This window comes from Aliivibrio sp. A6 (genome assembly GCF_028765505.1).
Taxonomy (GTDB): Bacteria; Pseudomonadota; Gammaproteobacteria; order Enterobacterales; family Vibrionaceae; genus Aliivibrio; species Aliivibrio finisterrensis_A.
In genome coordinates, this window is record NZ_JARACR010000019.1 from 1 (window position 1) to 57,671 (window position 57,671).

General features: G+C 39.1%; 59 protein-coding genes, 1 tRNA gene, 1 pseudogene and 1 riboswitch (1 of these 62 running past the window's edge). Of the genes and pseudogenes, 32 read left to right on the top strand and 29 right to left on the bottom strand.

Annotated elements, in window-relative coordinates:
- Positions 1 to 430: 430 nt before the first annotated feature.
- A complete protein-coding gene (locus PVK70_RS11955) occupies positions 431 to 1,384 on the bottom strand; it encodes a GlxA family transcriptional regulator (protein ID WP_130048401.1) in 954 nt (317 codons plus the stop codon).
- Positions 1,385 to 1,566: 182 nt separating this feature from the next.
- Between PVK70_RS11955 and lolA the strand changes: the two are divergent.
- The 3 genes and pseudogenes from lolA to serS form a co-directional block, all read left to right on the top strand.
- Positions 1,567 to 1,803, top strand: a pseudogene (gene lolA / locus PVK70_RS11960) (outer membrane lipoprotein chaperone LolA); the annotation flags it as partial.
- Positions 1,804 to 1,822: 19 nt separating this feature from the next.
- Complete coding sequence (locus PVK70_RS11965; RefSeq protein ID WP_130048402.1) at positions 1,823 to 3,169, top strand: replication-associated recombination protein A; 1,347 nt, start codon at positions 1,823 to 1,825, stop codon at positions 3,167 to 3,169.
- Positions 3,170 to 3,290: 121 nt separating this feature from the next.
- A complete protein-coding gene (gene serS, locus PVK70_RS11970; protein ID WP_061028376.1) occupies positions 3,291 to 4,598 on the top strand; it encodes a serine--tRNA ligase in 1,308 nt (435 codons plus the stop codon).
- 86 nt (positions 4,599 to 4,684) lie between these two features.
- Here serS and trxC read toward each other — a convergent pair whose 3' ends face one another.
- On the bottom strand, positions 4,685 to 5,119 hold the full coding sequence (gene trxC / locus PVK70_RS11975; protein ID WP_130048403.1) for a thioredoxin TrxC: 435 nt from the start codon (positions 5,117 to 5,119) through the stop codon (positions 4,685 to 4,687).
- A 142-nt stretch (positions 5,120 to 5,261) separates the two neighbouring features.
- Positions 5,262 to 5,585: an HI1450 family dsDNA-mimic protein gene (locus PVK70_RS11980; RefSeq protein ID WP_105054367.1), complete on the bottom strand. Its 324-nt coding sequence runs from the start codon at positions 5,583 to 5,585 to the stop codon at positions 5,262 to 5,264.
- A gap of 183 nt (positions 5,586 to 5,768) precedes the next feature.
- Here PVK70_RS11980 and PVK70_RS11985 point away from each other — a divergent pair, with 183 nt between their 5' ends.
- Positions 5,769 to 7,073: an inosine/guanosine kinase gene (locus PVK70_RS11985; protein ID WP_130048404.1), complete on the top strand. Its 1,305-nt coding sequence runs from the start codon at positions 5,769 to 5,771 to the stop codon at positions 7,071 to 7,073.
- Between the two features lie 82 nt (positions 7,074 to 7,155).
- Here the strand turns inward: PVK70_RS11985 and PVK70_RS11990 are convergent, their stop codons facing one another.
- Together PVK70_RS11990 and gap are read right to left on the bottom strand one after the other, a co-directional pair.
- Complete coding sequence (locus tag PVK70_RS11990) at positions 7,156 to 8,031, bottom strand: D-hexose-6-phosphate mutarotase (RefSeq protein WP_130048405.1); 876 nt, start codon at positions 8,029 to 8,031, stop codon at positions 7,156 to 7,158.
- A 187-nt stretch (positions 8,032 to 8,218) separates the two neighbouring features.
- Positions 8,219 to 9,214, bottom strand: coding sequence for a type I glyceraldehyde-3-phosphate dehydrogenase (gene gap, locus PVK70_RS11995; protein WP_130043206.1), 996 nt, complete (start codon positions 9,212 to 9,214; stop codon positions 8,219 to 8,221).
- A 334-nt stretch (positions 9,215 to 9,548) separates the two neighbouring features.
- Here gap and msrB point away from each other — a divergent pair, with 334 nt between their 5' ends.
- Positions 9,549 to 9,956, top strand: a complete 408-nt coding sequence (gene msrB, locus PVK70_RS12000; protein ID WP_130048406.1) for a peptide-methionine (R)-S-oxide reductase MsrB — start codon at positions 9,549 to 9,551, stop codon at positions 9,954 to 9,956.
- 66 nt (positions 9,957 to 10,022) lie between these two features.
- Here msrB and PVK70_RS12005 read toward each other — a convergent pair whose 3' ends face one another.
- Positions 10,023 to 10,862 carry a DUF2989 domain-containing protein gene (locus PVK70_RS12005; protein ID WP_130048407.1) on the bottom strand — a complete coding sequence of 280 codons (840 nt, stop codon included), beginning with the start codon at positions 10,860 to 10,862 and terminating at the stop codon, positions 10,023 to 10,025.
- Positions 10,863 to 10,981: 119 nt separating this feature from the next.
- On the opposite strand from PVK70_RS12005, the gene PVK70_RS12010 reads away from it, so the two are divergent.
- Together PVK70_RS12010 and PVK70_RS12015 are read left to right on the top strand one after the other, a co-directional pair.
- Positions 10,982 to 11,266 (top strand): YeaC family protein, encoded by a 285-nt coding sequence (locus tag PVK70_RS12010; RefSeq protein ID WP_130048408.1) that lies wholly within the window; start codon positions 10,982 to 10,984, stop codon positions 11,264 to 11,266.
- Positions 11,267 to 11,417: 151 nt separating this feature from the next.
- Positions 11,418 to 11,570, top strand: coding sequence for a hypothetical protein (locus tag PVK70_RS12015; RefSeq protein ID WP_165367189.1), 153 nt, complete (start codon positions 11,418 to 11,420; stop codon positions 11,568 to 11,570).
- Positions 11,571 to 11,616: 46 nt separating this feature from the next.
- Here PVK70_RS12015 and PVK70_RS12020 read toward each other — a convergent pair whose 3' ends face one another.
- A complete protein-coding gene (locus tag PVK70_RS12020; RefSeq protein WP_165367190.1) occupies positions 11,617 to 12,456 on the bottom strand; it encodes an ion transporter in 840 nt (279 codons plus the stop codon).
- Between the two features lie 587 nt (positions 12,457 to 13,043).
- Between PVK70_RS12020 and adhE the strand changes: the two genes are divergently transcribed.
- Positions 13,044 to 15,695 carry a bifunctional acetaldehyde-CoA/alcohol dehydrogenase gene (gene adhE / locus PVK70_RS12025; RefSeq protein WP_130048410.1) on the top strand — a complete coding sequence of 884 codons (2,652 nt, stop codon included), beginning with the start codon at positions 13,044 to 13,046 and terminating at the stop codon, positions 15,693 to 15,695.
- A gap of 168 nt (positions 15,696 to 15,863) precedes the next feature.
- Here adhE and PVK70_RS12030 read toward each other — a convergent pair whose 3' ends face one another.
- From PVK70_RS12030 to sodB, 3 genes are all read right to left on the bottom strand, one after another.
- A complete protein-coding gene (locus PVK70_RS12030; protein ID WP_130048411.1) occupies positions 15,864 to 16,535 on the bottom strand; it encodes an SDR family oxidoreductase in 672 nt (223 codons plus the stop codon).
- A gap of 214 nt (positions 16,536 to 16,749) precedes the next feature.
- Positions 16,750 to 17,256 (bottom strand): VC2046/SO_2500 family protein, encoded by a 507-nt coding sequence (locus PVK70_RS12035; RefSeq protein WP_130048412.1) that lies wholly within the window; start codon positions 17,254 to 17,256, stop codon positions 16,750 to 16,752.
- Positions 17,257 to 17,462: 206 nt separating this feature from the next.
- Positions 17,463 to 18,047 carry a superoxide dismutase [Fe] gene (gene sodB / locus PVK70_RS12040; protein WP_274441497.1) on the bottom strand — a complete coding sequence of 195 codons (585 nt, stop codon included), beginning with the start codon at positions 18,045 to 18,047 and terminating at the stop codon, positions 17,463 to 17,465.
- Positions 18,048 to 18,284: 237 nt separating this feature from the next.
- On the opposite strand from sodB, the gene grxD reads away from it, so the two are divergent.
- Complete coding sequence (grxD, locus tag PVK70_RS12045; RefSeq protein ID WP_130043215.1) at positions 18,285 to 18,620, top strand: Grx4 family monothiol glutaredoxin; 336 nt, start codon at positions 18,285 to 18,287, stop codon at positions 18,618 to 18,620.
- A gap of 57 nt (positions 18,621 to 18,677) precedes the next feature.
- Here grxD and PVK70_RS12050 read toward each other — a convergent pair whose 3' ends face one another.
- The 3 genes from PVK70_RS12050 to rnt form a co-directional block, all read right to left on the bottom strand.
- Positions 18,678 to 19,985: a response regulator gene (locus PVK70_RS12050; RefSeq protein WP_130048413.1), complete on the bottom strand. Its 1,308-nt coding sequence runs from the start codon at positions 19,983 to 19,985 to the stop codon at positions 18,678 to 18,680.
- A gap of 191 nt (positions 19,986 to 20,176) precedes the next feature.
- On the bottom strand, positions 20,177 to 21,505 hold the full coding sequence (locus tag PVK70_RS12055) for a Na+/H+ antiporter family protein (protein WP_130048414.1): 1,329 nt from the start codon (positions 21,503 to 21,505) through the stop codon (positions 20,177 to 20,179).
- Positions 21,506 to 21,603: 98 nt separating this feature from the next.
- The gene (gene rnt, locus PVK70_RS12060) at positions 21,604 to 22,272 is read right to left on the bottom strand and encodes a ribonuclease T (RefSeq protein ID WP_165367192.1); all 669 of its coding nucleotides are present in this window, start codon (positions 22,270 to 22,272) and stop codon (positions 21,604 to 21,606) included.
- 201 nt (positions 22,273 to 22,473) lie between these two features.
- Between rnt and motY the strand changes: the two genes are divergently transcribed.
- Positions 22,474 to 23,352, top strand: a complete 879-nt coding sequence (gene motY / locus PVK70_RS12065) for a flagellar protein MotY (RefSeq protein ID WP_130048416.1) — start codon at positions 22,474 to 22,476, stop codon at positions 23,350 to 23,352.
- A 57-nt stretch (positions 23,353 to 23,409) separates the two neighbouring features.
- On the opposite strand, the gene PVK70_RS12070 is transcribed toward motY, so the two are convergent.
- The 10 genes from PVK70_RS12070 to PVK70_RS12115 form a co-directional block, all read right to left on the bottom strand.
- Complete coding sequence (locus PVK70_RS12070; RefSeq protein WP_207216102.1) at positions 23,410 to 23,847, bottom strand: DUF2753 domain-containing protein; 438 nt, start codon at positions 23,845 to 23,847, stop codon at positions 23,410 to 23,412.
- 145 nt (positions 23,848 to 23,992) lie between these two features.
- Positions 23,993 to 24,409, bottom strand: a complete 417-nt coding sequence (gene gloA / locus PVK70_RS12075; protein ID WP_130048417.1) for a lactoylglutathione lyase — start codon at positions 24,407 to 24,409, stop codon at positions 23,993 to 23,995.
- Positions 24,410 to 24,468: 59 nt separating this feature from the next.
- On the bottom strand, positions 24,469 to 25,104 hold the full coding sequence (gene nth, locus PVK70_RS12080) for an endonuclease III (protein WP_130043221.1): 636 nt from the start codon (positions 25,102 to 25,104) through the stop codon (positions 24,469 to 24,471).
- Between the two features lie 18 nt (positions 25,105 to 25,122).
- The gene (locus PVK70_RS12085; RefSeq protein WP_130048418.1) at positions 25,123 to 25,809 is read right to left on the bottom strand and encodes an electron transport complex subunit E; all 687 of its coding nucleotides are present in this window, start codon (positions 25,807 to 25,809) and stop codon (positions 25,123 to 25,125) included.
- Entirely contained in the window at positions 25,809 to 26,441 is a 633-nt protein-coding gene (gene rsxG / locus PVK70_RS12090; RefSeq protein WP_130048419.1) for an electron transport complex subunit RsxG, read from the bottom strand. Before rsxG ends, PVK70_RS12085 begins: the two co-directional genes overlap by 1 nt.
- A gap of 4 nt (positions 26,442 to 26,445) precedes the next feature.
- A complete protein-coding gene (gene rsxD / locus PVK70_RS12095) occupies positions 26,446 to 27,501 on the bottom strand; it encodes an electron transport complex subunit RsxD (protein WP_130048420.1) in 1,056 nt (351 codons plus the stop codon).
- Between the two features lie 2 nt (positions 27,502 to 27,503).
- Positions 27,504 to 29,873 (bottom strand): electron transport complex subunit RsxC, encoded by a 2,370-nt coding sequence (gene rsxC, locus PVK70_RS12100; protein ID WP_130048421.1) that lies wholly within the window; start codon positions 29,871 to 29,873, stop codon positions 27,504 to 27,506.
- A 3-nt stretch (positions 29,874 to 29,876) separates the two neighbouring features.
- On the bottom strand, positions 29,877 to 30,458 hold the full coding sequence (gene rsxB / locus PVK70_RS12105; protein WP_130048422.1) for an electron transport complex subunit RsxB: 582 nt from the start codon (positions 30,456 to 30,458) through the stop codon (positions 29,877 to 29,879).
- 2 nt (positions 30,459 to 30,460) lie between these two features.
- Complete coding sequence (gene rsxA / locus PVK70_RS12110; protein ID WP_065591551.1) at positions 30,461 to 31,042, bottom strand: electron transport complex subunit RsxA; 582 nt, start codon at positions 31,040 to 31,042, stop codon at positions 30,461 to 30,463.
- A 144-nt stretch (positions 31,043 to 31,186) separates the two neighbouring features.
- Positions 31,187 to 31,262: transfer RNA gene (locus tag PVK70_RS12115), tRNA-Asn, on the bottom strand.
- Between the two features lie 479 nt (positions 31,263 to 31,741).
- Here PVK70_RS12115 and uvrB point away from each other — a divergent pair.
- From uvrB to PVK70_RS12130, 3 genes are all read left to right on the top strand, one after another.
- A complete protein-coding gene (uvrB, locus tag PVK70_RS12120) occupies positions 31,742 to 33,772 on the top strand; it encodes an excinuclease ABC subunit UvrB (protein WP_130048423.1) in 2,031 nt (676 codons plus the stop codon).
- A gap of 301 nt (positions 33,773 to 34,073) precedes the next feature.
- Positions 34,074 to 35,501 carry a quorum-sensing sigma-54 dependent transcriptional regulator LuxO gene (gene luxO / locus PVK70_RS12125; protein ID WP_130048424.1) on the top strand — a complete coding sequence of 476 codons (1,428 nt, stop codon included), beginning with the start codon at positions 34,074 to 34,076 and terminating at the stop codon, positions 35,499 to 35,501.
- Between the two features lie 14 nt (positions 35,502 to 35,515).
- Entirely contained in the window at positions 35,516 to 35,860 is a 345-nt protein-coding gene (locus PVK70_RS12130) for an Hpt domain-containing protein (RefSeq protein WP_130048425.1), read from the top strand.
- Here the strand turns inward: PVK70_RS12130 and yvcK are convergent.
- Positions 35,857 to 36,735, bottom strand: coding sequence for a uridine diphosphate-N-acetylglucosamine-binding protein YvcK (yvcK, locus tag PVK70_RS12135; protein ID WP_130048426.1), 879 nt, complete (start codon positions 36,733 to 36,735; stop codon positions 35,857 to 35,859). The genes PVK70_RS12130 and yvcK overlap by 4 nt on opposite strands.
- Positions 36,736 to 36,991: 256 nt before the next feature.
- Positions 36,992 to 37,139, top strand: a riboswitch (molybdenum cofactor riboswitch).
- On the opposite strand from yvcK, the gene moaA reads away from it, so the two are divergent.
- The 4 genes from moaA to moaE all read left to right on the top strand — a co-directional run bounded on the left by moaA (position 37,128) and on the right by moaE (position 39,299).
- Complete coding sequence (moaA, locus tag PVK70_RS12140; RefSeq protein WP_130048427.1) at positions 37,128 to 38,117, top strand: GTP 3',8-cyclase MoaA; 990 nt, start codon at positions 37,128 to 37,130, stop codon at positions 38,115 to 38,117. It overlaps the preceding riboswitch by 12 nt.
- 12 nt (positions 38,118 to 38,129) lie before the next feature.
- Positions 38,130 to 38,609 (top strand): cyclic pyranopterin monophosphate synthase MoaC, encoded by a 480-nt coding sequence (gene moaC, locus PVK70_RS12145; RefSeq protein ID WP_060990564.1) that lies wholly within the window; start codon positions 38,130 to 38,132, stop codon positions 38,607 to 38,609.
- Positions 38,606 to 38,851, top strand: coding sequence for a molybdopterin synthase sulfur carrier subunit (gene moaD / locus PVK70_RS12150; protein WP_130043232.1), 246 nt, complete (start codon positions 38,606 to 38,608; stop codon positions 38,849 to 38,851). The genes moaC and moaD overlap by 4 nt, the downstream gene beginning before the upstream one ends.
- A gap of 1 nt (position 38,852) precedes the next feature.
- A complete protein-coding gene (gene moaE / locus PVK70_RS12155) occupies positions 38,853 to 39,299 on the top strand; it encodes a molybdopterin synthase catalytic subunit MoaE (RefSeq protein ID WP_045101690.1) in 447 nt (148 codons plus the stop codon).
- 106 nt (positions 39,300 to 39,405) lie between these two features.
- On the opposite strand, the gene PVK70_RS12160 is transcribed toward moaE, so the two are convergent.
- The 5 genes from PVK70_RS12160 to cmoA form a co-directional block, all read right to left on the bottom strand.
- Positions 39,406 to 40,371: an alpha-L-glutamate ligase-like protein gene (locus PVK70_RS12160; protein ID WP_130043233.1), complete on the bottom strand. Its 966-nt coding sequence runs from the start codon at positions 40,369 to 40,371 to the stop codon at positions 39,406 to 39,408.
- Positions 40,372 to 40,374: 3 nt separating this feature from the next.
- Positions 40,375 to 41,883 carry an inactive transglutaminase family protein gene (locus PVK70_RS12165; RefSeq protein ID WP_130048428.1) on the bottom strand — a complete coding sequence of 503 codons (1,509 nt, stop codon included), beginning with the start codon at positions 41,881 to 41,883 and terminating at the stop codon, positions 40,375 to 40,377.
- Positions 41,884 to 41,991: 108 nt separating this feature from the next.
- A complete protein-coding gene (locus tag PVK70_RS12170; RefSeq protein ID WP_130048429.1) occupies positions 41,992 to 42,759 on the bottom strand; it encodes a putative ATP-dependent zinc protease in 768 nt (255 codons plus the stop codon).
- 79 nt (positions 42,760 to 42,838) lie between these two features.
- Positions 42,839 to 43,813, bottom strand: coding sequence for a tRNA 5-methoxyuridine(34)/uridine 5-oxyacetic acid(34) synthase CmoB (cmoB, locus tag PVK70_RS12175; protein WP_130048430.1), 975 nt, complete (start codon positions 43,811 to 43,813; stop codon positions 42,839 to 42,841).
- A 51-nt stretch (positions 43,814 to 43,864) separates the two neighbouring features.
- A complete protein-coding gene (cmoA, locus tag PVK70_RS12180) occupies positions 43,865 to 44,593 on the bottom strand; it encodes a carboxy-S-adenosyl-L-methionine synthase CmoA (protein WP_130048431.1) in 729 nt (242 codons plus the stop codon).
- Positions 44,594 to 44,962: 369 nt separating this feature from the next.
- Between cmoA and aspS the strand changes: the two genes are divergently transcribed.
- The 15 genes from aspS to ybgF all read left to right on the top strand — a co-directional run.
- The gene (gene aspS / locus PVK70_RS12185) at positions 44,963 to 46,738 is read left to right on the top strand and encodes an aspartate--tRNA ligase (protein ID WP_130048432.1); all 1,776 of its coding nucleotides are present in this window, start codon (positions 44,963 to 44,965) and stop codon (positions 46,736 to 46,738) included.
- A 150-nt stretch (positions 46,739 to 46,888) separates the two neighbouring features.
- Entirely contained in the window at positions 46,889 to 47,410 is a 522-nt protein-coding gene (ruvC, locus tag PVK70_RS12190) for a crossover junction endodeoxyribonuclease RuvC (RefSeq protein WP_045101697.1), read from the top strand.
- Positions 47,411 to 47,501: 91 nt separating this feature from the next.
- On the top strand, positions 47,502 to 48,125 hold the full coding sequence (ruvA, locus tag PVK70_RS12195) for a Holliday junction branch migration protein RuvA (protein ID WP_130048433.1): 624 nt from the start codon (positions 47,502 to 47,504) through the stop codon (positions 48,123 to 48,125).
- A 55-nt stretch (positions 48,126 to 48,180) separates the two neighbouring features.
- Complete coding sequence (gene ruvB, locus PVK70_RS12200; protein WP_130048434.1) at positions 48,181 to 49,194, top strand: Holliday junction branch migration DNA helicase RuvB; 1,014 nt, start codon at positions 48,181 to 48,183, stop codon at positions 49,192 to 49,194.
- A 375-nt stretch (positions 49,195 to 49,569) separates the two neighbouring features.
- The gene (gene cydA, locus PVK70_RS12205; RefSeq protein ID WP_165366798.1) at positions 49,570 to 51,156 is read left to right on the top strand and encodes a cytochrome ubiquinol oxidase subunit I; all 1,587 of its coding nucleotides are present in this window, start codon (positions 49,570 to 49,572) and stop codon (positions 51,154 to 51,156) included.
- A 17-nt stretch (positions 51,157 to 51,173) separates the two neighbouring features.
- Positions 51,174 to 52,310, top strand: a complete 1,137-nt coding sequence (gene cydB / locus PVK70_RS12210) for a cytochrome d ubiquinol oxidase subunit II (protein WP_130048435.1) — start codon at positions 51,174 to 51,176, stop codon at positions 52,308 to 52,310.
- Between the two features lie 12 nt (positions 52,311 to 52,322).
- On the top strand, positions 52,323 to 52,430 hold the full coding sequence (gene cydX, locus PVK70_RS12215) for a cytochrome bd-I oxidase subunit CydX (protein ID WP_012550467.1): 108 nt from the start codon (positions 52,323 to 52,325) through the stop codon (positions 52,428 to 52,430).
- Complete coding sequence (locus PVK70_RS12220) at positions 52,423 to 52,725, top strand: cyd operon YbgE family protein (RefSeq protein ID WP_130048436.1); 303 nt, start codon at positions 52,423 to 52,425, stop codon at positions 52,723 to 52,725. The genes cydX and PVK70_RS12220 overlap by 8 nt, the downstream gene beginning before the upstream one ends.
- 183 nt (positions 52,726 to 52,908) lie before the next feature.
- Positions 52,909 to 53,319, top strand: coding sequence for a tol-pal system-associated acyl-CoA thioesterase (gene ybgC, locus PVK70_RS12225; protein WP_130048437.1), 411 nt, complete (start codon positions 52,909 to 52,911; stop codon positions 53,317 to 53,319).
- Positions 53,309 to 53,992 carry a protein TolQ gene (gene tolQ, locus PVK70_RS12230; RefSeq protein ID WP_130043245.1) on the top strand — a complete coding sequence of 228 codons (684 nt, stop codon included), beginning with the start codon at positions 53,309 to 53,311 and terminating at the stop codon, positions 53,990 to 53,992. Before ybgC ends, tolQ begins: the two co-directional genes overlap by 11 nt.
- The gene (tolR, locus tag PVK70_RS12235; RefSeq protein ID WP_130043246.1) at positions 53,992 to 54,438 is read left to right on the top strand and encodes a protein TolR; all 447 of its coding nucleotides are present in this window, start codon (positions 53,992 to 53,994) and stop codon (positions 54,436 to 54,438) included. Before tolQ ends, tolR begins: the two co-directional genes overlap by 1 nt.
- Positions 54,439 to 54,454: 16 nt before the next feature.
- The gene (gene tolA, locus PVK70_RS12240) at positions 54,455 to 55,483 is read left to right on the top strand and encodes a cell envelope integrity protein TolA (protein WP_130048438.1); all 1,029 of its coding nucleotides are present in this window, start codon (positions 54,455 to 54,457) and stop codon (positions 55,481 to 55,483) included.
- Positions 55,484 to 55,493: 10 nt separating this feature from the next.
- Positions 55,494 to 56,846, top strand: a complete 1,353-nt coding sequence (gene tolB, locus PVK70_RS12245) for a Tol-Pal system beta propeller repeat protein TolB (protein WP_130043248.1) — start codon at positions 55,494 to 55,496, stop codon at positions 56,844 to 56,846.
- A gap of 32 nt (positions 56,847 to 56,878) precedes the next feature.
- Complete coding sequence (gene pal / locus PVK70_RS12250; protein ID WP_130043249.1) at positions 56,879 to 57,442, top strand: peptidoglycan-associated lipoprotein Pal; 564 nt, start codon at positions 56,879 to 56,881, stop codon at positions 57,440 to 57,442.
- A 25-nt stretch (positions 57,443 to 57,467) separates the two neighbouring features.
- A protein-coding gene (ybgF, locus tag PVK70_RS12255; RefSeq protein WP_130048439.1) for a tol-pal system protein YbgF crosses the window boundary here: on the top strand, positions 57,468 to 57,671 show its 5' portion. It continues 567 nt past the right edge of the window; only the first 204 of its 771 coding nucleotides appear in the window; its start codon is at positions 57,468 to 57,470; the stop codon falls past the right edge of the window.

The following is a 57,671-nucleotide window of genomic DNA, read 5'->3' on the forward strand; positions in this document are numbered from 1 at the left end:
TAGTTTACCCTCATAGATTAGATGGAGATTTGATTGATGGAAATGATCATAACATTAAAAATCATGGATGTGTGATGTTGAATGGAAAGTCTATGGGTGTAAATAATATTTTTTATAATTGAGCATATAGGCTTATTAATTAATATGATGAATGTGTAGCTTTATCTGTGATAGCTCACAAAGGGATGCTGAAAAATCTATATATTTCAGTGGTATAATATAAAACTGTGGCCACTACAAAAAAGTCGTTTTAGCTTACGCTATCAAACAACTAGCCAAAACATATCAAAGTAAAGAATATTATGGCTGAACACAATTTAGAAACTTCACTTGATGGAAATATGGGCTAAAAGATAACCTAAAAATTGAATAAAAGTAAGATTAGGTCTGAGCTACTATATTTAATACTTAAAAATTGGTTAAGCAACCTTTATACTTTTTTCTTTTTTATTTCGCTAGGTAAACTATTATAATGTTTTTTCCAAAGCTTACGTAAGGAAGATGCTTGTTTAAAACCTACTTCATATGCGGCATTTACAACAGATATCCCCTCCTTGATTAAATGCCGTGCTTCTTCTAATTTCATCTTATTTATATAATCAGAGATTGTTGAACCAGTACATTCTTTAAAATTTCGTTGTAAATGACGTATGGATATATTATTCATTTTGGCAATTTCTGTCACTGTAAGTTCGGTCTTAAAATGAATGCTAATATAGTCTTCTATTGAGTGTATTAAAGGACTAATATGATTGCGTGAAATAATATGGTTAGAAATTTGAGGATCACTTGACATTCGTCTTCTGTGAACCAGCAAATCTCTAGCAACTGCAATACTAATCTGAGTAGAGTAATGTTTCTCAACTATATCCAATGATAAATCAATCGCTGCTGTAACACCTGCGCTAGTATATACATTGCCAGATTTAACGAACATAATGTCCTTCAATACCTCTGTCTCAGAAAACTGTTCAGAAAGTTTGTTGATATATGAGTGATGTGTTGTACATTTATGACCGTTGAGAATCCCTGCTTTTCCTAAGAGAAACGCACCTGTGCATATGCCCATAAATACCAGGCTTTTATTTTTAATATAATGTGAACGAAGCCAGTTAGCTGTTTGTTGGCTGACTTCGTCAGAATAAATATCGGGTTCGTAACCGGAGGCGCAGGCAATGATGATTGATTCATTGATTATGTTTGTTGGTGGATAAGTTAAATTTGTTAGATAAAGTCCTTGATGAGATGAAATTGATTTTGAAAAGCTGATATAATGTAATTTATAGTTACACCCTAATTTATTAGCTTCATCAAAAGTTTGGCATGAACTAGCTAAATCTAGTAAGTGAACATTCGATGAAATTAAAAAATATATATTTATCATAATATTTTTACTATAAGTCCTTTTGAAAATATTTGATACCGATTGAAACAACTATATTCAACAATATAGTCAAATTTACGTCAACAAACTTCGGGTACTTACTTATACTATTTTAATTAAGTAAACAAAGCAGGAATGAAGCTGAACTTTGGAGTGGTGGTATTTTTAATCTACTAATATACTACTCAATGGTTCAAAATGGTGATGCGTTTACGGTGTCTCCAAAATCTGATTCAGCAGTAAAAAGCGACTTTATTGTCAATATACAGCCATCAGGTAATGTCACTGGATTCTCTGTTGTAGAGCAAGATGGACAACGTAGTGACTTTAGTTTTACGAAATTTGAAGCGAAAAAACCAGCACAAAGTAATTTCACTTTTACTGTGCCAGAAGGTGTTGATATCGATGATCAGCGCTAATGAAAGATAAAGGATAAACGTGAGTAACTTCAGTTTAGATTTTTCAGCAGGGGACGATTTTCGTCCCCTTGCTGCTAGAATGCGGCCTCAAAATATTGAGCAATACATTGGTCAGCAGCATCTATTAGGCGTTGGTAAGCCATTGCGTCGCGCGTTAGAAGCCGGACAGATCCACTCAATGATTTTATGGGGGCCTCCTGGTACCGGTAAAACAACATTAGCGGAAGTAGCAGCTAATTATACTAATGCTGAAGTCGAGCGAGTATCGGCAGTCACATCTGGTGTAAAAGACATTCGAGCTGCAATTGAAAAAGCAAAAGAAAACCAAATCACAGGCAGAAGAACCATTATGTTTGTGGATGAGGTCCATCGCTTTAATAAAAGCCAGCAAGATGCTTTTTTGCCACATATCGAAGATGGCACGATCACCTTTATTGGCGCGACGACTGAAAACCCTTCTTTTGAACTCAATAACGCATTGTTATCGCGAGCGCGAGTCTACAAATTAAAATCATTAGAAAAACAAGATATTGTTCAGGTAATAGACCAAGCGCTTTTAGATAAAGACCGTGGCTTAAATGATGATAATTTTGTACTTCCTGATGATGTAAAATTACAACTGGCAAATTTGGTGTCGGGTGATGCTCGTATGTCACTCAATTATCTTGAGCTTCTGCATGACATGGCAGAAGAAGATCACGACGGTAAGAAAGTGGTGGACTTACCTTTATTAGCGGAAGTTGCGGGTGAAAAACTGGCGCGTTTCGATAATAAAGGGGACATGTGGTATGACTTAATCTCAGCCGTTCATAAATCCATTCGTGGTTCAAATCCGGATGCGGCACTCTATTGGACTGCGCGAATTATAGCTGCGGGTGGTGATCCACTTTATGTTGCGCGTCGTTTGCTAGCGATAGCTTCTGAAGATATAGGCAATGCTGACCCAAGAGCGATGGAAGTTGCGATGAATGCGTGGGATTGCTTTACTCGCATTGGTCCTGCTGAAGGCGAAAGAGCGATTGCTCAAGCGGTGGTTTATTTGGCATGTGCTCCTAAAAGTAATGCCGTTTATACCGCATGGAAACAAGCGCAAATGGACGCCATTAACTCACCAGATTATGATGTGCCAAACCATTTACGCAATGCCCCGACATCATTAATGAAAGACATGGGCTATGGCGCAGATTATCGTTATGCTCATGATGAGCCAAATGCGTATGCATCAGGTGAGAATTATTTTCCACCGGAAATGCAGGATCGTAAGTACTACTTTCCAACAAAACGTGGCTTAGAAACCAAAATTAGCGAAAAGCTAGAATATTTAGCCCAATTAGATCAAAACAGCACCTTAAAACGCTACCAATAAAAGATCATTTTCGGTATCTTATTCGAATCGCAATTTGGAACTGAAAATTGCACAAAATTTTATTACTCAGTGTGTTCTGTATTATTTGAATACACAATGACCATAAGGCATAGGATTACAAATGCTTGATTCAAAATTACTTCGTACAGAGCTGGATGAAACAGCAGAGAAACTGGCACGTCGTGGCTTTAAGCTAGACGTAGAGACACTTCGCAATCTTGAAGAACAACGTAAGTCCCTTCAAGTTAAAACTGAAGAGCTTCAAGCGCAGCGTAATTCCCGTTCGAAGTCCATTGGTCAAGCAAAAGCGAAGGGCGATCACGAAGAAGCAGATCGCATTATGGCTGACGTTGCAAACCTAGGCTCTGAATTAGATGAAGCAAAAGTAGCACTTGCAGATCTTCAACAACAAATCGAAACTATCGCTTTGTCTGTTCCAAACATTCCTGATGATTCAGTACCGTTTGGTAAAGATGAAGAAGAGAATGTAGAAGTATTGCGTTGGGGTAACCCTCTAGCGTATGACTTTGAAGTAAAAGATCATGTTGAGCTTGGTGAAATGGCTGATGGCCTTGATTTTGCGAGCGCAGTTAAAATCTCTGGTTCTCGTTTTATCGTAATGAAAGGTCAATTTGCGCGTCTTCACCGTGCGCTTTCACAATTCATGCTTGATCTTCATACAGAAGAACACGGTTACATGGAAATGTACGTACCTTACTTAGTAAACCACGATAGCCTATATGGTACGGGTCAATTACCTAAGTTTGGTGAAGATCTATTCCACACAAGCCCATTAACAGAGCAAGTGAGTGATGTTCCTCTTAAGATGCTATCACTTATCCCAACAGCTGAAGTTCCAGTAACAAATATGGTTCGTGACACAATTACTGAAGAAGCTGATTTACCTCTGAAAATGACGGCTCACACACCATGTTTCCGTTCTGAAGCGGGTTCTTACGGTCGTGATACTCGTGGCCTTATCCGTATGCACCAATTCGACAAAGTTGAATTAGTTCAAATTACGAAACCAGAAGATTCAATGGCAGCGCTTGAAGAGCTAACAGGTCATGCTGAGAAAGTACTTCAACTTCTAGAGCTTCCATACCGTAAAGTAGTGCTTTGTACAGGTGATATGGGCTTCGGTTCTCGTAAAACTTACGATTTAGAAGTATGGGTTCCAGCACAAGAAACGTACCGTGAGATCTCTTCTTGTTCAAACATGTGGGATTTCCAAGCTCGTCGTATGCAAGCGCGTTTCCGTCGTCAAGGCGAGAAGAAACCAGAATTAGTTCACACACTGAACGGTTCAGGTCTTGCAGTAGGTCGTACAATGGTTGCTATCCTAGAGAACTTCCAACAAGCTGATGGTAAGATTGCTATCCCTGAAGTACTACGTAAGTACATGAACGGTGTAGAATTCATCGGTTAATCTGTTCTATAACATAGACTAGATAAACATTAAAAAGCCGCTGTATGTTAAGTCATACAGCGGCTTTTGTTTGTCTGCTATTTACATTATTTAAGCAGTGCTTGATTTAGCCACTGATCAAATTGACCTTTTGGTAATGCACCATTAATCATATCTACACGTTGGCCATTCTTAAAGACCATGATCGTAGGGATAGAGCGGATCTGATATTGTGCGGCAATTTGTTGTTGGGCTTCCGTATTTACTTTTACACAGCGAATTTGGCCATTGCGTTCGGCAGCAACGTCTTCAAATACCGGAGAGAATCCAACGCATGGATTACACCACGGGGCCCAGAAGTCGATAACAACAGGTTTATCACTATTCATTAAAGCAGCAAGATTATCAGTGGTACCTTCTAGCGGCTTTCCATCTAATAGGTGTTCTTTACAGCGACCACACGTAGCCGTGTCATTAATGCGTTCAATAGGAAGGCGGTTGAGTCCATTGCATGATGGGCATCTAGATTGAAATTGAGACATGGTATTCCTTTATTATTTTCTGCAATAAGCAGTTTGTGAGCATAAAGAAATAATGGGGGTGTAAAGTAAGAGATTCAATGAGAGAGGATAATAAAAAAGGAGCAAATGAATGCTCCTTAGTCGTTAAAGACGAACGATAAAATTAATCACGTTTCCATAACATGTGGCAGAATTTGTGTTCAGGATCACGACTGACTAGCATACGAGCAAATACATCATCCAATACGTCTGATTCTTCATTGACTAAGCCAATGAGAACTTCCGCGTATACTTCGCCATCAACTTCAAAGCCAACGTGTCCAGCCCAATCATCACGAGTATCAACAACTTCAGCAGCGCCGCGATCATCAAATTGTAGAGTAAATAATGCAACATCAGCTGGTTCAAGGTTGTCTTGAGCCATTTCAAGGAAAATATCGTAAGCGACTTCGATTACGTCATCATAGCTAATTAGTTCAGTTGTCATGGTGGTTACCTTTAAAAAATACACAGATAAATTATCATGAATGGTCTTAGTAAGGCTAGAAGTATAAACAAATAGAAAGGGCAAACGTTTGCCTTTCATTGAGGCTAATATCAGTAGTTGCGGCAGAGTTATTGAGCGGCTAAACTTCGCACTTCTTCCATTAGCCAGTTGAATGATTATTTTATGAAATTTCCAGGTCAGCGTAAATCCAAGCATTATTTTCCAGTTCACGCTCGTGATCCATTAGTTAGCCAAGCTCAAGAAACCAAAAAAATGTCGCGTACGCACATTATCGGTATTGATCAAACGTTAGTGGATATTGAAGCTCGAATTGACGATGCTTTTATTGAGAAGTATGGCTTGAGTAAAGGACACTCACTGGTTATCGATAATGATAAAGCGGAAATGCTTTATAATGAGCTTAAAGATAACAACATGATCACCAACGAATTCGCTGGTGGTACGATTGGTAATACACTTCACAACTATTCAGTACTCGCTGATGATAAATCAACTCTGTTAGGTGTGATGAGTGAAGACATTCATATTGGTAGCTATTCATATCGCTACTTATGTAATACGTCTAGCCGAATGGATTTGAACTACCTTCAACCTGTTCCGGGTGCGATTGGACGCTGTTTTGCACTTATTAGTCAAGACGGTGAACGCACGTTTGCGATCAGCGAAGGCGATATGAACCAGCTTCGTTCAGAAAGTATTCCAGAGAAAATCTTTAAAAACGCATCTGCGTTAGTACTGACAGCTTATTTAGTTCGTTGTAAAGATGGTGATCCAATGCCAGAAGCAACAATGAAAGCGATTGAGTACGCTAAAAAATATGATGTACCAGTGGTGTTGACCATGGGTACTAAATTTGTGGTTCAAGATGATCCACAATACTGGCGTGATTTCTTAAACGATCATGTAACCGTTGTTGCTATGAATGAAGAAGAAGGTGAAGCCCTTACAGGCGCATCAGATCCTCTAGAAGCAGCAGATAAAGCACTTGAGTGGGTTGATCTTGTATTATGTACTGCGGGCCCTGTAGGGCTTTATATGGCAGGTTATACAGAGGATGAAGCGAAGCGTGAGACTTCATTACCATTACTTCCAGGTACTATTCCAGAATTTAACCAATTTGAGTTTAGCCGTCCTGCAATTAAAGACAGCTGTGAAAATCCAATGAAGGTGTATTCCCATATCTCACCATACATGGGCGGCCCTGAAAAAATCAAGAATACCAATGGGGCAGGCGATGGTGCATTGTCGGCTTTATTACATGATATGGCAGCAAACCATTATCACCGTAATAATGTGCCTAATTCAAGTAAGCATCAGCACTCATACCTAACATACTCTTCGTTTTCTCAAGTATGTAAGTACTCAAACCGTGTAAGCTTTGAAGTATTAGCGCAACATTCACCACGTTTATCTCGTGGTTTACCAGAACGTGAAGATTCGTTAGAAGAGTCGTACTGGGAAAGATAATTTCAGCATCTGCTTACTATTAAAATAGATGATATAAAAAACGGAAGCCTTAGTGCTTCCGTTTTTGTTTCTGGCTTTAAGATTAAGCGTTAATTGTTGTACTTAACACAAATGATTCATTAGGTTGAATTACTTTAGCTGTTTCTAGACTTGCAGCATGATAGGTTGATTCAACACACACCATCGTTTGATAACCATCATTGTTCATGTCACCCATAGATTCAGCGCCTTCAGCCCACGGATTCCAGATAACCGCGGCATTGTGCCCTGAATTAGTAACAGACAATGTACGTTGTGTATCAGAGATTAGGACGGTATTTTCTGGCTGAGTGTAAACACGGTCAACCGCCGCATTAATTGATAATGTATCACCGCCCGAACATACTTTCCCTTCCAGTAAGCCATCAATATAGCTTGATCCCATACCGGTAATTGTTGTGGTGTTAATATCAGCAACATTTAGGTACGTGTGTAATGCTCCTGAGCAGTTCCACGCTTTATCATCTGTATTTTTTGCATCAAGAGTAATCGTTAGCTGATCGCCAATTTCTACTGTTAAGCGAGCTTCAAATTCAAATGGCCAAATAGTTTTGGTTTCTTCTGAAGCTTCTAAACCAAGAACCACCATCACCCCATTTTCGTTTTCACGGTGTTCTATTAATGTCCAAGTACTATTGCGAGCAAAGCCGTGGGCAGGGTTAGCGATACGGCCAAACCAAGGCCAGCAAACAGGTACACCACCGCGAATGGCTTTTTCAGGGTTAAAGATAGCTTCTTTACTCATCCAGATAAGGTCATCTTGGCCTTTTGGAGTGAAAGACAGTACATGTGCACCATGTAATGAAATAGCCGCTTCTGCTTTGTCATGAATAATGCGTACGATCTTAACATCATCAAGTTGAGCAATAGTAACGCTATCAGATAACACACTGATGGTTGGAAGGTGAGTAATGTTCATGGATAACTCCTAAAATAATAAATACATATTCTTTTTCAGGTAGGAATAGCGGAATAATGTTCGAGAAAAGGAATAGGTACTTTTGTTTAAATAACAGGTACAAAAAAGGCGACAATTAAGTCGCCTTTCATTCTTAAAAGATACAAAACCTTTTAAGTTAGCTTTCAAAGAAAGTCTATACTAATGCTTACTTAGAGATGTGAGCGATTAGGTCAAGAACTTTGTTTGAGTAACCGATTTCGTTGTCGTACCAAGATACAACTTTAACGAATTTGTCAGTTAGAGCAACACCAGCTGCAGCATCAAATACTGAAGTTTGTGTTTCGCCGATGAAGTCTTGAGAAACAACAGCTTCGTCTGTGTAACCTAGAACGCCAGCAAGCTCGCCTTCAGATGCTTCTTTCATAGCAGCACAGATAGCTTCGTAAGATGCAGCAGTTTTTAGGTTAACTGTTAGGTCAACTACAGAAACGTTAGCAGTTGGTACACGGAAAGCCATACCAGTTAGAAGGCCGTTTAGTTCAGGAAGAACAACGCCTACAGCTTTAGCAGCACCAGTTGAAGATGGGATGATGTTTTGAGAAGCACCACGGCCACCACGCCAGTCTTTAGCAGAAGGACCATCTACAGTTTTTTGAGTTGCTGTAGTAGCGTGAACTGTAGTCATAAGACCAGATTCGATACCGAACTTGTCGTTAAGAACTTTAGCAACAGGTGCTAGACAGTTAGTAGTACAAGAAGCGTTAGAAACGATATCTTGACCAGCGTAAGAAGCGTGGTTAACGCCCATTACGAACATTGGAGTAGCGTCTTTAGAAGGACCAGTTAAAACTACTTTTTTCGCGCCAGCAGTGATGTGCTTACGAGCAGTTTCGTCGTCTAGGAAAAGACCAGTAGCTTCAGCTACAACGTCAACGTTGATTGCATCCCACTTAAGATCTTCAGGGTTACGCTCAGCAGTTACACGTACAGTTTTGCCGTTTACTACTAGGTTACCGTCTACAACTTCAACTGTACCGTTGAAACGGCCGTGAGTTGAATCGTACTTAAGCATGTAAGCCATGTATTCAACGTCGATAAGATCGTTAATACCAACAACTTCGATGTCGTTGCGCTCTACAGATGCACGGAAAACAAAACGTCCAATACGGCCAAAACCGTTAATACCTACTTTGATAGTCATTATAGTTGCTCCACAACTTAAATTTGAATTTCAGGTTTAAATTAACTGGTAGTAAAATTACAAAATCCTGAGCCAACCTGCAAGTAAAAATGCCATTTATATTGTTTAAAATCAAAAAATAGACCATATTCTGTTAACATAAAGAAAAATTCTTACGTAATTTATAGAAAATCTGGTCATTTAATAACCTTGATGACATGTTATGAAAAATAGTGACATAACTATTAACGCCATTTTACTAGGTTGCTGTAAAATTACTTTAGCAAATTATGTGCTACAAAGGTGAGTAGAAGCAAGGTTTAATTTAAATAAGTCTTAGGGGGTAGAATTTCAAATGGACAAATCAAAACAGTTTTCAGAATTTACAGAAGCAGATTGGCAAGAGAGTTTGACCCAAGAAGAGTTTGATATTTGTAGAAAACAAGGTACTGAAGCACCTTTTTCAGGAAAGCTGTTACATAATAAATCAACAGGGGATTATAACTGTACCTGTTGCCAAACTATTTTATTTGTTTCTGAGAATAAATACGATTCTGGATGTGGTTGGCCAAGCTTTGATGCTCCTGTGAATGAGCAAGTGATTCGCTATATTGAAGATAGTAGCCATGGTATGAAAAGAACAGAGATCCGTTGCCGTCAATGCGATAGTCATTTAGGTCATGTATTTAACGATGGTCCTAAAACAACAGGTGAGCGTTTTTGTGTTAATTCTGTATCACTGCGTTTTAATGATAAAAGCTAGCAGAAAAAATTATAGGCTAGCTTTAATATAATAAAAGGAGCACTGAGCTCCTTTTTTATTTCTGAATTACTTTTTAACTTGAACTGGTAGTAAAGAGGGGTGGAAGTTTTGCGCTTCAATACTTTTTGTTATTGTTTCACTGCTTTTTAGTAATGTTTCTTTTTCTTCCGCTGTAAATTGATACAGTAACTCCAATTGTTTTTCTGAAGCCACTTGTAGTTGAAATTCTTTACCTACTAAAGCCCAAATATACGCATGCTTTTTATTACCTTCTTTATGGTTAATACTCGCAAGCGATTTAATGATTATTGAGTGTAATTCATTTTCATAATCTTTCTCTGTTAGTAACTCTAATGAATGATTAAGAATTAGGATGGTTTTATTCCCATCACGTTGCGTATAAAAAGTGGCAAGTGCGTATTGTAACTCGGCAGATTCTAATGCTTTCGTTCCTTCTAATTGTAAAAATTCACGCAGTGCTTTTTTATCTCCAGTTGTCCAGCGATAAAAAAGAACCTTTGGTTCTGTAGAAGTTTGAAGCTCTAAAGATAAAGCATCAATAGCATCATAAGTATGAAGTAGAGCTTCAGAGCGTTTGGTTTTAATCTCTTTAGCGGTAATCGGTTCAATTTGTGCTGCGGAGGTTAAGCATTTCTGATATTCATACGTTGCTTTAACTGTATTTAATTTATCAAGATCACTTTGACTCTTTAATACTTCAAAACGACTCAATATAAGAGCTTCTCTTTGGTTCAAGCATTGGCCATCACGCATATTTAATTGTTGGCACTGTAAGTTTGCATGCTCTTCACATAATTGTTCTGTTGTCGGTTTTGAATCAAAACAGCCTGATACTAAAAGAGTAGCAAGCGCCACTAAGGTAAATCGTTGAGTCGTTAAAAGCATGATGATCCTATAGAAAGAAAAAGAGGAAACGTGATCTATTACACCAATTTATCGGCAGTATGTTGACTAACATTAATCAAAAGATATGGTTTCTGAGTTGCTAATATAGGGAATAAACAATGGATATTAATAAATTACTAGAATCGATGACACCAGAAGTATTTCAAAATTTGCAATATGCTGTCGAAACAGGAAAGTGGCATAATGGTACGCCGTTATCTCAAGAGCAAAGAAGTACCTGTATGCAAGCAATGATGTTGTACCAATCAATGCATAATAAAGAAGCTCAACATATGACGGTTGCGGAAGGTGGTGAAATTAGTTTTAAATCAAAAGCAGAACTTAAAAAGCAATTTTCAAAAGGGCAAGAAGATATCGTCCGAGTTAACGTATCATCAGAATAAGTGACAACACTTCCCGTCGTCTCCTTTTTGAGAGTAATATCTTAGTGGTGAGAATATTAATGCCACATTGGTCCCAAAAAAAATCTATAAAATTGTCGATAAGCAGCAACTCAAGTACATTATCGACAATTTCGTAAATTAGATAAGTGGTATGATGAAAAAAACAAAAGGACAAGTTTTAACTAAGTTTGCAGCATTTGCTGCTGTATTCATACTACTTGCCGTTATTGCGGCACCTAAGTTTCTTAATAGTGGTTCTGTAAACAATACATCACAAGGTTCTCTAACCTTATATTCAGAATAAAACTATCGCAATGCTTACAGAGTCTTGAACGCTGTAAGCTTTTCCTCTATTTTACGCTCGTCACTCTATCATGAGGTGCAGGTAATTCACTTCCACAGTGTTTACAATGCATTGCATCAGATTCATGCCCTCCTTTTACACAATTTGGACAACGTACTAGATCTCTGTGCGCGTTCATTTCTTGGTTCAATTCTGCAGTAATAATCCCAGTTGGTACGGCAAGAATCGAATAACCTAATAACATTGTCAATGAAGCTACAGCTTTACCCAGTGCTGTATGCGGAACCAAATCACCATAGCCCACTGTCGTAATGGTTACAATTGCCCAATAGATGCTTTGGGGAATGCTAGTAAACCCATTTTCAGGCCCTTCAATAACGAACATTAGCGATCCAAATACAGAAACTAAAATAGCCACAGTACTAAAAAAGATGAAGATTTTTCTTTTTGCCATCAACAGTGAGCGTAAAAGAATGTTGGAATCTTGTAAGTAGCGAACTAACTTCAAAATTCTAAATATTCTCATTACACGTAAGAGACGAATGATAGCGATGTAGCTTGCGCTTGGAAAAAACAATGCTAGATAAGTTGGTAGTATTGCGAGAAGGTCAATAACACCATAAAAACTTTTCGCATAAGAGCTAGGTTTTGGTGAGCAATACAATCGTAAAATGTATTCGATAGTGAATATAGCAGTAAAAATATACTCTAATCGCCATAACCACTCACCATATATGGCATTGACTGAACTTATCGAATCTAAGATTAATGTTGCTTGAGAGGTAAGGATTAGTACGATCAATGCGATGTCAAATCGCTTCCCACCTTTAGTATGTGTGCCAAATATCGTTGCATATAAATAATGTTTAAGGCGTTTTGTATTCATGATTAATTTTTGTACTTAATGATGGGCTCTCTTTTATTAAGAATAATAAAAAAACAGTCTACTCTCTAGTACAAGTTTAAATCGTATTTATTTTATAGAAGGTAAAAGAGTCGTAATATTTACAATTAAGTGATCTAGAGCAACTTATTTAATGCATAAACGATGTGAATCTGAGCGGAGATATACTACTCTTTAGTGGCACGAAGATTTCGCCATAATTTGTCATTTTTGGCCTTGATTATGTAACTTTATTACAACTTACATTTTTCGTAATGAGAGTTTTGTCATTAGCTATCATTTTGAAGTTGGTCATAAATGGAGTTAACTATGTGATCTAAATCGTATTTATACTGTGCTATCCGTTAGGAGTAAGACGAAAGTGGTAAATAAATTCTCATAACTGATCTGAATCAATACTTTTCAAATTGTGAAAGAATATAATCAGTTTTGAAAGCAATTTACTAAGAAGTTAAAGCAGGATTACCCGAAAATTGGTTGAGCTTAACTGCAAAAAAGGATGAAAAAGCAGAATCCTTACTAAATAGTTTTTAATGAATTTTATAGTTTTTATTTTTAGGAGAAACAATATGCCTGTAACTAATTTAGCTGAACTTGATGCTCTAGTAGCACGCGTTAAAGCGGCGCAAAAAGAATTTGCGAACTTTCCACAAGAGAAAGTTGATGAAATCTTCCGTGCAGCGTCTCTAGCAGCTTCAACAGCTCGTATTGAACTAGCAAAAATGGCAGCAACTGAATCTGGCATGGGTATCATGGAAGATAAAGTTATCAAAAACCACTTTGCTTCTGAGTTTATTTATAATAAATACAAAGACGAGCTAACGTGTGGCATCATCGACCGTAACGATGAAGGCGGCACAATCACTATTGCTGAACCTCTAGGTATTGTTTGTGCAATCGTTCCAACGACAAACCCTACTTCAACAGCAATCTTTAAAGCGTTAATCTGTCTTAAAACTCGTAACGGTTGTATCTTCTCTCCACACCCACGCGCTAAAAATGCAACTAACTACGCTGCTAAAGTAGTATTAGATGCAGCAATTAAAGCGGGTGCACCAAAAGACATCATTGGTTGGATTGACCAACCATCTGTTGAATTGTCAAATACATTAATGAAACATGACGACATCAACATGATCCTTGCTACTGGCGGTCCAGGCATGGTTAAAGCGGCTTACTCTTCAGGTAAACCTGCAATCGGTGTTGGCGCGGGTAATACACCTGTAGTTATCGACGAAACTGCTGATATCAAACGTGCTGTTTCTTCTATCCTAATGTCTAAAACATTCGATAACGGTGTTATTTGTGCTTCTGAGCAAGCGGCAATCGTTGTTGAATCTATTTACGATGAAGTTAAAGCTCGTTTCGCTAAATACGGCGCGGTTGTTCTAAACAAAGAAGACGCAAATAAAGTACGTAAAGTACTGCTTATTGATGGCGCACTTAACGCTAACATCGTTGGCCAACCAGCATACAAAATCGCTGAGTTAGCAAATGTTAAAGTACCTACATCTACTAAAATTCTTATCGGTGAAGGCTTAGAAGCTTCATGGGATGACGAATTTGCTCATGAGAAACTATCTCCAACATTAGGTCTATTCAAAGCGAAAGACTTTGAAGATGCAGTACGTCAAGCGGGCATCGTATTAGACATAGGCGGTGTTGGTCATACTTCAGTACTTTACACTGACCAAGATAACAACGAAGAGCGTATCGCGTACTTCGGTGACAAAATGAAAACTGCTCGTATTCTTGTGAATACACCAGCATCTCAAGGTGGTATCGGTGACCTTTACAACTTTGAATTAGCACCTTCACTAACGTTAGGTTGTGGTTCTTGGGGTGGTAACGCTATCTCTGAAAACGTAGGTCCTAAGCACCTTATCAACAAGAAAATTGTAGCTAAGCGAGCAGAAAATATGTTGTGGCATAAACTACCAAAATCTATCTACTTCCGTCGCGGTTGTTTACCAATTGCAATGACTGACCTTGAAGGTAAAAAACGTGCATTAATCGTTACTGACCGTTTCTTATTCAACAACGGTTACATCGATGACCTACGCTCAATCTTAAAAGAGAAAGGCATGGAAGTTGAAGTGTTCCATGAAGTAGAAGCAGATCCAACATTAGCAGTAGTTAAAGCCGGTGCTGAAGCATGTGCAAGCTACCAACCTGATGTTATCTTAGCGGTTGGTGGTGGTTCACCAATGGATGCTGCGAAAATCATGTGGGTAATGTACGAGCACCCAGAAACTGATTTCGAAGACCTATCTATGCGATTTATGGATATCCGTAAACGTATTTACAAGTTCCCTAAAATGGGTCAAAAAGCTGAACTAGTATGTATCACAACGACTTCTGGTACAGGTTCTGAAGTTACACCATTTGCTGTTGTAACTGATGAAAAAACGGGTCAAAAATACCCATTAGCAGATTACGAACTAACGCCAAACATGGCTGTTGTTGATGCTAACCTTGTAATGGATATGCCTAAGTCTTTATGTGCATTCGGTGGTTACGATGCAGTAACTCACGCATTAGAAGCTTACGTTTCTGTTCTTGCAAACGAATACTCAGACGGTCACGCTCTGCAATCACTTAAGATGCTTAAAGAGTACTTACCAAGCTCTTACGCTAACGGTAAGAAAGATCCAATCGCTCGTGAGAAAGTACACAATGCAGCAACAATCGCTGGTATGTCTTTTGCGCAGTCTTTCCTAGGTGTGTGTCACTCAATGGCGCATAAATTAGGTGCAGAATTCCACATTCCACACGGTCTTGCTAACGCGTTATTAATTGCTAACACAGTACGTTTTAATGCGACTAACAACCCAACTAAACAAGCTGCTTTCTCTCAGTACGACCGTCCTAAAGCACGTGCTCGTTACGCTGAAATTGCAGAGCATTTAGGTTACCGTGAAGGTAATACTGAAACGAAAGTTAATGCATTACTTGGTTGGTTAGAAGAGCTTAAAATTGCACTGGATATCCCAATGTCAATTCAAGCGGCTGGCGTTAACGAAGCTGAATTCATGGCAAAAGTGGATTCAATTGCTGAAGATGCGTTTGATGACCAATGTACAGGTGCTAACCCACGTTACCCATTGATCAAAGAGCTTAAAGAAGTATTAATCGCTTCTTACTACGGTACGGCTTACGCTGACGTAATCGACGCACCAGAAGTGAAAGCAGAAGCAAAAGCGAAAAAAGCAAAGAAATAATTCGAAGCTAACAGGCTAAAGTATTTTCACTAGTATTTTGAAAATATGAGAACAATAAAAACCACCTTACTTAAGGTGGTTTTTTTATGCCTAGGATATTTTACTTACTGTGATTGGTATAAGCCCAATGAAAGGAATTAGATATCAATAGGTTGTGTTTGATTGGTATTACGCAGTGGCCTCAATAATACGGCCATTGAAATAGTCATTCTCTAATATGTATTCAGTGTTTTTTATCAACTCTTGATTGATTAAATTTACGTTAGAGTCTGATAGTAAGCTAGAAAGACAAGGAGTGACTCCACCAACTCTAATATTAAAAGGATTTAATTCTTTAGCCCAACTCTTTGTTAGACCTGCGAGCAATGAAGCTGAATGACCTAGTTGCTGAACTTGTGGTGAAAATTTCTGATACCCTAAATTAATGATCACGCCTTCTTTATTATGGTCTCTCATATGGTTCGCGGCATATTGGCCATAAGAAAATAAGCTTTCAGTTAATTCAATTAGCTGAGAAGGAGCATCATGTTGTTGATGTGAAAACAAGCTTGGTAGGGCAATATCAGTATAGTTGTTGATCAATACATCGATTCCATTGGTAAATGTTTCATCAATGGAATGGAATAAATCATGAATACTTTGCGTTGATTGGTCTTTTAATTCGTAACTAATAACATTTGGGTTTAATTGATCACAGAGTCTATGTGTTTCGTGTAACTGATAGTGATCTGAATCGGCAATAATAAGGGACGCACCAAGTGAGGAAAAATGACATGCAATAGCTCGGCCCATAAAATTACCAGCAGATGTGATCAGAATAGTAGAATGTTCAATTTGCATAGCATTCCTCCCTCAAAGCATTTCACATTGTTGTTAAATAAAAGTGCTTTAATAATGGGATAGAAATATTACATCTGCTGTGAGCTTGGCTAGAAATGGAGATTAAATTGTATTCAATTATCTAATTTATGCACTAACTCACATAAATCATGTGAATAATGCCTTGCTGGAGATAATAAATAATGATGTCTGAACAAGAACAGAGAGCGGCAGATTAAACGTATAAATTCATTTCTGAATGACGCTTAGCAGTTACCAACTCATTATAAAGATCTTGAGGGATAGCATTGAAGATTTCATTACCTGATTCTAGTTGGCGACGTTGATGACCAGATAGGTTGTGATACACGTCTTCTGGTAGGTCGTGGGTATCTTGTGGCATATAAGCCATGGCATCAGGGGCTAGTCCATGTAATAGTTTTGCACTTGCTAAACCACCATTATGAAATTGGTTTGCTTGTGAAGCGGCGCGAGAGTAGCTTTCTTCATTACTACGTAAAATCTGAGCGTCAGCTAATTGAAAGCGTTGACGAAGCAGATCTTCTGTAACTTTTTTCTCATCTATTTTTTCAACAGGTGTATTTTCACGTAAGTCATTAGACAGTAAAGACATCATTAAGGCGAAATCTGCACGGCGACCTGCTTCCATAGCATGGTTTAGGTTTGAACCGTATTGAATTTCACTGATTAACTCGGCTTTATCTAAAGTATGTACTTTCATGAATCAATTCCTCTTGATGATAAATACTTATCGGAAAAGAATTCAAAAACTTTAGTCTTTTTAGGAAAAAAATTGCCGTTTTTTTAATTAATAGCGTTAAGTGGCAAAGAGTTACCGTTAATAATGAAGGATAAAAAAAAGGTCAGTATAAATACCGACCTTTTTGGTTGAAAGTTAGCCGAAATGATACGGCAACTTCAAATGAATTATTTTGCTAGGTTTTCTTCTACGAAAGACCAGTTTACTAGAGCCCAGAACGCACCCATGTAATCAGGACGAACGTTACGGAAATCGATGTAGTAAGCGTGTTCCCATAGATCAACAGTTAGAAGCGGTGTAACGCCTTCTTCTGTTAGTGGAGTACCTGCATTTGATGTATTAACGATAGCTAGAGAGCCGTCAGCGTTCTTAACAAGCCAAGTCCAAGAAGAACCAAAGTTGTTGATCGCAGAATCTGTGAATTGTGCTTTGAATTCTTCAAAAGAACCAAATGCAGCATCGATAGCAGCAGCTACAGCGCCTGTTGGTTGACCACCAGCGTTTGGAGCTAGGCAGTTCCAGTAGAACGTGTGGTTCCAGATTTGTGCTGCGTTATTGAAAACACCACCAGTAGAAGTCTTAACGATCTCTTCTAGTGTTTTGCCTTCAAATTCAGTACCTGGGATAAGGCCATTAAGCTTAACAACATAAGTGTTGTGGTGCTTACAGTGGTGGTAATCTAAAGTCTCAGCAGAGATATGTGGTTCTAATGCGTCTTTTGCGAACGGTAGAGCTGGTAATTCAAATGACATTGCTCATGTCTCCATGTTGTAAGAGGTCTACGCCTCACTAATATTCCAAAAAATATACACTCAACTGAATGTAGAATTTATTCTGACTTCGCTCTGATTCTAGCAAGTTTTGATTTTATTAAAAGAAAAAGTGGATAATTTTCAATAAATAATACCACCACAAATATTAGGTATTTTTTTCTGAGTGCATAAGAAGTAGAATGAATACAACTTAGTGTCGACCCATTAGAGGATACAATGGAAACTATCGATAAGATCAAACAACAAATTGCTGAAAATCACATCATTCTATACATGAAAGGCTCACCTAAGCTTCCAAGCTGTGGTTTTTCATCTCAAGCTTCTCAAGCACTAATGAACTGCGGCGAGAAATTTGCTTATGTAGATATTTTACAAAACCCAGACATTCGTGCTGAGCTGCCAGCATATGCACAATGGCCTACTTTCCCACAGTTATGGATTGAAGGTGAATTAATTGGCGGTTGTGACATCATTTTGGAAATGTTCCAAAAAGGTGAGCTTCAGCCATTAGTTAAAGAAGCTGCTGAGCGTAATGCTCCTGCTGCGGAATAAGATCATCTAATTCGTTAGATTGATATAAAAAAACCACGTATTGCTACGTGGTTTTTTTTATATTTTTGCCTTTTCAAAAGCAAGAGCTTGTAACTTAGCTAAGGGGGATTTCCCTTCCTTCAGTTTACGTAGCCATTTTTCTTCAATGATTTCTTTTTCGTCATCTAAACGCATTTCGCAATAAACTAAGTAAACAATATAAGCGGTTTCGTAATCGGTAATATCTGAAAGTTGAATATCAGAGATTAAGCGGTTTGCTTCACCGTATCGGTTCATTTTTAATTGCCATAAAGCGGATAATGCTCGTTGCGCAGCAATGCAAGGTATGCCACGTAAGCGCCCTTTTAATTTTGCACTGACTCGTTGCCATGAACTTTCAGGTGACCAGTCTTGTAACGTTTCTTCTGATGCAAGAAAAAGATCACCCCATGCGGCCATTGCTCTTTTTCCTGCAGAGTCAAATGCAGAATTTGGCAATAAATAAGCGTATTTAGTGAGTAAGTCGAATGCATCGTATCGTTCTCCTTTTGCAAGAAGAGACCAAATGAGGTGACTGAATCTTAAATACGAGTAGGGTGCAAGTTCAAATCCTTTTTTCCAGTAACGAGCAGCAATAGATAAGTTATCTCGGTTAAACGCTATTTGAGCTTTTAAATCAAGCAAACGTAAGCTACTGGTTTCATTTTTTGGTAATAATGAATCGACTAACTGGTTAGCGTTATCAAAATCATTTTGTGCGATATAGATTTCTGCTTGTTGGATTTCAGCTTCAATCGACTCTTTAATTATTGATAGTAAAGCTTTATTCACGCTCAACGCTTCTGACAGTCGGTTCACTTTGATGAGGCGAGATGTCAGTTTAAGCATTGAGTCTTTAAGAATGATTTTATTTGGTGCTTTGAATATAAGAGGTTTAACACCAGCGAGCCCATCTTTTGTATAAGCGGCAATCATCCCCATCGCGAATTGACGTTTTACTAAATCATGGTTAATAACCTTGATAATTTCTTCTGGGCGAATTGGCTTTTGGATATACTTTTCAGGGACATAATCGGTATATGCTAATTCAATTTGTGGATCTTCATTACCAGTTACGACATAGACCAGAGTATTGTCGGTAATCAATCGTAGTAGACGTAATTGCTCTAACATTTGAAGACCAGTACTGCCATGGCCAAGGTTATGATCAACAAAAAGGACATCGAATTTTTTTTGTTTACAGTTACCTACAGCTGCACCTGCTGTTGGGCAGCAAGCAATGTTATTCGTCGGGACACCAATACGACTGAGTAATGCACGGATTGCATTTTGGATAACAGTACTGTCGTCAATGATGAGAAAAGAAGAGAGCTTAATTAGTTTCATAGAAAATAGACAGGTCGTAACTAGACAGTGCAAGAGTATAGCAACAGTCTTACTTAAATATAGAAAAAAGAACGAATAGCTGAGTAAAAATATTTGATATTAATGCAAAAAACGACAGGGTTAACTGTCGTTTTATATCGATTAACATTAATTCTGCAACAATAATATAACTACTAGGCAGTATTAATCAATTAAAGCACCATTGCTGCAATCCAACCAAATACGATTAATGGCAGGTTGTAGTGTAAGAATGTAGGTACTACGGTTTCCCATACGTGCTCATGTTGGCCATCTGCATTTAGCCCTGACGTTGGACCTAATGTAGAATCTGATGCAGGGGAGCCAGCATCACCTAGAGCAGCAGCAGTACCAACCAATGCAATGGTTGCCATTGGCGAAAAGCCAAATGCTACGGCAAGAGGTACATAGATGGTTGCAATGATCGGAATAGTTGAGAACGATGAACCAATCCCCATGGTTACTAATAAGCCAACAATCAGCATTAATAATGCCGCTAATGGTTTATTGTCACCGATTGAAGTTGATAATGATTCTACTAGGATTTCAACGCCACCTGTTGCTTTCATTACCGCAGCAAAACCTGCAGCTGAGATCATAATGAAGCCAATCATAGCCATCATGTGAACACCGCGAGTAAAGACATCTTGAGTTTCTTTCCAAGCGATAACACCGCCAAACGTAAACACCATAAATCCGGCAAGTGCCCCAACAATCATTGAACCAGTTGCTAATTGAACGGATAACGCAGCAATAATAGCGACAATTGATATTTGGATATGTCGCTTATTAAACGTAGGTGCCGCATTGGTTGCCTTCATTGTTGTATTATCAACATCAGCATAAGTTCGAGGCTTACGGTAAGAGATAAATACAGCAATTAGAAGCCCAGTTACCATACCTAAAGCAGGCAGAGCCATTGCTAAAGGAACTTGGCTAGCAACAACATCGAGATTATTGTCATGCAGATTTTTTAATAAAATATTGTTTAAAAAGATGCCACCAAAACCAACAGGCAGGATCATGTATGGTGTAACTAAACCAAAGGTTAGTACACAAGCAATTAAACGTCGATCAAGCTTTAGTTTATTAAATACTTGGATCAGTGGCGGGATTAAGATTGGGATAAACGCAATATGCACAGGCACAACGTTTTGCGATGAAATCGTAATTAATAATATTAAGCAAAGTAAAAGGTATTTCACGCCAGTAGCAGCATGAAGATTATCTTTTGCGTTAATACGTTTTATAACACTGTGAGCTAATAAATCAGTCACGCCAGATTTTGAAATAGCAACAGCAAACGCACCAAGCATAGCGTAGCTTAATGCAATTGTTGCACCGCCACCTAAACCACCTTCAAATGCTGAAATAGTCTCAGATAATGATAAACCACCCACTAATCCACCGATTAATGCACTGAACGTTAAGGCAACGACAACGTTAACTCTAAGCAAAGCGAGAATAAGCATTACTGAAACAGAAAGAATGATTGGATTCATTTTGTTTAGTTTCCCTGTAAATGTTGTGTAGTTATACCAATAGATAAATAAGCATAAAATGTATGTCTACTTTCTGATTGGTACTAGCAGATAGCCAATTAATTATTATTAGTATTTTCTTCTTCGGTTTCAGGCACTAGTGGCCATCCACCAAGATCTTTCCATTTATTTACGATATGACAGAATAATTCAGCGGTCTTTTCTGTATCGTAAAGTGCTGAATGGGCTTCTTTTCCATCAAAATCAATGTTTGCAGCTTTACATGCTTTAGCTAATACGGTTTGCCCCAGTGCTAATCCACTGATCGCCGCTGTATCAAATGTGCAGAAAGGATGAAAAGGAATACGTTTTAATTTTGCTCGTTCAGAAGCTTCCATCACAAAGCTGTGATCAAAATTAGCATTATGAGCGACCATAATTGCTCGGCGGCAATCATGCTGTTTCTGCTCTTTTCGGATTTGTTTGTAGATTTCTTTTAAAGCGATATCTTCTGTAACCGCGCCACGTAATGGACTGAATGGGTCTCGGATACCATTAAATTCTAGTGCTTCTTTCTCAAGATTAGCACCTTCAAATGGCGAAACATGATAATGAATTGTACTGGCTGGCTTTAAGTAACCTTCTTCATCCATTGCAAGGGTGACAGCACAAATCTCAAGTAAAGCATCAGTTTTTGAATTGAAGCCAGCGGTCTCAACATCAATAACGACAGGGAAATAACCACGAAATCGGTTTTTTAATAAATTATGTTGCTCTACTTCAGTCATCATTCGGTACGTAAGAAAATGTTGCCGCTATTATTGCAGATTATCGTTAGCATAAAAACTGTAAATAAGGTGTGATGAGGATATATTTATTGAAGATAAGTGATGATAAATAAAATACAGAGCAAAAATGAGTATTATTGGTCTAAATTTTGCTTAATTAAGCTTATCGTCAACGGCATGACTCCAATAGATTTAGGTATTATGAAAAAAACACTTTTTACTTTAGCCCTGCTAGTAAGCTCATTGACTGCAACATCTGCATTAGCCAATAAGAACTATGTTGCTAAGCCTGAGCAATCAAAATGGGTAATGCTAGAGAATTCGCCATTAGAATGCCGTTTATCTCACAATATTCCAAATTATGGAAATGCAGAATTTTCATCGTTCGCTAATAAAAAGATGAATCTGGATTTTGAACTAAAAATGAACCGTCCAATGGGAGAGACTCGCTCAGTTAATTTGGTCTCTATGCCACCGCGTTGGACTCCTGGCGAAAGCGCCGATTCAATGACAAATTTGAAATTTTTCAAACAATTTGATGGTTATGTCGGCGGTACGACTGCATGGTCAATGTTGGCTGAATTAGAGAATGGACGTTTTCCTACCTTTACTTATGCCGATTGGCAGAGTCCTAAGCAGTTGATTGAGGTTGCACTTTCTCCAGTTGTATTTCAAAACACATACAACGTTTTTAGCATGTGTATTGCTAATTTGTTGCCTTATAGTTTTGAAGATATTTCATTTACTATTCTACACTTTGATAAAAACAGTGATGAATTAAATAAAGCATCAAAAAAACGTTTATCTCAAATAGCAGACTTTATTAAATATACTAAAGATGTCGATTTAGTATTAGTAGCGACTTACACTGATTCTAGTGGTGGAAAAAATGTTAACCAACAAGTGTCTGAACGACGCGCATTAAAGCTACAAAACTATTTTGAATCGATTGGTTTACCTACTGATCGCATTCGTGTTCAATCTTATGGTGAGCGTCGTCCTATTGCTGATAATGCAACACCAATCGGTAAGAATAAAAACCGTCGAGTTGTTATTTCTTTAGGTCGAACAATAATTTAATCGGTGTAATTTTATCGAGTAACTCATTTAAGGTGTCTATTACAATAGGCACCTTTTTTATTGTAGTTTAAAACTCGCAATTAACTCACATTGAACTGTAGTATCAATGTGTTGAATATGTTTTGCAATTTCTGGATTAGGGTGACGTTTCATAAATTCTAAAAGGGCACTTTTACAGCAACCTAAGTTAGAAACGAAAGATTCACAATCATTTTTGGGGCATTGTGGTACAAGAGTGAGAATTTTTTCTGCAGCAATTTCTAAATACTTTAGCTCAAAATTATTGTCATTTTGGCTTCGCCAGAATTGAGCTAAATTATGACAAGAGATAACCGTGATGGTTACTTGATCAACGAGACTAGCTTCATTGCGCTTTGTGAGTTCCTCTGAAATGGCAAAGGCCTGTTGATAATGAAGAATGGTACGCCAGAAGTCTTTATTCTTAAAAGACTGTTCAGCTAATATAGTGTGTTTTTCCCATAGTTCTATCATGATATTCCCTCAATTGGTGTTCTTTCAATTATTATGCAAGCACTCTAATTGAGAATTGTTATCATTAAAAGTGTGAGGTATAAAAAAACCTGCTTAGATCGCAGGTTTTATTCAATAGAGTATTTAGTATCTTAATTAAAGTAAGGAGTTATCCTTCTAAACCAGCTGAAGCACTTTTATTCTGGATAAGTTCAATCATGTAGCCATCAGGGTCTTTCACAAACGCAATGTGTGTTGAACCACCTTTTACAGGGCCAGCCTCACGAGTGACGTTACCACCAGCCGCTTTGATTGCATCACAGGTTTGGTATACATCATCAACACCAATGGCAATATGACCAAAAGCCGTACCCATATCGTATTCTTCAGTGCCCCAGTTATACGTTAATTCGATCACTGCACCTTGAGATTCATCACCGTAGCCAAGAAAAGCTAACGTATATTTGTACTCTTCATTCGTGTTTTGACGAAGAAGATCCATACCCATTACTTTGGTGTAAAACTCGATTGATTTATCTAAATTACCCACACGGATCATCGTGTGTAAAATGCGTCCATTAGCCATTGTTTTGCTCCAGTTTTTTGCTTTTATTCAAACCTAAATAATTGATAGGTAGGTAGTATTTAAATATCTGTTTTTTCTTTGAACTCACAGAGATCTTCTATCATGCAACTGCCACAGCGAGGTTTACGTGCAATACAGGTATAGCGACCGTGCAGAATAAGCCAGTGGTGTACATCAAGTTTGAACTCTTTAGGTACCACTTTAAGTAATTTCTTTTCTACGTCGTTAACGGTTTTTCCCATTGCCAGCTTTGTACGGTTAGAGACACGATAAATATGAGTATCTACCGCAATGGTTGGCCAACCAAAGGCTGTATTTAGAACGACATTTGCCGTTTTGTGCCCAACACCAGGTAGAGCTTCTAGCGCGTCTTGATCTTCTGGGATCTCACTGTCATGAAGGTCAATCAACATCTGGCAAGTCTTGATAACATTAACGGCTTTGGTATTAAATAAACCAATGGTTTTAATGTAAGTTTTTAATCCGTCAACGCCTAAGTCTAAGATTGCTTGAGGCGTATTTGCAACAGGGTATAATTTACGCGTCGCTTTGTTTACGCTGACATCGGTAGCTTGTGCTGATAGCAAAACAGCGATCAATAATTCAAACGGCGTAGACCATTCAAGCTCAGTTTGAGGATGTGGGTTATCGGCTTGTAAGCGTTCTAATATTTCTCGGCGTTTTACATTATTCATACCGCTCAATGTCCTTATTTATGATACTCGTGCGCGTTCAATTTTTTCTTTTTCTTGTTTTGGTTGACGATCCGCTAATTTTTTATCGATAACATTCTTTATCGCAATAAGAAAACCGACACCTAAGAAAGCGCCTGGAGGAAGCATGGCTAATAGGAAATGGCTATCGACATGAAATAGTTCAATACGTAATACTGTCGCCCAATCACCCAATAATAGATCCGCACCATCAAATAGCGTGCCGTTACCAAGTACTTCACGCATTGCACCTAATAGGACAAGCACTGCTGTCATACCTAACCCCATCCATAACCCATCAAGAGCTGCAGGTACAGGATCATTTTTAGAGGCGAAAGCTTCTGCACGACCGATGATAATACAGTTAGTTACGATAAGAGGAATAAAGATGCCCAGTGATAGATATAGACCATAAGCATATGCATTCATTAATAATTGAACACAGGTTACTAGTGAGGCAATAATCATCACAAAAACAGGGATACGGACTTCTTGTGGGATCCATTGGCGAACTAATGAAACAATTAAGTTAGATCCAATAAGAACTAAGGTGGTAGCAATACCTAATCCTAGCGCATTGGTTACCGTTGCCGAAACCGCAAGTAAAGGACAAAGTCCCAGCAGCTGAACTAGGGCAGGGTTGTTATCCCATAAACCATTTTTGATTAGTTCTTTGTTAATTGCCATTAGTTAGCCTCACAATTTAGAGGAAGAGTCTGCAACTCATCTTGATGTGTTTTATAGAACCATACCGCTTTTTTAACTGCTTTTACAACTGCGCGAGGTGTGATGGTTGCCCCTGTAAATTGATCAAATTGGCCCCCATCTTTTTGAACAGCCCAGCTTTTATCTTGAAAATTATCAACAGTTTTTCCTAAAAACGCATCAACCCATCGAGTGATACGAATATCTATTTTATCGCCTAAGCCCGGTGTTTCTTGATGGGACAGTACACGAACCCCTGTTACCATCGCATCAGAGTCGACACCAACAATAATCTTAATTGCACCGCTATAACAATCTGGTGCAATAGCTTCTATAGCTGCACCTGAGTGCTTACCATTTAGTGACGCTAAATAAATAGGCATTGGTTGTTCAGTACCTAAAGCTTCTGGATTTTTAACTAAAACACAGGCTTTATAAAGCTGGTTGTCATGTTGTGCCTTTGGTACTACTTGATTAAGTGTAGACAGCAGTTGTTGTTGCTGCTGATAGGCAATTTGATCTTTTGTTAATGCAAAAGTAATGGTTACTAATGCTGTAGAAGCAATTGCAAAAAGCGCCAGAACAAGGCTGCTTTTTTTCATAGTATTAAGCATTGTCTTATCCTTTTTTATGGCCGTATGTTCTTGGTTTGGTGTAGTAATCAATCAAAGGAACACACATGTTGGTTAAGAGGACAGCGAAAGCCACGCCATCAGGGAAACCGCCCCAAGTACGGATGATATAAACTAATGCCCCAATAAGTGCACCATAATATAAGCGGCCTTTTGGTGTTGTTGCTGCCGATACGGGATCGGTAGCAATAAAGAAAGCCCCAAACATAGTGGCGCCAGAAAACAGGTTAAACAGTGGCGATGTTGCTGTATCTGGTGAAAATAGAGCAAATAAACTACTGATCACAAAGAGGCTAGCTAAAAAGCTGACAGGAATGTGCCAATGAATGACCCGTTGTTGTAGAAGGAAAAGGCCACCCAATAAGAAGCCTATATTAACCCACAACCACCCTAATCCAGCAAAACCATTGAAGATAGGTGAAGATAAAACTTCAGAAGTCGTCAGTCCTGATTTTAATCCCGTTTTTAAGGTATCTAATGGGGTAGCCATTGTCATACCATCGACATTCATTGTTAATTGATGGACAGAAAAACCATCTTGATTTAACCCACTCAGGATCAGCCATACTGAATCTGAAAAGCTAATCGTCTCTGTGAGCAATTCCTTGACGGGTAGCCAAGTTGTCATTTGTACAGGGAAAGAGATCAACAAAACAACATAGGCAGCCATTGCTGGATTAAATAGGTTTTGTCCTAACCCACCATATAGGTGCTTAGCAATAACAATAGCAAAAACAACACCAATAACAGTTACCCACCAAGGTGCCAGTGGTGGAATGGCAAGTGCCAGTAATAGACCTGTTAGTAGTGCACTATTATCACTAAGGTACGGTTTTAGTGGGCGCTTTCGACACTTTAAGATGAAAGCTTCTGCCGAAATTGCTGTGATAATCGCAATAAATACCTGTAAGAAGGTGCCCCAACCAAAAAAGTAGGTTTGAGCAAGTAATCCAGGAATTGTTGCTAACGCCACCATTCTCATGATGGTTTTTGTGCTCTTTTTACTGTGGGCATGTGGTGAGCTAGTGATAAAAAAGGCCACTTTTACTCTTCCTTATTGTTATTTTCTTGTGCTGCTTTGCGAGCTTTAGCGCGTGCAATGGCAGCAGCGACGGCTGCTTTTTTCGGGTCTACTTTTTCTTCAGGTTCTTGAGTTTCAATATCTGCTTCAGTAGATGCTTCTGTTGTTTCCTCTGCTTGTGCCGCTTTACGAGCTTTAGCTCGTGCAATGGCAGCAGCGACAGCCGCTTTTTTCAGGTCTACTTTTTCTTCAGGTTCTTGAATTTCAATATTTGCTTCAGTAGATGCTTCTGTTGTTTCCTCTGCTTGTGCCGCTTTACGAGCTTTAGCTCGTGCAATGGCAGCAGCGACAGCCGCTTTTTTCGGGTCTACTTTTTCTTCAGGTTCTTGAATTTCAATATCTGCTTCAGTAGATGCTTCTGTTGTTTCCTCTGCTTGTGCCGTTTTACGAGCTTTAGCACGTGCAATGGCAGCAGCGACAGCCGCTTTTTTCGGGTCTACTTTTTCTTCAGATCCTTGAGTTTCAATATTCGGTTCAGTAGATGTTTCTGTTGTTTCTTCTGCTTGAGTCGCTTTACGTGCTTTAGCTCGAGCAATCGCTGCAGCAACGGCGTCTTTCTTATCCGTAGAACCTGCAGGTGTTGCTTCTGAATCATTAGTTTCAGCGGCAAGTTTGGCTTTTCTCTCTCGTGCTTGCTGTTTACGCTCTTCACGTAATTTCATCATCTCAGAGTTATCTGGCTCGTCAGAATTAGCTTTTGCGGCTTCTGCTTGTTTGGCTTTAGCGCGAGCAATGGCAGCGGCAACTGCTGGTTTTGGTGTTGCTACGCCTGATTTTTCGGCTGCTTTTTGCGCTTTTACTCTTGCGATAGCCGCTGCGATAGCATCGTTTCCAGAACCATCAGGCTTTTCTGCTTTCATCTCTTTACGGCGATTTTCTGCAGCAAGCTTAAATTTGTTTTCACGCTCTAATTTATCACGCTCCATTCGAGCATTTTTTTCTTCAAATCGAACTTTTGCACGATCTGCTGACAATGCATCTTGCTTGCGAGCGTATATTTCAGACTTTGCTTGGCGATAATATTGTACTAATGGAATTTCACTTGGACAGACATACGCACAGGCACCACACTCAATACAATCAGATAAATTATATTCTTCACATTTATCAAACTCTTCTGATTTGGCATACCAGTACAGCTGTTGAGGCAGTAATGAAGAAGGACAAGCATCAGCACAGCTACTGCATCGAATACAGGCCATTTCATGATTATAAAGAGGGAGCTCTTTTCTATCTGGGGTAATAATGCAGTTGGTGATTTTAGTGATTGGGATCTGTTGATGAGGCAGAGTAAAGCCCATCAGCGAGCCCCCCATAATAATACGAGGGTGCTTTTTATCTGCTTTATAACCGACAATATCCATTAGATACTGAACATTGGTTCCTAAGCGAACCCAATAATTACCAGGGTTATCAATACTATTACCAGTAAGAGTAACAACACGCTCAATCAGAGGCTCTGCATTACAAATAGCACGTTTAACCGCAAAAATAGTGCCCACGTTTTGCATAATAACGCCAATATCAGTTGAGCGTCCGTTAGCGGGAACTTCTTTACCAGTTAGAATCTTAACCAGTTGACGTGAACTGCCTGATGGGTACTTTGTCGGAATAACACGAATGAGAATATTATCGTGTTCTGACACTTCAGCATTGAGTGCTTTTATTGCATCAGGCTTATTGTCCTCAATAGCAATAATGACTAATTTAGGCGTTAAGATGTGCTGTAAGATTTTAATACCAGTAACGATTTCACTCGCATAATCTTGCATTAAACGATCATCGGCCGTGATGTATGGTTCACATTCCGCCGCATTGATGATTAAAATATCAGCTTTGCCGACACCACTCTGTAATTTACGGCTAGTAGGGAAGCCTGCGCCTCCCATACCTGAAATACCTGATTGACGAATACGCTCAATAAGATCGATAGGATCTTCATTTAAAAAATCAGTAATTGGTTCACGATTATCAAGCCATTGATCATTGCCATCGGTTTCTATAACAATACAAAGATCGGTTAAGCCTGATGGATGCGCGACTGTTCGTGGTTCTATCGCGACAATTTTACCAGAGGTTGGGGCATGAATGGGCACACACATAGCAATATTACCTTGTGTGAGCGGTTGGCCTTTTAATACGCTTTGACCAACAGTAACAAGAATGTCACCTTTACCACCAATATGTTGCTTTAGTGGCAAGACTAACTCAGAAGGGAGTCCTGCTTGCTGAATGGCGTTACGTGTAGAGATAACTTTATTTTCAGCGGGATGGATACCACCATGAAAATCCCAAAGTTGACCCTGTTTAATTTTCTCGATAATGGACAACATGGGTTACTGCTCCGATGCTTGAGAAGGCTTATCTGCCGGAAGATTAACAACAGGGATACTTTGTAAGTCCCATTTCCAGTTATCAGGCGTTGTGCTGACAGGTATCATTTCAATACAGTCGGTTGGACATGGAGCAACACACAAATCACAGCCGGTACATTCGGCTTCAATAACGGTGTGTAATGCTTTTGTTCCTCCCACGATGGCGTCAACTGGGCAGGCTTGAATACACTTAGTACAACCAATACACATGTCTTCATGAATGAAGGCTATTTTTTTTACATTCACAACATCATCGTCTGAGGTTGGAACATCAACTCCCATGAGATCGGCAAGCTTTTCGATCGTTGCTTGACCTCCGGGAGGACATTTATTGATGATGTCTCCATTAGCAATGGCTTCAGCATAAGGCTTACATCCAGGGTAACCACATTGACCACATTGGGTTTGGGGAAGAATGGCATCAATCTGTTCAACAATTGGATCGGATTCAACTTTAAATTTGATTGACGCAAAGCCTAGTATTAAACCAAATACTAAGGCGAGTGCGGCAATAGCAATAACAGCAATAAGAATTGAACTCATGTTTATAATTTCACTAAACCAGTAAAGCCCATAAAGGCCAAAGACATTAAGCCTGCAGTGATCATAGCAATAGAAGCGCCTTTAAAAGGAAGGGGCACATCGGCTGCTGCAATTCGTTCACGCATAGCAGAAAAGAGAATGAGTACTAATGAAAAACCAACGGCTGCACCAAAACCATAAATAATAGACTCAATGAAATTATGATTTTCAGTGACATTAAGTAATGCAACACCAAGAACGGCACAGTTAGTCGTGATTAACGGAAGAAAAATACCAAGAACACGATATAAAGTAGGACTGGTTTTATGCACGACCATTTCGGTGAATTGAACAACAACGGCGATCACAAGTATGAAACTCATGGTTCGCAAATATTCGATGCCAAGAGGCGCTAAAATGTAGGTTTCAACAAGATACGAACATACTGAAGCGAGCGTTAGGACAAAAGTTGTCGCAAGCCCCATTCCAATTGCACTTTCCAGTTTTTTAGATACGCCCATAAATGGACAAAGACCTAAAAACTTAACCAGTACAAAGTTGTTCACTAAAACAGTACCAACAAGTAGTAACAGATACTCAGTCATGCCAATGATTTTTATGATAATAGATGATCTGGTTATTATCGGCCTTTAAGCGCGTGATAACAACCTTAGAAAGAATAGGTTTTTAAATTTTAGGTAAAAAATAGACAAAAAAAAACCTCGTCATTTAGACAAGGCTTTAGAATTTGGCTCCCTTTGCTGGACTTGAACCAGCGACATACGGATTAACAGTCCGGCGTTCTACCAACTGAACTAAAAGGGAATCGTTGTACGGCAGTGATATTAGCTACTCAAAAATAAACTGTCAATAGTGATATAAAAGAAAAAATCATTTGATTATTTTATCGACAGAAAGATTATTTTGCATAAAAAATTATTGACATCAACGCCAGACTATATCTATCAATGCTTGTGGGTAGTTATCCACTAAAACTGTGGATAAGTGTGTTAATGAAACTATATTAACTCTAGCAAAGTCAGATATATCGGGGCTTTCAGGGGAGTCCTCAGATTAAAATGGTTGTTTTGCATATATTAAATCAATAACTTAAATGCTGATTGTTTTTTGATTATACAATTTGGTTGATATTTAACCGAGAGATGGGTTTAGATATTATTTTGTGTGTATTTTGACCGCTATTGGGGAAAACTTTTCTCATTAAAGAGTTTATATAAATCCGTAGATGGATTTGGTAGGGTATGTTCTTCTTAATATCATTGAGTCAATCTGGAGTGCTCATCATGGCTAATGCGTATGAATTAATTTCCAATTATCAGCCTGCAGGAGATCAGCCTGAAGCCATTAAAACCTTAAGTGAAGGGTTAGAGAATGGTTTAGCCCATCAAACCTTATTAGGGGTAACAGGTTCCGGTAAAACATTTACGTTAGCAAATGTGATTGCTCAATCAGGGCGACCAACAGTAATTATGGCTCATAATAAAACATTAGCCGCTCAACTGTATGGTGAAATGAAGGCATTTTTTCCAAATAATGCGGTTGAGTACTTTGTCTCTTATTTTGATTATTATCAGCCAGAAGCTTATGTACCAACAACAGATACCTTTATTGAAAAAGATTCTTCAGTAAATGAGCATATTGAGCAAATGCGTCTTTCTGCAACTAAAGCTCTTTTAGAGCGTAAAGACGCCATTATTATCGCTTCGGTTTCCGCTATTTATGGTCTTGGTGATCCTCAAGCGTATTTAAGTATGATGCTTCATTTGCGACGTGGCGATGTCGTTAACCAGAGAGACATCCTACGTCGTTTGGCTGAACTGCAATATAAACGTAACGACATGGCCTTTGAGCGCGGTACTTTTCGTGTTCGTGGTGAAGTTCTTGATGTTTTTCCTGCCGAATCTGAACATGAAGCTATTCGCATTGAATTATTTGATGATGAAGTCGAGCGTATTAGTAAGTTTGATCCATTAACCGGTTCTATCATTACTAAAGATATGCCTCGTTGTACTATCTATCCTAAAACGCATTATGTAACACCAAGAGAAAAAGTATTAGAGGCCATAGAACAAATAAAGATAGATCTTGCTGCGCGTCAAAAAGAATTATTAGCGAATAATAAATTAGTAGAAGAGCAGCGTATTACACAGCGAACTCAGTTTGATATTGAAATGATGAACGAGTTGGGTTTCTGCTCTGGTATTGAAAACTATTCACGTTATTTAAGCGGCCGTCCAGAAGGAGAAGCACCTCCGACCTTATTTGATTATCTTCCAGATGATGGATTATTAATTATCGATGAATCGCATATTACGGTTTCGCAAATTGGAGCCATGTATAAAGGCGACCGCTCGCGAAAAGAAAACTTAGTCGAGTACGGGTTCAGGCTTCCTTCTGCATTAGACAATCGACCTATGCGTTTTGATGAGTTTGAAGCATTGGCACCACAAACAATCTATGTATCAGCAACGCCGGGCAATTATGAAATTGAAAAATCTGGCGGTGAAATTGCGGAACAAGTAGTTCGCCCAACAGGACTTCTTGATCCACTCATTGAAGTTCGCCCAGTAGCAACACAGGTAGATGATTTATTATCCGAAATACGACTTCGAACAAAAGTGGGTGAGCGAGTATTAGTGACTACTCTGACTAAGCGTATGGCGGAAGATTTAACTGAGTATCTAGATGAGCATGGCGTGAAGGTACGATATTTACACTCTGATATAGATACTGTCGAGCGCGTCGAGATCATTCGTGATTTGCGTTTAGGTAAGTTTGATGTGCTGGTTGGTATTAACTTGTTACGTGAAGGCTTAGATATGCCAGAAGTGTCTCTTGTTGCGATTCTAGATGCAGATAAAGAAGGCTTTTTACGTTCAGAGCGTTCGTTGATCCAAACGATTGGCCGTGCTGCTCGTAACTTAGAGGGCAAGGCGATTTTATATGCGGATAGAATCACAGGTTCAATGGAAAAAGCCATTGGAGAAACAGAAAGAAGACGGGAAAAACAAATTCTACATAACAAGGCGTTAGGTATTGTACCAACAGCACTGAAAAAAGACGTAGCGGATATTCTTGAACTTGGGGATATGACTAAGAATAAGCGTAAGGTGGTGGCACCGAAAATGAAGTTATCTGAGGTGGCTGAAGAAGGAGCGAATTACCTGTCAATGACACCACAGCAACTAGAAAAAGAAGTGCAAAAACTAGAAACTAAGATGTATCAACACGCAAAAGATCTGGAGTTTGAATTGGCCGCACAAGTAAGAGATGAAATAGATGTATTAAAAAAACAATTTATCTCAAATAGTTAGTGATAGTTTTGTAAATAGGAATTTTGGGCAAAAAAGAAGCCAACCGCAATGTCCCGGTTGGCTTTATTGTTCATGTGAAAGTAAATTTCACTAACAACGTCAGTTGGCTAGGTGACCCTTTGGCTTAAAGGGTCACTATACATATAGCAGGTAGCGTGCCAACTTTTTCAACAGCAAAAAGTGGACTCTCAGGTCTAAAAAATAAACAAAATAACTAAATTTTCGCATTTTGCAATTTGATATTCGCATTTTGAAATTGCATAATGCGAATATTGTGTTTTTTGTTACTTAATGGTGGCTCATGCTAAAGAAATATTTATTAATGGTTGAGGATACCGCTTCAGTAGCAGCTTTATATCGCTCTTACCTTAATCCCTTAGGTTTCGATATTGATGTTGTTGCTAAAGGGGGGGATGCTATTGTAAAAATTGAAGAAAGAACCCCTGATCTAGTTTTACTTGATTTGCGTTTGCCTGATATGACTGGCTTTGAAGTATTAACAGAGATTAGAAAAAACAGTAAAGATATTCCTGTGGTTTTAATGACGGCTCATGGTTCTATTGATGCTGCAGTTGAAGCAATGCAATTGGGCGCTCAGGATTTTTTAATTAAACCCTGTGAGGCTGACCGATTAAGGGTTACCGTAAATAACGCACTTCGACAAGCTCAAAAATACCAAGATGAAGCAAAAGGGAGTTCAAATAAAACCAATAAACAATACCAAGGTTTTATTGGGAGTAGCTCTCAAATGAATAAAGTGTATCGAACGATTGATTCTGCAGCTTCGAGTAAAGCGACTATTTTTATTACTGGTGAATCCGGTACAGGTAAAGAAGTGTGTGCAGAGGCCGTTCATGCTGCAAGTAAGCGCTATGAAGGCCCTTTTATTGCGATAAACTGCGCGGCAATACCAAAAGACTTAATAGAAAGTGAGCTGTTTGGTCATGTTAAAGGTGCATTTACTGGTGCTTCCGTTGATCGAAAAGGTGCAGCAGAACAGGCCGATGGGGGTACACTTTTTTTAGACGAATTGTGTGAAATGGATTTGGATTTACAGACCAAACTATTACGTTTTATTCAAACAGGTACATTTCAAAAAGTAGGCTCTTCTAAAATGAGCCGAGTAGATGTTCGTTTTGTTTGTGCGACGAATAGAGATCCGTGGCTTGAAGTCCAAGAAGGGCGGTTTCGTGAAGACCTTTATTATCGACTTCATGTTATCCCACTGACTTTGCCACCGTTGCGTGATCGTGGCAATGATATTATAGAGATTGCCCACTCTATTCTTGGCCATTTTTCAAATGAAGAAGGACGTGAATTTATTACTTTTAGTCCAGAAGTCACTGAAAGGTTTTTGCATTATGATTGGCCTGGTAATGTCCGTCAGTTACAAAATGTCATTAGAAACGTAGTGGTATTAAATAGAGGTAAAGAAGTCGAACTATCGATGCTTCCACCACCATTGTCCATTGAGCCTAAGATTGGTTCAAATATTGCATCAGTAGAAGACATAAGTAGTGATCTGGCTGCGCATAATAATACGGAAAGTGTGTTTTATAGTCTTAGTGGGGATAGTCGTGATGGCATTGTTCCATTGTGGCAATCAGAAAAGAAGATCATTGAATCTGCAATTGTTCTATGTGATGGAAATATACCGCAGGCAGCTAAATGCTTAGAGGTCAGCCCATCAACGTTATATAGAAAATTACAATCATGGAATAAAAAATAACAGAGGACGCTACTGTGAGTCAGTATATAAATCAAATAGCGGTGAATCAATTAGTCCAAGAAGTTGGAGGTGAGAATGTTCCTTTTCTTTTTGGTATTTTTTGCGACGAATTAGATGAGTTTATTGATACGCTTACTACTCAGCCTGAAATTGAGAAGGTAAGAGAGATAAGTCACTGCTTAAAAAGCAGCGCAGGTAGCTTTGGTGCTGATAAGCTGGCAATGATGGCTATTCATATTGAAGAGAAAGCAAAGACAGAGCAAAAAGAGTGGATCGAGCGCAATATCTCCGAATTTGTCAATATTGCGCGTGGAACTGAATTGGCTTATCGTGAATTATTAATGAAACAAGCGTATTAATCCAATAAGTTGATTATGGCTTGTTTTAGTTTATCTCTATCGTGTCGCCAGTCATGATTCAGCGACGCTAAATCTGTGGTTTTACAATCGTATTCTTGTTGTAATTCCACTAGTTCTTTATCGGTTAAGATGACGTCCACTTTTCTTCCTAAACAAGCACGCTCACACCATTCAAGCATCATCTTGTGATCCATTTTTCCTGCTGGACCAAACTCTTTTGATAAGTTGTCAATAAAGACGACCTTCGCGGTATTATTTTCTCCAATAGCTTTGCCTAATCCAGTCAACAGCAGTGGTGGCATGATACTGGTTAAGAAACTTCCAGGACCTAATAAAATTAAATCAGCTTTTTTCACCGCCTCAATGGCTTCGAATGTAGCAGGAACTTCTGGGTCTAAAAAAAGACGTAAAGGAAGTTCACTCATCTCATCAATATTGGTTTCACCAGATATTTTACGTAAATCAGCCGTTAATGCGCCTAAATCAGACGGGTGTTCAGACATTGGGATTATTTGTGTTTCTACTTTTAGCATGTCACGAATAAGATTGATGGCATCTAAAGGGCGAACGCTAAGGTTATCTAATGCGGTGAGCATTAAATTTCCAAGATTATGACCGTGTAATTCACCTTGTCCTTTAAAGCGGTATTCAAACATCATTGAGCTGATAGATGGGTCAGTAATTAGCTGATTTATACAGTTACGGGTATCTCCCCATGCAATACCCCCTTGGCACTCTCTAATTCGGCCTGTTGAGCCACCATTATCAGTGGTGGCAACGATTCCCGTAGCATTTTTACCAAAATCACTTAATGCAGCAAGTACACGGCCTAAGCCATGTCCGCCTCCGATAGCAACAATTTGATGTTCATTCATAACATTTACTTTATTCGAATTAGTATTACTTTCAGTGTCGTGGATCTAGAAAGTGAGAACAAGCAATCATTATGTAAATGCTGAATTAATCACAGTTTGAAGACTGAATAAGCGCATAAAAATAACATTAATCAAACAAAATAGAGAAATTTCGAAGAAATATGAAAAAAATTGGAAAACCACAGAAATATTGAGTATTTTAATAAGAGCGCCAACTTAATCATTAGCGATGGGGTAATCTATTGTCGATTAGGTTTGGTTGCCATAACTCCGAGCTCAAGCTGCTAAGTTGTTTTTAAGAAGCACTCAATATGTAGCGTGAGCCAGTGACAATTCGGTCACAAGGGTTTGTTTGGAAATGAACAAGCCTCCCGTGTTTGGAAAGGTGTTCCGTGGCGAAACAATTCGAAGATAATTTTAATCGTAAGTTTTATTACTTACGGTTGTCGATTACAGACGTCTGTAATTTTAAATGTACTTATTGCTTACCTGATGGTTATCGACCAGAAAATGGCAAGCGAGAGTCCTTCCTTGAGCTTGATGAAATCAAACGTACGGTGAGTGCGTTTGCCCGTTGTGGTACGTCAAAAGTACGTATTACAGGCGGAGAACCAAGCCTGCGTAAAGATTTTACTGAAATCATTCGTACCGTAGCGTCACAGCCAGGCATAACCAAAGTCGCCACTACGACTAATGGTTACCGTATGGAAAAGCATGTTGCTGAATGGCGAGAAGCAGGCCTTACGGATATTAATGTTAGTGTTGATAGTTTAAATCCCAATATGTTTTATCAGATCACAGGTGAAAATAAATTTGCCGACGTTATGGCTGGTATTGATAAGGCAATCGAAGTGGGCTTTAAGCAGGTAAAAGTGAATACTGTTCTACTTAAAGATCTTAATAGCACCGAATTACCTCTATTTTTAAAGTGGATTCAAACTCGCCCAATTCAATTACGTTTTATTGAATTGATGCAAACGGGTGAAATGAACGATCTATTTAAAAATCATCATCAGTCTGGTGTGTCTATTCGTAATCATTTAATTGCTAATAATTGGATATTGAAGCCACGCGGTGAAAGTGATGGCCCAGCTCAAGTCTTTACTCATCCTGATTATATGGGCGAGATTGGTTTGATCATGCCGTATGAAAAAGATTTTTGCCAAAGCTGTAACCGACTACGTGTATCAGCAAAAGGCAAATTACATATGTGCTTGTTTGGTGATTATGGCGTCGATTTACGTGAATTACTGCAAGAAGATACACAACAAGATGAGTTGATCCAACGTATTCAAACTCAGCTAGATAATAAGGCGGAAGGCCACTTTTTACATGATGGCCACGCTGGAATGACCCCACACTTAGCCTCTATTGGCGGATAATAAAGAAGAATTATGTCAAATTTTACTCATATTAATGCCTCTGGTGAGGCGAACATGGTTGATGTTTCAGCTAAGCAAGAAACAGTACGAGAAGCGCGCGCCGAAGCATTTGTTCATATGGCTCCAGAAACGTTAAAACTGATTGTTTCAGGCTCTCACCATAAAGGTGATGTGTTTGCGACAGCTCGTATTGCTGGTATTCAAGCAGCTAAAAAAACGTGGGATCTTATTCCACTGTGCCACCCATTACTGCTAACTAAAGTTGAAGTTCAGCTTGAAGCGATTGAAGCAGAAAACATGGTTCGTATTGAATCTGTGTGTAAATTAGCGGGTAAAACAGGCGTTGAGATGGAAGCATTAACAGCGGCATCGGTTGCGGCATTAACCATCTATGATATGTGTAAAGCGGTTCAAAAAGACATGGTTATTGGTCAGGTTCGTTTATTAGAAAAGACGGGCGGTAAATCTGGACATTTTAAGGCAGACGCATGATTACAGTATTATTTTTCGCACAAACAAAAGAGTTAGTAGGTACTGACAAACTTGAGTTAACAGGCGATTACGCAACTGCCGAAGAGATCCGTGAAGAGTTAAGTAAAAAAGAAGGCAAATGGGATTTAGCACTAGAGAAAGGCAAATTACTGGTTGCTATTAATCAAACGATTTCAAGTTTAGATTCAGCAGTTGCTGACGGTGATGAGGTTGCTTTCTTCCCACCAGTGACAGGTGGTTAATATGATTTCAGTTCAAGAGCATGATTTTAATGTTGGAGATGAATATCAATTATTAGCAGAAGGAACCGCTGCGGGTGCAGTGGTTACTTTTATTGGTAAAGTTCGAGACATGAACCTTGGCGATGATGTGACAGGGCTGTCTCTAGAGCATTACCCAGGAATGACCGAAAAGTCTCTTAACGATATTGTTGCACAAGCCAAAGCACGTTGGCCATTACTTAAAGTGAAAGTGATTCACCGAGTAGGGGACTTAGAACTTGGTGATCAAATCGTCTTTGTTGGTGTATCAAGTGCCCATCGTGGTGCTGCGTTTGATTCGTGTGAATTCATTATGGATTACTTAAAAACCAATGCACCGTTCTGGAAAAAAGAACGAACAACTAAAGAGGTGCGTTGGGTTGAATCAAGAGATACAGATAAATCAGCGGCGCAACGCTGGGAAAAGTAATTCCTTAATAGTAAAAGAATAAAGAATAAAGAATAAAGAATAAAAAAGGGAAGAGAGCATATGCTTTCTTCCCTTTTTCTATTTAGATTGAGCGAGTGACAGTTTGTTATTTATTATAAATACCAAATTGCTCCATCGCATAAGCAACACGTGCTTCTGGGGTTGGGTAAGGGACGGTTTCTTCCAAGCTCTCAATATGTTTTAAGCGAGGCAGTAGCCCTGTACCATTCGCTATTTGAATCGCTAAACCTGGACGAGCATTAAGTTCAAGCACCATTGGTCCATACACTTTATCTAAAACCATATCCGTTCCCATATAGCCTAAGCCTGTCATTTCCCATGCACTTGATGCAAGAGTTAGCAGTTTATGCCAATGTGGAACCTCTAAGGTACTTAATAGCTTGCCAGTATCAGGGTGCTTTTCAACAGGTAAGTCAAACTGTACAGCACGTACAGCTTTACCTGTACCAATATCAATCCCTACACCAACCGCACCTTGGTGCAAGTTAGCTTTACCATCAGAGTCAGTGGTTGATAAACGCATCATCGCCATGACAGGGTAGCCTTTAAATACAATAATTCGTACATCGGGCACGCCTTCGTAACTGAAGCCATCAAACACATCATCAAATTGGATCAAGTTTTCAATCATTGCCACATCATTTTTTCCACCAAGGGAGAAAAGACCTGCCAATGTATTGGTAATGTGACGTTCCACATCTTGTTTATTTGCTTCTGCGCCAGAAGGTTTGTAATACACACCATCTTTATGAGAAGTAATAACTAAAATACCTTTACCGCCACTGCCTTGGGCTGGTTTGATAACAAACCCAGGCCAATCTTTAACGATATCGTGAATGTTTTTTACTTCAGCTTGGCTGTCTATCACCCCAATAAGCTTAGGTACCGTAGCCCCAGCTTTTTCGGCAATAATCTTAGTTTTTAATTTATCATCAACTAATGGGTATTTACTGCGGTCATTGTAACGGCCAATGTAGCTGCCGTTACGCTGATTCATTCCCATTATCCCTTTCGCTTTTAGTTTTGACGGAGACGTAAATCTACTAAACATAAGTTAGTCCTCCGCTAAAGGCTTAAAGCGGCGAAGCTCACTTAAACGGTAGCCCGTGTAGTTACCAAGCATTAGGATAACCGCTAGGATAATTAGCTGAACACCAATAAAGTTAAACGTTAAATGCTGTACAAATGGGTTTGTCATTGCGATATAAATCAAGATTGCAGTTAATAATGAACCACCACCTTGTGTCGCCACTTCTTTCCAACCTTCTTCTTCCCAAAGGATAGACATACGTTCAACCGTCCAAGATAGAATAATCATAGGGAAGAAAGTAATACTTAACCCAGCGGTTAAACCAATCTTAAAGGCAACAATCGTGAAGATTGAGATGATCATAATGACGGTGATTATCACCGCGGAGATCCTTGCTACCAGAAGTAGGTTGAGTTTAGATAAGTAACTACGAATAACCAAACCAGTACCAACAATCAGTAAGAAACCGACAATACCAGTGACTAGTTGAGTTTGTACAAAAGCAACAGCAATAAGTACTGGCATGAAAGTACCAGAGGTTTTTAAGCCGACAATAACTCGTAAGAAAACAACCATTAACGCACCAATAGGAATAAGCATGATGGTTTTAAACATCGATTGCTCTTCAAGAGGTAAGCTATGGATAGAGAAGTTTAATAAGTTATCTGCTTCTACTTTTTTCTCGGTTGCCGCTGTTGGTGATATTTCTTGTGCAATCATTGAGAAGTTAATTTGGCTGTTTTTACCGCCAACAACATCTAATAGAGAGACATTGGTTTCATCCCAAAGCAGTAAGTTCGTAGGTTGGCCTTGCTCACCCGTCTCAGGATTGAATAGTTGCCACTTTTCACCATTCCATACTTCAACCATGTGTTGTACAGATTGGCGACGACGCCCATCTTCTAACCAAAGAGCGCCTACGATTTTATTATGAATCGCTTCATAGCTTAATAATTTAGAAACGGCTTGGACTTTGGTTAAGTCATTTAGAAGTAAAGAGGCATTTTGATTATCAGGATCATTAAATTGCTTAATTAGTTCACGAGTTAGTGTAATGTCATCAGAAGAACGAGCTCTTGCTTGATCTAATAATGAGATAGCTGCAGCTTCGTGTGGACCCTCAAAAGTAACCGCTTCTGGTTTTTCTGATTTCGGTGGCTCAATGGTCGCTTCTGCGAATGGGTCAACTAAAATTTGAGTCTTATAATAAAGGGTTTGTGGCCCGTCGGCTTGGCGAATAGTCCATTCGGCACGGCGTCCATGCTCTGTTGTTAAATAAGCAATACCATAGCCTGGAGAAGATGCACTCTCATCGACAATAGTAAAGCCGGCTTGGTTTTGCGGGGCAGCCATAGATACTTTTACTGGTTTATTGACTGCATCAAATTGAATTCGGGCTTCTACATCCCAAACTTGGCTTCTTTCACCGGGTGTCCAAGGTACTCCGTATGAGTCATGGCGTAACCAACTTAATGTAAGCCCCGCGATAATTAATAGCGAAATAAGAAAATAAAAAGGCACTCTTGATGGCATAACGTCCTCGTTGTAATAGCATATCGAAAAGATAATTATAATTGTAATTCAAGCGGCAAATTATGCTACTAACATATTGAATAAATTACCGCTTATTTGAGGTAGGAGCTATTTTTTGCTTTGAACAAACTCTTTACTGACGTCAATAACAGCAATATCTTGAATAAACTCACGACCAAGTAAAACAGAATGAGTCATGTGAGAGCGGTCGGCAAGCGTAAACTGAACTTTTTCATGGATTGCCCCAAGTTTGATCCAAAGCTCAACAACCGGACGGCGTTCCATTTCTTCTGTGGTTGATTGGCGAATTTTAACGTTACGAATCACCGGTGCAGTGATCCACTCTAGTTTTCCATCTGCTTGCGCATCTTGGTTGATTAGATGGAATCGTACCCATTGAGTACCATTTCGTTCAAATTCTTGAAGATCAACGGCATTAAGAGAAGAGGTTGTCGCCCCTGTATCAATACGAGCAGTAAATTGCTGCTTAATATCAGCAATTTCAACATTTTCAATTGCACCTAAAATTAAGGTGTCTTTCAATGATTGAGTTTGCATAGAAATAGGTACAGGCGCTAGGCGAGCTTTTTTAGAGGTAGCTTGCTTGATGCTTGCTTGTATTTTGGTTTGTTCAGAACGAACTATTGATAGCTCTTCTGATACGTTCGACAGTTCTTTCTCTAATGTCGAAATGTAGTCATTTTGCGTCTCAATCTTTGTTTCCATACCATCTAAACGAGTGTTTAGATTGGTTTCCATAGACTTAATGGCTGCAACTGTTTCTGTATTATCTGAAGCAACTGGTGCTGCTTGTTGGGTTAGAGCACAGCCTGAAAGGCTTAAAATAGCAACCAGTGGTAAAATTCGTTGGATCATTTGATGTTCCGTTGAGTTAAATTAACATAGAGATAATAACGATAATAAATAGAGGCGAATAGCCCCTAAATGTTAGCGTTTAGTCAGGTTTTTTTGCAATTAAGATCGCACGCTTAGGAGCAGGGTGGCCTTCAATTGTTTTTGTTGAGTCATTTGGGTCTAGATATTCAGGTAATGAATTGTGTTTCATCCATTCTGTTGAACGCTGCTCGCCAGTAGTTGTGACACATTCATCTACAATTTTCACATCAACAAAGCCAACGCTTTCAAGCCAGACTTTTAATGCCCGAGCCGATGGGAAGAAATAAACATTACGCATTTGCGCATAACGATCGACTGGCATTAATACCGCGTTTTCATCACCATCAATAACCAGTGTTTCTAATACTAATTCACCACCAGCAACTAATTGGTTTTTTAATTGAATTAGATGATCTAATGGAGAACGACGGTGATAAAGAACGCCCATACTAAATACAGTATCAAACGCATTTAATTCAGGAAGTTGTTCAATCCCTAATGGTAATAGGTGAGCACGTTGGTCATTACCCATTAACTTACGGATAGCTTCAAATTGAATTAAAAATAGATGCGATGGATCGATACCTACGCATAGGCGAGCTTCTTCACCAAGCATACGCCACATATGATATCCGTTACCACAACCAACATCTAACACTGAGCGATTTTTTAGTGGTGTAATGTGAGGCAGTAAACGATCCCACTTCCAGTCTGAGTGCCACTCGGTATCAATGTGGATATCGTGAACTGTAAAAGGCCCTTTACGCCAAGGGTGAAAAGCTTGTAATAAGTTTTCTAATTTTTTACGCTGTCCATCAGCTAAAGGCGTGTTATTTGATAACGTTACTGACGTTTTTAAATCAATGTTATCCGCACATCCTTCAGGGATTTTTTTAAGTGCTTTTGTCCAGCGCTCAATATCACCATGCTCTGCATTTTGCCAATCAGTTAATTGCTGAGGAAGTGTATTCAACCACGGTTGAAGGATAGTATCTTGAGATATAAGAGTATAAAAATTAGCAAAATTAATCATTGAAGTATCTTAAATTAATAAATAAGTAAAAAAATAAAGGCAATATTTTGATTATTTTATGGCAAACATAGAGCCGAAATTGAAGCATTGGAACCAAACTTCCGCACTCTTAAAGCCAATATCATTAAAGCGCTGTTTATGAGTTTCAATGGTATCTGGCAGCATGACATGTTCGATAGCACTGCGTTTTTGGCTGATCTCTAGTTCACTGTAGCCATTTGCACGTTTGAAATCATGGTGCAAGTCGATAAGTAACTCGTTCGCGCTTTCATCTTCAAATATGTATTTCTCAGATAAGATAAGAATACCGCCAGGACGTAAACCTGCATAAATTTTTTCAAGTAAAGCACGGCGATCGATTGGCGCTAAAAACTGTAAGGTGAAGTTAAGAACGACAACAGATGCATCTTGAATATCAACATCTCGAATATCTGCTTCAATAATAGTCACTGGTGTGTCAGAGCGATAGGCATTAATAAGTAAACGACAACGTTCAACCATGGCTGAAGAGTTATCAACTCCAATAATTTGGCAGCCTTCTTGATTAATATGACGGCGCATAGAAAGTGTTGCCGCCCCTAATGAACACCCTAAATCGTACACATTTGAATGAGGTTTCGCATAACGTTCAGCAAGCATTCCAATCGCGGAAATAATGTTACTATAGCCCGGGATTGAACGTTGGATCATATCTGGAAAAACTTCAGCAACACGTTCATCAAACGTGAAGTCACCAATTTTATCAATTGGGGCGGAAAATATTGTATCAGGATTAGCCATGGGGTTCTCACAAAGGCAGTTTTTACATCCATACTTACATCATATAATTCTAGGTAAATATTGGTGTACTACTTACCTAGAATGGCATTTTCTGCGCGCTCCTGCGCATTTAGGTCGCTATTGTAGTTAATTCTTATCTTAATGTCTTTAGGGCTGTGAACATTGAAAGTGAACTTTTTTTTCACCTTGCTATGTCGTTAAAGGGATTTTCCTTTATAATGCTGCTATATTTTTGCGTTTCGCTTATTAATTCAGCAAGGTAGCTGTTTTATTCGTCATTTTAGCAAGCGTAAATCGGTTTATGAAAAATGCAGTGAGTCTTTTTACTGCATTTACTATTGATATATATATTAGATTGGGAAAATCATCATGCGCACCCATTACTGTGGTAACCTGAACAAGTCCCTTGCAGGGCAAACTGTAGAACTTTGCGGCTGGGTAAACCGTCGCCGTGATTTAGGCGGTCTTATCTTTATTGATATGCGAGATCGTGAAGGTATCGTTCAGGTAGTTGTTGACCCAGATATGAAAGATATCTTTTCAATCGCTAACCAACTGCGTAATGAGTTCTGTATCAAATTTACTGGTGAAGTACGTGTTCGTCCAGACAGCCAAGTAAATAAAGACATGGCTACGGGTGAAGTTGAACTTTACGCGACAGGTCTTGAGATCATCAACCGTTCAGAAGCGCTTCCACTGGATTTCAACCAAACGAACTCAGAAGAACAACGCCTGAAGTACCGTTACATTGATCTACGTCGTCCAGAAATGAGTGACCGCATCAAGTTACGTGCACGTGCATCTAGCTTCGTTCGTCGTTTCTTAGATGAGAACTTGTTCTTAGATATCGAAACACCAGTACTAACAAAAGCAACACCAGAAGGTGCTCGTGATTACCTAGTACCAAGCCGTGTTCATAAAGGCAGCTTCTACGCACTTCCACAATCACCACAGTTGTTTAAGCAACTTCTGATGATGTCTGGTTTTGACCGTTATTACCAAATCGTTAAATGTTTCCGTGATGAAGATTTACGTGCTGACCGTCAACCTGAATTTACCCAAATCGATATCGAAACGTCTTTCTTATCATCGACTCAAGTTCGTGAAATCACAGAGCGTCTAGTTCATGATATGTGGAAAGAGCTATTAGATGTTGAGCTTGGTCAATTCCCAATCATGCCATTCTCTGAAGCGATCCGTCGTTTTGGTTCTGATAAGCCAGATCTACGTAACCCATTAGAGTTAGTGGACGTTGCTGATCTTCTTAAAGAAGTTGAATTCCAAGTATTCTCTGGCCCTGCTAACGATGAAAAAGGCCGTGTAGCGGTTATTCGTGTTCCTGGTGGCGCATCGCTTTCTCGTAAGCAAATTGATGAATACGGTAAGTTCGTAGGCATCTACGGTGCGAAAGGTCTAGCTTGGATGAAAGTGAACGATCGTGCTGCTGGCTTTGAAGGTGTTCAATCACCTGTTGCTAAGTTCCTAAGCGAAGATATCGTAAATAGTATTTTAGAGCGTACTGAAGCTGAAACTGGCGACATCATTCTATTTGGTGCTGATAAAGCAGGCATCGTTGCAGAAGCAATGGGCGCTTTACGTATTAAATTAGGTGATGATCTTGAGCTTACAGATAAGAAAGCTTGGGCTCCACTTTGGGTTATCGATTTCCCAATGTTTGAAGAAGATGGCGAAGGTAACTTGCACGCAATGCATCACCCATTCACCTCTCCTTTAGGTGTTACCGCTGAAGAGCTTAAAGCAAACCCAGCAGCCGCTAATTCTGATGCGTACGACATGGTTATCAATGGCTATGAAGTGGGTGGTGGTTCTGTTCGTATCCACAATGCTGAAATGCAAACTGCAGTATTTGGCATTCTAGGTATTGAAGAGAAAGAGCAACAAGAGAAATTTGGTTTCTTACTTGAAGCGCTTAAATACGGTACGCCGCCACATGCAGGTCTTGCATTCGGTCTTGACCGTTTAGCTATGCTTCTTTGTGGAACTGAAAACATCCGTGATGTTATCGCATTCCCGAAAACAACAGCAGCAGCGTGTCTACTAACGAACGCACCAAGTCTTGCAAATCCTGAGTCTCTTACTGAGCTATCGATTGCAGTAAAACTTGCTGAGAAAAAAGACGCTTAATTAAGTTTTCTTTATTCTTAAAAATGCCCGTATTATGCGGGCATTTTTGTATCTGCTCTATTTAAAACGAGACAAGCAAGTGCTAGTAATACCTTGAGTTTATGGGCATACCTCGCTAATATACATGTATAAATAATCAGTGGTTTTACTATGTCTATCATTTTAGGGATCGATCCAGGCTCTCGCATTACTGGCTACGGTGTTATTCGTCAAAATGGCCGACACCTGCAATATTTAGGTAGCGGTTGTATCCGTATGTCAGAAAAAGAACTTCCTGGTCGTTTAAAACAAATATACGCAGGTGTTTCTGAAATTATTACCCAGTTTCAGCCTGATGTATTCGCTATCGAACAAGTTTTTATGTCTAAAAATGCCGACTCAGCCTTAAAGTTAGGCCAAGCGAGAGGCAGTGCAATTGTTGCCGCAGTAAATGCAGATTTACCGGTTTATGAATATGCAGCAAGATTAATTAAGCAAGCAGTAACAGGAACGGGTGGTGCAGATAAAGCACAAGTTCAACATATGGTAATGAGCATGCTAAAACTGCCAGCAAAACCACAAGCTGATGCCGCCGATGGGCTAGGGGTTGCTATTTGTCATGCGAATACTAATAAAACCTTAATAGCCTTGGCAGGCAAAGCAACGAGTGCTCGACGTGGGAGATATCGCTAGAGTCTGTCAAATTCTCATTTCTTTTACTGGATATCTATCCAGTTCTTTATTACTATTCAATGTAGTTAATTTATTTTAAAGAGTATCTATTGTGATCGGACGCCTTCGTGGAAATTTATTAGAAAAACAACCACCAGAATTATTAATTGAAGTAAGTGGTATTGGCTATGAAGTCCAAATGCCAATGAGTTGTTTTTATGAGTTACCTGAGATTGGCACCGAAGCGATCATCTATATTCACTATGTAGTCCGTGAAGATGCTCAATTGTTATATGGTTTTAATACAAAAAAAGAACGAGCTTTATTTAGAGAAGTTATTAAAGCGAATGGCGTTGGTCCTAAACTTGGCCTTGCTATTCTATCTGGAATGACAGCATCCCAATTTGTACAAAGTGTCGAGCGTGAAGATATTTCGACATTAGTGAAATTACCTGGTGTTGGAAAGAAAACAGCAGAGCGTTTAGTGGTTGAAATGAAAGACCGTTTGAAAGGGTGGGGTGCTGGTGATTTATTTAATCCAGCAACTGATGCTGCGCCAATGGACGATGGTTCTAATCTAATTTCTTCTCCTCAAAGTGCACAAGATGAAGCCGTAAGTGCATTGATATCTCTTGGTTATAAGCCAGTACAAGCATCTAAAATTGTTTCTCAAATAGCTAAACCTGATATGACAAGCGAAGCATTAATTCGTGAATCATTGAAGTCGATGATCTAATTATTTTCATTATTCTTTACTACTATTTATTTATTGAATCGCTGAGTGCCATTTTATGATTGAAGCTGATCGCCTTATTGCTGCTGATAACCCTGTTTTTCGTGAAGAAGAAGTCATCGATCGAGCGATACGTCCGAAGAAATTAGAAGACTATCGAGGTCAAGACCATGTTCGTAGCCAGATGGAAATTTTCATTAAAGCAGCACAAATGCGTAATGAACCACTCGATCATTTACTTATTTTTGGTCCTCCAGGCTTAGGTAAGACAACATTAGCGAATATCGTTGCTAATGAAATGGAAGTGAATATTCGTACGACTTCAGGCCCTGTTCTTGAAAAAGCAGGAGACTTAGCTGCGCTTCTAACAAATCTAGAAGAAAATGATATTTTATTTATTGATGAGATCCACCGGTTAAGCCCTGTGGTTGAAGAAATACTCTATCCGGCAATGGAAGATTACCAATTAGATATTATGATTGGTGAAGGTCCTGCAGCACGTTCTATTAAAATTGACTTACCCCCTTTTACTTTAATTGGTGCAACCACCAGAGCGGGATCATTAACGTCACCATTACGTGATCGTTTTGGTATTGTTCAACGTTTAGAGTATTACAAAGTCGACGATCTTCAATATATTGTTCAGCGTAGTGCTGATTGCTTGAATTTATCTATGGAATCTGAAGGTGCTCTTGAAGTTGCCCGTCGTGCTCGTGGTACACCACGTATTGCCAATCGATTGTTACGTCGAGTACGAGATTATGCAGATGTAATGAGTGATAGCCATATCTCTTCAGATATTGCAGACAAAGCATTGAATATGCTTGATGTAGATGTTCGAGGTTTTGACTATATGGACAGAAAGTTACTTTTAGCCATTATGGAAAAATTTGATGGTGGTCCTGTTGGTCTTGATAATATTGCGGCAGCTATTGGCGAAGAGAGAGATACGATTGAAGATGTCATTGAACCTTACCTAATTCAACAAGGATATCTGCAAAGAACACCAAGAGGGAGAATCGTCTCTGATCGTGCATACCTCCATTTTGGAATTGATAAGCCAGATAAATAGACTGGCTTTGACTATTCATATGTTGTAATACTCTATTAATACAAAACTCAGTATGATGGAAGCGGGTGATCAAAATCATCCGCTTTTTCGTATAAGAAATGTGGAAAGTGTGAAAAATAGTCAGTTATGTAAATTTTGATGTAATTAACTTACAAAAAATGGACAAACCTTTTGAAAGAAATCATTTTTACTATTAATATTAGCAGGTTCTATATTAGGTTAAGCTTAACATTAAGCTAACGTTTTTTACACAATCACGTAACACTTTATGGTTATTAATACGGTTACAAATATTAAAGCCATATAAAAGTATTACGCTCACCCAAAAGTGTGGAAGCACTGTGTCATTCAGCCTGACACAAAGGAGTTCTCATGATCACTGATGTAGTGGAGTTATCGCGATTGCAGTTTGCAATGACAGCGATGTATCACTTCCTATTCGTTCCCCTGACTTTAGGTATGGCCTTCTTACTGGCTATCATGGAGTCTTTATATGTAATGACAGACAAACAAATCTATAAGGACATGACAAAGTTCTGGGGTAAATTGTTTGGTATTAACTTTGCGTTAGGTGTCGCTACAGGCCTAACCATGGAGTTCCAGTTTGGTACTAACTGGGCTTATTATTCTCACTATGTTGGTGATATCTTCGGTGCACCTCTTGCCATCGAAGCGTTAATGGCCTTTTTCTTAGAATCTACTTTTGTGGGTTTATTCTTCTTTGGTTGGGATCGTTTATCAAAACGTCAGCACCTTACAGTAACGTGGTTAGTTGCTTTAGGTTCTAACTTCTCAGCGCTTTGGATTCTAGTGGCTAATGGTTGGATGCAAAACCCAGTAGGTGCGGAATTTAACTTTGAAACAATGCGTATGGAAATGGTGAGCTTCGCTGAAGTTGTACTAAATCCGGTAGCACAAGTTAAATTCGTACATACGGTAGCTTCGGGTTATACCTGTGGTGCAATGTTTGTTCTTGGTGTGAGTTCTTACTACCTACTTAAAGGTCGTGATATTGCATTTGCACGTCGTTCATTTGCTATTGCAGCTTCTTTTGGTATGGCATCAATTTTATCTGTAATGGTACTTGGTGATGAATCTGGCTATGAGCTAGGTGAAGTTCAACAAGTGAAACTTGCAGCGATTGAAGCAGAATGGCACACAGAAGAAGCACCTGCAGCATTTACTGTTATTGGTTTACCAAATCAAGAAACAATGGAAACGGATTACGCAATTAAGATCCCATATGTTATGGGTATTATTGCGACACGTTCATTAGATAAGCAGGTAACTGGTTTACGCGATCTTAAAGACCAACACGAACTTCGTATTCGTAACGGTATGGTTGCATACGGTTTACTTGAAAAACTACGTAATGGTGAGAAAACACCAGAAAACATCGCTGCGTTTGATGACGTTAAGCATGACTTAGGCTATGGCCTATTGCTGAAACGTTATACTGACAAAGTAGTTGATGCGTCTGAAGAGCAAATTAAAGCCGCTGCGGATGATTCAATTCCAACAGTATGGCCGTTGTTCTTCTCATTCCGTATCATGGTTGCGTGTGGTGTAGCTATGCTACTTATCTTTGGTTTTGCTTTTGTTCAGACTTGTCGTCAAAAGATTGGTCAAAAACAATGGCTACTTAAAGCAGCGCTATTTGGTATGCCACTACCATGGATTGCGATTGAAGCAGGTTGGTTCGTTGCAGAATATGGTCGTCAACCATGGGCTGTTGGTGAAATCTTACCAGTTCACGTAGCAGCATCAGCATTGACAGCAACAGAGATCTTAATCTCAATGGCTGCAATCATTGGCTTATACACGATATTCTTGATTGCTGAAGTTTACCTAATGGTGAAATTCGCACGCAAAGGTCCAAGCAGCCTAAAAACAGGTCGCTACCACTTTGAGCAAGACGGTCAAGATTCAGAAGCGAAATTAACTCGCCAAGTAGAAGCATAAAAACGGAGATTTGAGCAATGTTTGATTATGAAGTATTGCGATTTGTTTGGTGGGCATTAATCGGTGTATTATTGATTGGCTTCGCTGTAACAGATGGTTTCGATATGGGTGTTGGTGCACTAGTACCTGTTATCGGAAAAACAGATTCAGAACGTCGAGTTATGATTAACTCAATTGCCCCACACTGGGATGGTAACCAAGTATGGTTAATCACTGCCGGTGGTGCATTATTTGCTGCATGGCCATTAGTATATGCTGCGTCATTCTCAGGTTTTTACCTAGCAATGATCCTAACATTAGCAGCATTATGGTTTCGTCCAGTAGGGTTTGATTACCGTTCTAAAATCGAAGATAAACGTTGGCGTTCAGCGTGGGATGCTGCGATCTTTATCGGTAGCTTTGTTCCACCAGTGATCTTTGGTGTTGCATTTGGTAATTTACTTCAAGGCGTACCATTTGAGTTAAACAACCTAATGATGCTGAGTTATCATGGTGGTTTCTTTGAGTTGTTAAACCCATTTGCATTGCTTTGTGGTTTAGTGAGTTCAGCAATGTTCATCACTCAAGGTGCAACATGGCTACAGATGAAAACAACAGAAGAGCTTCATACCCGTTCTCGTAATGTCGCGATGATTTGTAGTGTTGCTGTTATTGTTCTGTTTGTTATCGCTGGTTTCTGGGCTCAAAGCATCGAAGGTTATGTAATTACTACGGTTCTTGACCACAATGCAGCCTCTGATCCACTAAATAAAGAAGTGGTTCGTGAAGTCGGTGCGCTATTTAATAATTATAATGAATACCCACTACTTTGGATTGCTCCAGCACTCGCTGTGATTATGCCTATCGTTACTATTATAGCTTCTCGTGCAAATATTGGTGGTTTAGCATTCTTAAGTTCTAGCTTGACGAATGCGGGTGTTATTTTAACGTCTGGTTTCGCATTGTTCCCATTCGTAATGCCATCGAGCTTTAATCCTGATCATGGTCTAACTATGTGGGATGCGACATCAAGTGAATTGACGCTACGATTAATGACTTATGTTGCTATCGTAATGGTGCCAATTATTCTTGCTTATACCATTTGGACGTACTACAAAATGTTTGGTCGTCTTGATTCTAAATTCATTGAAGAGAACAAAACGTCTCTTTACTAAGGAGTATTTATTATGTGGTATTTCGCATGGATCCTAGGCGTGCTACTAGCATGTTCATTTGCAATCATTAATGCACTTTGGTTAGAGCATTCAGAAATGATGGACAAAGACAGTGAGTAATCTCGCTGACAAAATAGACAGCGTCCACAGTCCAATCAACAATATCGTAGTACGATTATTGTTGGTTGCAGCTGCGGTATTTCACATGGCAATGCTGATGTGGGAACCAAGGGTGTACTCTGATCAAATTGGTGGATTTAGTGGCTTATTAGCCCCAAGCTTAATTTATTCAGTGTGTACTGCATTCATTTTTGCTGTGGGTTTTATTCCTCATAAATGGATTTGGAAGCTGATATTTAGTCCGTATTTTTCAATAGTAATCTTAGGCTACTTTAGTTATTTGTATTTTTTCTAAAGTGATAAGCCGATAAAAGTTTGTCTATTGGAACAGCATACTAAGCAGTTTGTTACTTATTTAAGTATCAAACTGCTTTTTTTTTGACGATATAGCCTAAAATTCTTATTTGCTATAGTGATGCTAATAAAAAATCGGTTATAGTTAGCAACGGATTTTTCAATAAGAAAAGAGAAAAATGTAATGGATAACAACACGTTTGAATGGCCGATCACTATTTATTATGAAGACACAGACGCTGGCGGAGTTGTATATCATTCTAACTATTTAAAGTTTTTTGAACGAGCACGAACGGAATTATTGCGCCATCATGGTGTCTCTCAACAAGTACTGTTAAAGCAATCGATAGGGTTTGTTGTAAAAAGTATTAATATTGATTTCATTCAAGCTGCACGATTAGACGAACAACTCAAAGTTGAAACATCCATAACAGAATTTAAAAAAGTATCGCTAACCTTTTGTCAGTTATTGGTTAATTCTGAAGGGAAGGTATTGTGCAAAGCTACGGTTAAGGTAGCCTGTATTGAAAACTCAAAGATGAAACCAACAGCGATTCCATCATTTATACTATCGGAGATAACTTGTGACAGGTGAACTATCAATTCTTGATCTATTTCTACAAGCTAGTTTATTAGTTAAGATCGTGATGCTTATTTTATTAGGCTTGTCGGTAACATCATGGGCCATGATCTTCAAGCGCTCAAAAATTTTAGCCGTTGCTCGTATTGATGCAGAACGCTTCGAAGATAAATTCTGGTCAGGAATGGATTTGTCACAGCTGTTTAATGAAGTGAAAGTTCGTAAAGATCGAATCAGTGGTACTGAAAAAATCTTCTATTCTGGTTTTAATGAATTTGCACGCTTATCTCGAGTGAGCTCTTCATCTGAAGCAGTAATGGATGGAACATCTAGAGCTATGCGCGTTACGGTTTCGCGAGAAGTAGACGGTCTTGAAACCAACCTACCTTTTCTTGCAACTGTTGGTTCTATAACGCCATACATAGGTTTATTTGGTACCGTATGGGGTATCATGCATGCGTTTATTGCGTTAGGTGCAGTAAAGCAAGCGACACTAGCAATGGTTGCTCCAGGTATCGCTGAAGCATTGGTTGCAACAGCTATGGGGCTATTCGCTGCGATTCCAGCGGTTATTGCCTACAACAGACTTAGTGTTAAAGTGGGCAAGTTAGAGCATAACTACGCTGCTTTTATGGATGAGTTCTCAAGCATTTTACATCGTCAAGCAATGGCAAGTCAGGAGAAGTAATGTCTGGCTATCAACCAAAGAAAAGAAAATTAACGGCTGAAATTAATGTGGTTCCCTACATTGATGTCATGTTGGTGTTATTAATTATCTTTATGGTAACGGCTCCGTTTGTCACTCAAGGGGTAGATGTTGAATTACCAGAGATGAGTAACACAAAATCGGCGCAAGCGATGGCGGGTGAAGATCCTAATGCAACATTTATCATTGTTGAAATTGATAAAGATGGAAACCTTGGCTTAAGTGTTGATAATCAAGAAGTTCGTCGTCCTATGTCAATGCAAGAGATGATCACTAATGTGAAAGCAGAGCTGAGCATTAAGCCTAATTCACCCGTTGCGGTAGGTGGGGACGCTAGCACGCCTTATGCAGAGATTGTTTTAGTTCTTGATGAATTAAGCCGTGCTGGGGTGAGTAAAGTTGGATTACTTACCGATCTCAAGGAATAGAAGTGAATAATCATTAATGAAATCGGATAATAATTACACTTTTGCTATTATTGTATCTGTCGTGTTGCACTTGTTGCTCGTGGCAGCGCTTATCTTTGGCAGCGATTTTTCTCTGGATGACAAAGCAAAGCCTAATACTATCCAAGCTGTTGTGATCGATCCAAATACGATTGCAAAACAAGCGTCTCAGATCCGTCAAGAGCGAGAACGAGCGGAGCGGGCTGAGCAAGAGCGTTTAAAGCGATTAAAACAACAAGCTGCTCAGTTAGAAAAAAATCGAAAAGCGGAAGAAGATCGAATTCGAAAACTAAAAGAACAACAAGTTAAAGAGAAAAAAGCGGCTCGAGAAGCTGAAGAAGAGCGTAAAAAAGCAGTAGCAGAAGCGAAGAAACAAAAAGAGCGTGCTGTTGCTGAAGAAGTTGAACGAAAACGTAGAGCGGATGCCGCTGCAAAAGCTGAAGTTGCCAAACAGGCTAAAATTAAGGCTGATAAAGAAAAAGCCGCAAAAGAGGCTGCAAAAAAAGCGCAATTAGAAAAAGAACGCGCAGCGAAAGCTGAAGCGGATCGTAAAGCAAAAGAAAAAGCGGCGAAAGTAGAAGCAGAAAGAGTCGCAAAAGAAAAAGCAGCAGCTGCTGAAAAAGCGCGTAAAGAAAAAGAACGTGCAGCGAAAGCAGAAGCTGAGCGAAAGCAAAAAGAAGCAGCGCTAAATGATATTTTTGCAGGATTAGAAGATGAGACAGTTCAAAACTCATCAGCTAAGCAGCAACATATTGATGATGAAGTGAATCGCCATGCCGCTATTTACACTCAAATGATTCAACAGAACCTATTGGTTGATGAAACCTATGTAGGTAAAAGTTGTAGAGTAAAAATTAAGTTAGCGTCATCAGGGTTACTTTTATCTGTGACAACATTAGGGGGAGATGCTCAAGTTTGCCGTGCAGCAAAAACGGCGGTAACTAAAGTAAATGTATTCCCAATGCCAAAAGATTCAGATGTTGTTGCTAAATTAACGAATATTAACCTTACGGTTCAACCAGAATAAGGAAGCTCAAGTGCTAAAACGATGGATATTAACTCTCTTTGTTGCTTGTTTAACATTTAGCCAAGTAGCAAGAGCTGAATTAGAGTTGGTTATAACAGAAGGTATTGATTCTGCAAGGCCAATCGGAATCGTGCCGTTTAAGTGGCATGGTGAAGGTAAATTACCACAAGATATTTCTGCTATTATCTCGTCTGATTTACAGCGCAGTGGCAAATTTAGCCCTGTAGCAACTAATAAAATGCCTCAAACACCCTATAAAGATTCGGATATCAATTACGAAGCTTGGACTAAAATGGGTGTGGATGCGATTGTTACCGGTGAAGTGAAACTTAATGCTCAAGGTAAATACGAAGTTACCTATAAATTAATTGATGTCGTTCGTGGTCAATTAACGAAAGGTCAATCGAAGGCTCTTAACAGCACTGGTGAATTGGTACTGACTCAAGATCATATTCTTGTAAATAAAGTTGCAACACTATCGAAAAAACAGCTGCGTAAGTACGCACACCGAATCTCTGATGTCGTTTATGAAAAATTGACAGGTGAGAGAGGGGCATTCTTGACTCGTATTGCTTATGTTGTGGTTAATGATAAAGCACAATATCCATATCAATTACGCATTGCTGATTATGATGGTTACAACGAACGCCTGGTACTAAAATCAAAACAACCAATCATGTCACCAGCTTGGTCACCTGATGGTAAAAAATTAGCGTATGTGAGTTTTGAAAACAGAAAATCACAAGTTTTTATTATGAATATTTATACAGGTAAGAGAGAATTAATTGCTTCTTATCCGCGTCATAATGGAGCGCCACGTTTTTCACATGATGGTAAAGAATTAGCCATTGTATTGTCGAAAACAGGAAGCTTGAATATTTATATCGTGAATTTAGAGACGAAGAAAATGCGTCAAATAACTCGCGGAAGATCGAATAATACGGAACCTTTTTGGGCTCCTGATAACAAGTCTTTAATATTTACTTCAGATCGGGGTGGTAAACCTCAGATATATAGAGTAAATTTACAAGACGGTTCAACAAAACGTTTAACCTGGCAAGGCAGTCAAAATCTTGGTGGGCAGATTACTCCAGACGGTAAGTTTATTGTCATGGTGAATCGCTCAGAGACTGGATTCAATCTAGCAAAACAAGATTTAGAAACTGGTGCCGTCCAGGTCTTAACCAAGACACTACTGGATGAGTCACCTAGTATTGCGCCAAATGGCGGCATGGTGATTTACAGTTCCATTTATAGAAAACAGAATGTACTTTCGATGGTTTCTATCGATGGCCGTTTTAAAGCTCGCTTACCAGCGACTAACGGACGTGTAAGGGCACCAGCGTGGTCGCCATTTTTATAGCTACTAAATATTTAGGTAATAAGGAAAATATAATGCAACTAAATAATCTTCTTAAGAGTCTTTTAATCGCTTTGCCTGTGGTTGCTCTTTCTGCTTGTAGTTCTAGCGACAGCGCAACTGACAGTACTGCTGGCCAAGAATCAACAAATGCTGCAGAAACTCAAACAACAGGTGCTGAAGGTCAAACAGACACTGCTGTTATTACTTCTATCGAAGTAGATGAAGTTATGACTGAAGCTGAAGTTCGCGCTCAAGCAGAACAAGAGCTTCGTAAAGTACAAACAGTTTACTTCGCGTTTGATAATTCAACAATTTCTTCTGAGTACGAAGATATGCTTGCTGCACATGCTGCTTTCCTAAGCGCTGATCCAGCAATCAAAGTAACTGTTGAAGGTCATGCTGATGAGCGTGGTACTCCTGAGTATAACATCGCACTAGGCGAGCGTCGTGCTAAAGCTGTATCTAAATACCTACAAGCTCTAGGTGTTTCTGCTGACCAAATCTCTATCGTAAGCTACGGTGAAGAGAAGCCACTAGTTCTTGGTCAAACTGCTGAAGATTACGCTAAAAACCGTCGCGCAGTATTAGTATACTAATCGATAGTTTATAAGGCTGACTTATATGAAATACAGTAACCTTAAGCGAATTATTCCGCTTACGTTGCTGGCTAGTGCGGCGACCCTTGTGGTCGCCGCACCTGCTCCAGTCACAGATTTAAATGCGACTTCCAATTCTACTTCTTCTGCTCCAGCATCTTCAGCGAGCATTGAGCGTTTAGAGCGCCTGATAAAAAGCCGTAACCAAATTCAACTTCAGCTTCAGCAG

Bases quoted from the DNA above. Each gene is read 5' to 3' on its own strand.
- PVK70_RS11955 (WP_130048401.1), bottom strand. From the start codon at position 1,384: ATGATAAATATATATTTTTTAATTTCATCGAATGTTCACTTACTAGAT.
- serS (WP_061028376.1), top strand. From the start codon at position 3,291: ATGCTTGATTCAAAATTACTTCGTACAGAGCTGGATGAAACAGCAGAG.
- trxC (WP_130048403.1), bottom strand. From the start codon at position 5,119: ATGTCTCAATTTCAATCTAGATGCCCATCATGCAATGGACTCAACCGC.
- PVK70_RS11980 (WP_105054367.1), bottom strand. From the start codon at position 5,585: ATGACAACTGAACTAATTAGCTATGATGACGTAATCGAAGTCGCTTAC.
- PVK70_RS11985 (WP_130048404.1), top strand. From the start codon at position 5,769: ATGAAATTTCCAGGTCAGCGTAAATCCAAGCATTATTTTCCAGTTCAC.
- PVK70_RS11990 (WP_130048405.1), bottom strand. From the start codon at position 8,031: ATGAACATTACTCACCTTCCAACCATCAGTGTGTTATCTGATAGCGTT.
- gap (WP_130043206.1), bottom strand. From the start codon at position 9,214: ATGACTATCAAAGTAGGTATTAACGGTTTTGGCCGTATTGGACGTTTT.
- msrB (WP_130048406.1), top strand. From the start codon at position 9,549: ATGGACAAATCAAAACAGTTTTCAGAATTTACAGAAGCAGATTGGCAA.
- PVK70_RS12005 (WP_130048407.1), bottom strand. From the start codon at position 10,862: ATGCTTTTAACGACTCAACGATTTACCTTAGTGGCGCTTGCTACTCTT.
- PVK70_RS12010 (WP_130048408.1), top strand. From the start codon at position 10,982: ATGGATATTAATAAATTACTAGAATCGATGACACCAGAAGTATTTCAA.
- PVK70_RS12015 (WP_165367189.1), top strand. From the start codon at position 11,418: ATGATGAAAAAAACAAAAGGACAAGTTTTAACTAAGTTTGCAGCATTT.
- PVK70_RS12020 (WP_165367190.1), bottom strand. From the start codon at position 12,456: ATGAATACAAAACGCCTTAAACATTATTTATATGCAACGATATTTGGC.
- adhE (WP_130048410.1), top strand. From the start codon at position 13,044: ATGCCTGTAACTAATTTAGCTGAACTTGATGCTCTAGTAGCACGCGTT.
- PVK70_RS12030 (WP_130048411.1), bottom strand. From the start codon at position 16,535: ATGCAAATTGAACATTCTACTATTCTGATCACATCTGCTGGTAATTTT.
- PVK70_RS12035 (WP_130048412.1), bottom strand. From the start codon at position 17,256: ATGAAAGTACATACTTTAGATAAAGCCGAGTTAATCAGTGAAATTCAA.
- sodB (WP_274441497.1), bottom strand. From the start codon at position 18,047: ATGTCATTTGAATTACCAGCTCTACCGTTCGCAAAAGACGCATTAGAA.
- grxD (WP_130043215.1), top strand. From the start codon at position 18,285: ATGGAAACTATCGATAAGATCAAACAACAAATTGCTGAAAATCACATC.
- PVK70_RS12050 (WP_130048413.1), bottom strand. From the start codon at position 19,985: ATGAAACTAATTAAGCTCTCTTCTTTTCTCATCATTGACGACAGTACT.
- PVK70_RS12055 (WP_130048414.1), bottom strand. From the start codon at position 21,505: ATGAATCCAATCATTCTTTCTGTTTCAGTAATGCTTATTCTCGCTTTG.
- rnt (WP_165367192.1), bottom strand. From the start codon at position 22,272: ATGACTGAAGTAGAGCAACATAATTTATTAAAAAACCGATTTCGTGGT.
- motY (WP_130048416.1), top strand. From the start codon at position 22,474: ATGAAAAAAACACTTTTTACTTTAGCCCTGCTAGTAAGCTCATTGACT.
- gloA (WP_130048417.1), bottom strand. From the start codon at position 24,409: ATGGCTAATGGACGCATTTTACACACGATGATCCGTGTGGGTAATTTA.
- nth (WP_130043221.1), bottom strand. From the start codon at position 25,104: ATGAATAATGTAAAACGCCGAGAAATATTAGAACGCTTACAAGCCGAT.
- PVK70_RS12085 (WP_130048418.1), bottom strand. From the start codon at position 25,809: ATGGCAATTAACAAAGAACTAATCAAAAATGGTTTATGGGATAACAAC.
- rsxG (WP_130048419.1), bottom strand. From the start codon at position 26,441: ATGCTTAATACTATGAAAAAAAGCAGCCTTGTTCTGGCGCTTTTTGCA.
- rsxC (WP_130048421.1), bottom strand. From the start codon at position 29,873: ATGTTGTCCATTATCGAGAAAATTAAACAGGGTCAACTTTGGGATTTT.
- rsxB (WP_130048422.1), bottom strand. From the start codon at position 30,458: ATGAGTTCAATTCTTATTGCTGTTATTGCTATTGCCGCACTCGCCTTA.
- rsxA (WP_065591551.1), bottom strand. From the start codon at position 31,042: ATGACTGAGTATCTGTTACTACTTGTTGGTACTGTTTTAGTGAACAAC.
- uvrB (WP_130048423.1), top strand. From the start codon at position 31,742: ATGGCTAATGCGTATGAATTAATTTCCAATTATCAGCCTGCAGGAGAT.
- luxO (WP_130048424.1), top strand. From the start codon at position 34,074: ATGCTAAAGAAATATTTATTAATGGTTGAGGATACCGCTTCAGTAGCA.
- yvcK (WP_130048426.1), bottom strand. From the start codon at position 36,735: ATGAATGAACATCAAATTGTTGCTATCGGAGGCGGACATGGCTTAGGC.
- moaC (WP_060990564.1), top strand. From the start codon at position 38,130: ATGTCAAATTTTACTCATATTAATGCCTCTGGTGAGGCGAACATGGTT.
- moaD (WP_130043232.1), top strand. From the start codon at position 38,606: ATGATTACAGTATTATTTTTCGCACAAACAAAAGAGTTAGTAGGTACT.
- moaE (WP_045101690.1), top strand. From the start codon at position 38,853: ATGATTTCAGTTCAAGAGCATGATTTTAATGTTGGAGATGAATATCAA.
- PVK70_RS12160 (WP_130043233.1), bottom strand. From the start codon at position 40,371: ATGTTTAGTAGATTTACGTCTCCGTCAAAACTAAAAGCGAAAGGGATA.
- PVK70_RS12165 (WP_130048428.1), bottom strand. From the start codon at position 41,883: ATGCCATCAAGAGTGCCTTTTTATTTTCTTATTTCGCTATTAATTATC.
- PVK70_RS12170 (WP_130048429.1), bottom strand. From the start codon at position 42,759: ATGATCCAACGAATTTTACCACTGGTTGCTATTTTAAGCCTTTCAGGC.
- cmoB (WP_130048430.1), bottom strand. From the start codon at position 43,813: ATGATTAATTTTGCTAATTTTTATACTCTTATATCTCAAGATACTATC.
- cmoA (WP_130048431.1), bottom strand. From the start codon at position 44,593: ATGGCTAATCCTGATACAATATTTTCCGCCCCAATTGATAAAATTGGT.
- aspS (WP_130048432.1), top strand. From the start codon at position 44,963: ATGCGCACCCATTACTGTGGTAACCTGAACAAGTCCCTTGCAGGGCAA.
- ruvC (WP_045101697.1), top strand. From the start codon at position 46,889: ATGTCTATCATTTTAGGGATCGATCCAGGCTCTCGCATTACTGGCTAC.
- ruvB (WP_130048434.1), top strand. From the start codon at position 48,181: ATGATTGAAGCTGATCGCCTTATTGCTGCTGATAACCCTGTTTTTCGT.
- cydB (WP_130048435.1), top strand. From the start codon at position 51,174: ATGTTTGATTATGAAGTATTGCGATTTGTTTGGTGGGCATTAATCGGT.
- cydX (WP_012550467.1), top strand. From the start codon at position 52,323: ATGTGGTATTTCGCATGGATCCTAGGCGTGCTACTAGCATGTTCATTT.
- ybgC (WP_130048437.1), top strand. From the start codon at position 52,909: ATGGATAACAACACGTTTGAATGGCCGATCACTATTTATTATGAAGAC.
- tolR (WP_130043246.1), top strand. From the start codon at position 53,992: ATGTCTGGCTATCAACCAAAGAAAAGAAAATTAACGGCTGAAATTAAT.
- tolA (WP_130048438.1), top strand. From the start codon at position 54,455: ATGAAATCGGATAATAATTACACTTTTGCTATTATTGTATCTGTCGTG.
- pal (WP_130043249.1), top strand. From the start codon at position 56,879: ATGCAACTAAATAATCTTCTTAAGAGTCTTTTAATCGCTTTGCCTGTG.